The sequence below is a fragment of the Ferruginibacter paludis genome, assembly GCF_030409685.1.
Classification (GTDB): Bacteria; Bacteroidota; Bacteroidia; order Chitinophagales; family Chitinophagaceae; genus Ferruginibacter; species Ferruginibacter paludis.
Genome location: NZ_JAUFQJ010000019.1, coordinates 1 through 57,671 on the forward strand (window position 1 = coordinate 1; position 57,671 = coordinate 57,671).

Annotated in this window: 45 protein-coding genes and 2 tRNA genes (1 of these 47 running past the window's edge); 18 read left to right on the forward strand and 29 right to left on the reverse strand. The window is 41.1% G+C overall.

What is annotated here, in order from left to right:
* From QWZ08_RS23400 to QWZ08_RS23420, 5 genes are all read right to left on the reverse strand, one after another.
* Positions 1-214 (reverse strand): phage tail-like protein (locus tag QWZ08_RS23400; RefSeq protein WP_290340029.1); only part of this gene is annotated, 214 nt, incomplete at its 3' end.
* A gap of 56 nt (positions 215-270) precedes the next feature.
* Positions 271-2,463, reverse strand: a complete 2,193-nt coding sequence (locus tag QWZ08_RS23405; RefSeq protein WP_290340030.1) for a T9SS type A sorting domain-containing protein — start codon at positions 2,461-2,463, stop codon at positions 271-273.
* A gap of 176 nt (positions 2,464-2,639) precedes the next feature.
* Positions 2,640-4,379 carry a response regulator gene (locus tag QWZ08_RS23410; protein WP_290340031.1) on the reverse strand — a complete coding sequence of 580 codons (1,740 nt, stop codon included), beginning with the start codon at positions 4,377-4,379 and terminating at the stop codon, positions 2,640-2,642.
* A gap of 157 nt (positions 4,380-4,536) precedes the next feature.
* Positions 4,537-5,046: a hypothetical protein gene (locus QWZ08_RS23415; RefSeq protein WP_290340033.1), complete on the reverse strand. Its 510-nt coding sequence runs from the start codon at positions 5,044-5,046 to the stop codon at positions 4,537-4,539.
* 43 nt (positions 5,047-5,089) lie between these two features.
* On the reverse strand, positions 5,090-5,677 hold the full coding sequence (locus QWZ08_RS23420; protein ID WP_290340034.1) for a hypothetical protein: 588 nt from the start codon (positions 5,675-5,677) through the stop codon (positions 5,090-5,092).
* Positions 5,678-6,076: 399 nt separating this feature from the next.
* On the opposite strand from QWZ08_RS23420, the gene QWZ08_RS23425 reads away from it, so the two are divergent.
* From QWZ08_RS23425 to QWZ08_RS23440, 4 genes are read left to right on the forward strand one after another with little or no spacing between them, the layout of a single operon-like run.
* Positions 6,077-6,688: a DUF6436 domain-containing protein gene (locus tag QWZ08_RS23425; protein ID WP_290340035.1), complete on the forward strand. Its 612-nt coding sequence runs from the start codon at positions 6,077-6,079 to the stop codon at positions 6,686-6,688.
* Between the two features lie 18 nt (positions 6,689-6,706).
* Positions 6,707-8,974, forward strand: a complete 2,268-nt coding sequence (locus QWZ08_RS23430; RefSeq protein ID WP_290340036.1) for a response regulator — start codon at positions 6,707-6,709, stop codon at positions 8,972-8,974.
* 28 nt (positions 8,975-9,002) lie between these two features.
* Complete coding sequence (locus QWZ08_RS23435) at positions 9,003-9,389, forward strand: Hpt domain-containing protein (RefSeq protein WP_290340037.1); 387 nt, start codon at positions 9,003-9,005, stop codon at positions 9,387-9,389.
* A gap of 49 nt (positions 9,390-9,438) precedes the next feature.
* The gene (locus QWZ08_RS23440; protein WP_290340038.1) at positions 9,439-13,572 is read left to right on the forward strand and encodes a hybrid sensor histidine kinase/response regulator; all 4,134 of its coding nucleotides are present in this window, start codon (positions 9,439-9,441) and stop codon (positions 13,570-13,572) included.
* A gap of 559 nt (positions 13,573-14,131) precedes the next feature.
* Here the strand turns inward: QWZ08_RS23440 and QWZ08_RS23445 are convergent.
* The 3 genes from QWZ08_RS23445 to QWZ08_RS23455 form a co-directional block, all read right to left on the reverse strand.
* Complete coding sequence (locus QWZ08_RS23445; protein ID WP_290340039.1) at positions 14,132-14,923, reverse strand: YoaK family protein; 792 nt, start codon at positions 14,921-14,923, stop codon at positions 14,132-14,134.
* A 441-nt stretch (positions 14,924-15,364) separates the two neighbouring features.
* On the reverse strand, positions 15,365-15,901 hold the full coding sequence (locus tag QWZ08_RS23450) for a DinB family protein (RefSeq protein WP_290340040.1): 537 nt from the start codon (positions 15,899-15,901) through the stop codon (positions 15,365-15,367).
* Between the two features lie 313 nt (positions 15,902-16,214).
* Positions 16,215-16,814 (reverse strand): methyltransferase domain-containing protein, encoded by a 600-nt coding sequence (locus QWZ08_RS23455; protein WP_290340042.1) that lies wholly within the window; start codon positions 16,812-16,814, stop codon positions 16,215-16,217.
* A gap of 228 nt (positions 16,815-17,042) precedes the next feature.
* On the opposite strand from QWZ08_RS23455, the gene QWZ08_RS23460 reads away from it, so the two are divergent.
* A complete protein-coding gene (locus QWZ08_RS23460) occupies positions 17,043-17,750 on the forward strand; it encodes a Crp/Fnr family transcriptional regulator (RefSeq protein ID WP_290340043.1) in 708 nt (235 codons plus the stop codon).
* Positions 17,751-18,083: 333 nt separating this feature from the next.
* Here QWZ08_RS23460 and cysS read toward each other — a convergent pair whose 3' ends face one another.
* The 5 genes from cysS to rlmD all read right to left on the reverse strand — a co-directional run bounded on the left by cysS (position 18,084) and on the right by rlmD (position 24,280).
* Complete coding sequence (cysS, locus tag QWZ08_RS23465; RefSeq protein ID WP_290340044.1) at positions 18,084-19,571, reverse strand: cysteine--tRNA ligase; 1,488 nt, start codon at positions 19,569-19,571, stop codon at positions 18,084-18,086.
* Between the two features lie 242 nt (positions 19,572-19,813).
* Positions 19,814-20,974: an endonuclease/exonuclease/phosphatase family protein gene (locus tag QWZ08_RS23470; protein ID WP_290340046.1), complete on the reverse strand. Its 1,161-nt coding sequence runs from the start codon at positions 20,972-20,974 to the stop codon at positions 19,814-19,816.
* A 138-nt stretch (positions 20,975-21,112) separates the two neighbouring features.
* On the reverse strand, positions 21,113-22,051 hold the full coding sequence (locus QWZ08_RS23475; RefSeq protein WP_290340047.1) for a rhomboid family intramembrane serine protease: 939 nt from the start codon (positions 22,049-22,051) through the stop codon (positions 21,113-21,115).
* A gap of 53 nt (positions 22,052-22,104) precedes the next feature.
* A complete protein-coding gene (locus tag QWZ08_RS23480; RefSeq protein ID WP_290340048.1) occupies positions 22,105-22,806 on the reverse strand; it encodes a rhomboid family intramembrane serine protease in 702 nt (233 codons plus the stop codon).
* 16 nt (positions 22,807-22,822) lie between these two features.
* Positions 22,823-24,280: a 23S rRNA (uracil(1939)-C(5))-methyltransferase RlmD gene (gene rlmD / locus QWZ08_RS23485; protein ID WP_290340049.1), complete on the reverse strand. Its 1,458-nt coding sequence runs from the start codon at positions 24,278-24,280 to the stop codon at positions 22,823-22,825.
* 267 nt (positions 24,281-24,547) lie between these two features.
* Here rlmD and QWZ08_RS23490 point away from each other — a divergent pair, with 267 nt between their 5' ends.
* The 3 genes from QWZ08_RS23490 to QWZ08_RS23500 all read left to right on the forward strand — a co-directional run bounded on the left by QWZ08_RS23490 (position 24,548) and on the right by QWZ08_RS23500 (position 28,756).
* Positions 24,548-25,987, forward strand: coding sequence for a TlpA family protein disulfide reductase (locus tag QWZ08_RS23490; protein ID WP_290340050.1), 1,440 nt, complete (start codon positions 24,548-24,550; stop codon positions 25,985-25,987).
* Positions 25,988-26,006: 19 nt separating this feature from the next.
* The gene (locus tag QWZ08_RS23495) at positions 26,007-27,938 is read left to right on the forward strand and encodes a foldase protein PrsA (RefSeq protein ID WP_290340051.1); all 1,932 of its coding nucleotides are present in this window, start codon (positions 26,007-26,009) and stop codon (positions 27,936-27,938) included.
* Between the two features lie 125 nt (positions 27,939-28,063).
* On the forward strand, positions 28,064-28,756 hold the full coding sequence (locus tag QWZ08_RS23500; protein ID WP_290340052.1) for a porin family protein: 693 nt from the start codon (positions 28,064-28,066) through the stop codon (positions 28,754-28,756).
* 68 nt (positions 28,757-28,824) lie between these two features.
* Here QWZ08_RS23500 and QWZ08_RS23505 read toward each other — a convergent pair whose 3' ends face one another.
* On the reverse strand, positions 28,825-31,821 hold the full coding sequence (locus QWZ08_RS23505; protein ID WP_290340053.1) for a VPS10 domain-containing protein: 2,997 nt from the start codon (positions 31,819-31,821) through the stop codon (positions 28,825-28,827).
* 212 nt (positions 31,822-32,033) lie between these two features.
* On the opposite strand from QWZ08_RS23505, the gene QWZ08_RS23510 reads away from it, so the two are divergent.
* Positions 32,034-33,302 carry a pyridoxal phosphate-dependent aminotransferase gene (locus QWZ08_RS23510; RefSeq protein WP_290340054.1) on the forward strand — a complete coding sequence of 423 codons (1,269 nt, stop codon included), beginning with the start codon at positions 32,034-32,036 and terminating at the stop codon, positions 33,300-33,302.
* A gap of 8 nt (positions 33,303-33,310) precedes the next feature.
* Here QWZ08_RS23510 and QWZ08_RS23515 read toward each other — a convergent pair whose 3' ends face one another.
* Positions 33,311-33,559 (reverse strand): hypothetical protein, encoded by a 249-nt coding sequence (locus QWZ08_RS23515; protein ID WP_290340055.1) that lies wholly within the window; start codon positions 33,557-33,559, stop codon positions 33,311-33,313.
* A 237-nt stretch (positions 33,560-33,796) separates the two neighbouring features.
* Between QWZ08_RS23515 and QWZ08_RS23520 the strand changes: the two genes are divergently transcribed.
* On the forward strand, positions 33,797-34,876 hold the full coding sequence (locus QWZ08_RS23520) for a glycosyltransferase (RefSeq protein ID WP_290340056.1): 1,080 nt from the start codon (positions 33,797-33,799) through the stop codon (positions 34,874-34,876).
* A gap of 33 nt (positions 34,877-34,909) precedes the next feature.
* Here QWZ08_RS23520 and QWZ08_RS23525 read toward each other — a convergent pair whose 3' ends face one another.
* From QWZ08_RS23525 to QWZ08_RS23540, 4 genes are all read right to left on the reverse strand, one after another.
* Positions 34,910-35,404, reverse strand: a complete 495-nt coding sequence (locus tag QWZ08_RS23525; protein WP_290340057.1) for a SixA phosphatase family protein — start codon at positions 35,402-35,404, stop codon at positions 34,910-34,912.
* 175 nt (positions 35,405-35,579) lie between these two features.
* Positions 35,580-37,427, reverse strand: coding sequence for an amidophosphoribosyltransferase (locus tag QWZ08_RS23530; protein ID WP_290340058.1), 1,848 nt, complete (start codon positions 37,425-37,427; stop codon positions 35,580-35,582).
* Positions 37,428-37,526: 99 nt separating this feature from the next.
* Positions 37,527-38,252 (reverse strand): outer membrane beta-barrel protein, encoded by a 726-nt coding sequence (locus tag QWZ08_RS23535; RefSeq protein ID WP_290340059.1) that lies wholly within the window; start codon positions 38,250-38,252, stop codon positions 37,527-37,529.
* Between the two features lie 101 nt (positions 38,253-38,353).
* A tRNA-Ile gene (locus QWZ08_RS23540) sits at positions 38,354-38,427 on the reverse strand.
* Positions 38,428-38,496: 69 nt separating this feature from the next.
* Between QWZ08_RS23540 and QWZ08_RS23545 the strand changes: the two genes are divergently transcribed.
* Entirely contained in the window at positions 38,497-39,111 is a 615-nt protein-coding gene (locus QWZ08_RS23545; RefSeq protein ID WP_290340060.1) for an HAD family hydrolase, read from the forward strand.
* A gap of 33 nt (positions 39,112-39,144) precedes the next feature.
* Here the strand turns inward: QWZ08_RS23545 and QWZ08_RS23550 are convergent, their stop codons facing one another.
* Positions 39,145-39,393: a hypothetical protein gene (locus tag QWZ08_RS23550; protein ID WP_290340061.1), complete on the reverse strand. Its 249-nt coding sequence runs from the start codon at positions 39,391-39,393 to the stop codon at positions 39,145-39,147.
* 174 nt (positions 39,394-39,567) lie between these two features.
* On the opposite strand from QWZ08_RS23550, the gene rimP reads away from it, so the two are divergent.
* The 7 genes from rimP (at position 39,568) to QWZ08_RS23585 (ending at position 47,941) form a co-directional block, all read left to right on the forward strand.
* Positions 39,568-40,041 carry a ribosome maturation factor RimP gene (gene rimP, locus QWZ08_RS23555; protein ID WP_290340062.1) on the forward strand — a complete coding sequence of 158 codons (474 nt, stop codon included), beginning with the start codon at positions 39,568-39,570 and terminating at the stop codon, positions 40,039-40,041.
* A gap of 54 nt (positions 40,042-40,095) precedes the next feature.
* Positions 40,096-41,346, forward strand: a complete 1,251-nt coding sequence (gene nusA / locus QWZ08_RS23560; RefSeq protein ID WP_290340063.1) for a transcription termination factor NusA — start codon at positions 40,096-40,098, stop codon at positions 41,344-41,346.
* 74 nt (positions 41,347-41,420) lie between these two features.
* Positions 41,421-44,471 carry a translation initiation factor IF-2 gene (gene infB, locus QWZ08_RS23565; protein WP_290340064.1) on the forward strand — a complete coding sequence of 1,017 codons (3,051 nt, stop codon included), beginning with the start codon at positions 41,421-41,423 and terminating at the stop codon, positions 44,469-44,471.
* A 249-nt stretch (positions 44,472-44,720) separates the two neighbouring features.
* Positions 44,721-46,106, forward strand: coding sequence for a peptidylprolyl isomerase (locus QWZ08_RS23570; RefSeq protein WP_290340065.1), 1,386 nt, complete (start codon positions 44,721-44,723; stop codon positions 46,104-46,106).
* Between the two features lie 123 nt (positions 46,107-46,229).
* Entirely contained in the window at positions 46,230-47,423 is a 1,194-nt protein-coding gene (gene hflX / locus QWZ08_RS23575) for a GTPase HflX (RefSeq protein WP_290340066.1), read from the forward strand.
* A gap of 15 nt (positions 47,424-47,438) precedes the next feature.
* Positions 47,439-47,801 carry a Rieske (2Fe-2S) protein gene (locus QWZ08_RS23580; RefSeq protein WP_290340067.1) on the forward strand — a complete coding sequence of 121 codons (363 nt, stop codon included), beginning with the start codon at positions 47,439-47,441 and terminating at the stop codon, positions 47,799-47,801.
* Between the two features lie 66 nt (positions 47,802-47,867).
* Positions 47,868-47,941 (forward strand) — tRNA-Asn (locus QWZ08_RS23585).
* 225 nt (positions 47,942-48,166) lie between these two features.
* Here QWZ08_RS23585 and QWZ08_RS23590 read toward each other — a convergent pair.
* The 9 genes from QWZ08_RS23590 to QWZ08_RS23630 all read right to left on the reverse strand — a co-directional run.
* Positions 48,167-48,469 (reverse strand): hypothetical protein, encoded by a 303-nt coding sequence (locus tag QWZ08_RS23590; protein ID WP_290340068.1) that lies wholly within the window; start codon positions 48,467-48,469, stop codon positions 48,167-48,169.
* 164 nt (positions 48,470-48,633) lie between these two features.
* The gene (gene cysC, locus QWZ08_RS23595) at positions 48,634-49,203 is read right to left on the reverse strand and encodes an adenylyl-sulfate kinase (RefSeq protein WP_353960508.1); all 570 of its coding nucleotides are present in this window, start codon (positions 49,201-49,203) and stop codon (positions 48,634-48,636) included.
* 20 nt (positions 49,204-49,223) lie between these two features.
* A complete protein-coding gene (locus QWZ08_RS23600) occupies positions 49,224-50,033 on the reverse strand; it encodes a 4'-phosphopantetheinyl transferase family protein (protein WP_290340069.1) in 810 nt (269 codons plus the stop codon).
* A 27-nt stretch (positions 50,034-50,060) separates the two neighbouring features.
* Complete coding sequence (locus tag QWZ08_RS23605; protein WP_290340070.1) at positions 50,061-51,413, reverse strand: cytochrome P450; 1,353 nt, start codon at positions 51,411-51,413, stop codon at positions 50,061-50,063.
* A gap of 12 nt (positions 51,414-51,425) precedes the next feature.
* Positions 51,426-53,444: a 3-oxoacyl-[acyl-carrier-protein] synthase III C-terminal domain-containing protein gene (locus QWZ08_RS23610; protein WP_290340071.1), complete on the reverse strand. Its 2,019-nt coding sequence runs from the start codon at positions 53,442-53,444 to the stop codon at positions 51,426-51,428.
* Positions 53,445-53,467: 23 nt separating this feature from the next.
* The gene (locus QWZ08_RS23615; RefSeq protein ID WP_290340072.1) at positions 53,468-54,922 is read right to left on the reverse strand and encodes a hypothetical protein; all 1,455 of its coding nucleotides are present in this window, start codon (positions 54,920-54,922) and stop codon (positions 53,468-53,470) included.
* 56 nt (positions 54,923-54,978) lie between these two features.
* Positions 54,979-55,632: a DUF6629 family protein gene (locus QWZ08_RS28270; RefSeq protein ID WP_353960506.1), complete on the reverse strand. Its 654-nt coding sequence runs from the start codon at positions 55,630-55,632 to the stop codon at positions 54,979-54,981.
* A gap of 140 nt (positions 55,633-55,772) precedes the next feature.
* Complete coding sequence (locus QWZ08_RS23625) at positions 55,773-56,789, reverse strand: NAD-dependent epimerase/dehydratase family protein (protein ID WP_290340075.1); 1,017 nt, start codon at positions 56,787-56,789, stop codon at positions 55,773-55,775.
* Positions 56,786-57,671 carry the 3' portion of a fatty acid CoA ligase family protein gene (locus tag QWZ08_RS23630; RefSeq protein ID WP_290340076.1) on the reverse strand. 761 nt of this gene lie beyond the right edge of the window, so 886 of the gene's 1,647 nt are visible here — the last part of the coding sequence; the start codon falls outside the window, past its right edge; its stop codon occupies positions 56,786-56,788. Before QWZ08_RS23630 ends, QWZ08_RS23625 begins: the two co-directional genes overlap by 4 nt.

Below are 57,671 nucleotides of genomic sequence, written 5' to 3' on the forward strand. Positions count from 1 at the left end.
TGAATATAAGCAGGCCGGTTGCCGGTGAGGGAATGGCATTTTGCTGCGTAGTCGTCATCCTAGGTAACAAAAAGCCTTTGGCAGTACTTTTAATATCCACCATAGCGCTGGCATCGGGTGTTGAACCATCTGTATTGATTGCCATGTTTTGTGCCTGAACTGAATGAGCCAGGCTACACACAGTTACCACCAGGCAAAGGATAAAACTTTTCATGTTTCTTGTTTTGGAAATTGGAAATGTTCAGGTATTTTTTAAAGTTTTTATGTTGATTATTGTTCTACCACAAATGCATGCTTTTCAATTGTGCCTGCAGGCCCGCCAATATCCAGGGTGTACGCCCCGGCCGGCAAATACGCTCCGGTCTTCAATTCCTGTATTGTACTGCCGCTGCCAATGAACAGTTCGCTGCTGCGCACCACCTGCCCGTTGCTGCTGATAATATTAAATTTATAATTTCCGGCAGGCTGGTTTGCAAACTCAAGATGAATAATGCTACCGGTAACCGGATTTGGGTAAATTGTAAAAGGAATGATTTTGCCCTCCAGTGCAAGATTTACAGACTTGCTGTATTGTACTGCACCATTCAAATCATAAGTCTTTATTCTGTAATAATTATTTCCTGCAACCGGTTTTATATCGAGCCAGCTGTAGGCATGAGTCACATCACCATTAGCGGCCGCTACCGCGGCACCAACAGTTGTAAAGGTTCTTCCATCCGTTGACTTTTCAACTTCATATCTAACTATATTGGTTTCGTTTTCTACTTTCCATTCTACAGCGATATTGTTATTTTGCTGATATGCTTTCACAGCCGTAACAGTTACCGGAAGCACTGTTATGGGTTTAAAAATAATCCTGAAGCGGTTGGTTGCTGCAGAAGCTGCGGCTGCATTAATAGAAAAATTTACCTCAGTTGTGCCGTTAAGGTCAATCAACTTGCTTGTGCCGAGATAGCTGTCTACCAGGTAACCCGCTATATTGGGCTGCTGAAAATTGCGTGCATCGAAAACAAACTGGTAGGCTCTTTGGGTGGTGGCGGCAATTTTAAGATATACCGTATCATTCAGACTAAGTGCTGGTCTTCGTTCTGCAGCCAGCGAACTCGTGTTCCTTAGAATGCTGAGGCTCTCATTTGTATTACTAAATTTCACAGCATCATCGCGGTCTATGCCATTGCTGAATGCATCATTGAATTCTGCAAAAGTACCGTCAGCAAGTGTCGTTGTGTTATCTGCATTTAGCAGGTTCAGCTTCACCTTTATTATTCCTGATGGAGTGCTGTAAGGCCGGAATCCAACATTACTTCTGTTAGCAGATTTGCTGGACTCATTGAATGTGAGAGATGCAGGACTGGTATTTTTCGTTTCTACAAAAAAAGCTTGCCCAGACTGCATATCGGTTGTTTGGGCACTTGGCACAGACTGCACCCAGGTTCCGGTAAACAACAAATCATCCATCATCACATAACCGCCTGTGAGGTTTAAGGCCGGATCCCACACATAAAAACGGTTCACAAGATTGTTTAAAGAAAGATTCGCAAAATTGACCGGAGAAGCATAGGGGTTGCCGATCAATGTATATTTACCAGCTACAGAAGAAGCAGGAAAAATTTGTGTGCCTGTTTGTAGTGCACCAATGCTGCTAACAGTTGTGTTTGTAAAAGTGCAGGTACACGTATTGGCAGGGTTACGGTCGCCCCTTATGAATATAAAATACCCGGTATTGTCGGCACTGCCGGTGTTACCGGCAGAAATGGGTACTTTGGTATTTAAGACATTTACTAAAGCCTGCGTACTGTAATTCCAGGTTTTCATTGAAACTGAATTTTGAGCACTTACATCCAACCCATTTCCAGAAGCCCCGGTAGGATTTGGTCCTGTTACTAACAGCCCTATGCCTGGATTATCGGCGCCACGATCCTGCCATGTATTGTAAATAGTATTAGAACTGGTAACGGGAGCCGTTAATAACCTCCAGGCTCGTTTTGCAGGTATATATCTTTCTACCATTGCCTTTCCCACTATATGACTTGCAGCGGCCACTGGTGCTACTCTTGCAGTTAAGTTTGCGTCTGACTTTAATATAAGGTTGCTGTCTGTATATAAATTGCCGCCATTTACAGCTAATATATTACTAACAGAAGCTACAGATTTTAAGGCTGTACCGTAAGCAGATTTATTAACTGTAAGATTATTAAAAGTAGTACTGCTGGTTCCTGATAAATAACTGATAGTGGTATCTGCATCTCCCATAAAAGCAACAGTGCTGCCACCTGCCGAAAAAATACCGTTGTTTTTAAAAGCGGTGTTATTTACTATTACGTTGATATTACCATTCAGCACCATGTTGCATCCGTTGTACAACTTAACTTCCTGTGCACTTGCCACACATACACTAAAAATAAGCCAGCTGAACCGGCTAATTTTTTTTACCGTGTTGGTATAGCATAAAAGACGATGCATACAAAATACCAGGCACTTTTTCTGCAGAAGAATGTGTATCACTTTTCTGCGGATGCCGGGTAATTTAAGAACGGAATAGGTATGATGGTATTGCTAGTAAAACTTCGGTATCATGCCGAGTTTTAACTAATAAAAGTGTAGAAGATATTCTAAGGAATTAAAGCGAATTTGCGACGCTATTTTTTTGCCACAGCAGCAGCGTTCTTTTTTTCGTTTATCAGTAGGGCCCACTTTTCGAGCATTCCCATCAACTCGTTTAACTCAACAGGTTTGCTTATATAATCATCCATTCCTGATTGCATACAATCCTGCCGGTCGCCCTGCATTACATTTGCAGTCATCGCAATTATAACCGGCTGCGCCTCGAGACAGAGCCTGATCATGCGGGTAGCTTCCATACCATCCATTTCCGGCATTTGTACATCCATCAAAATTAAGTCATACTGGCTCGTGCTAACCAGTTCCAATACTTCCTTTCCATTATTGGCTAATTCCGTGTTGTATCCAAGTTTTGAAAGTATCTTGGTGGTCCATTTTTGATTCACCGGGTTATCTTCTGCTATAAGGATGTTTAAGGGATACTGTTTGGAAAAATTGCTGGACAATTTGTGCACTTTATTTTGCTTATTTTCCTGCGTTTTATCTTTATTCCGCAACTGGTTGGCGATAGCATTCATCAGCAACCGGGGCTTTACAGGTTTGCTGATTACAGCCCCTAAAATTTCGCCATGTTCCTTGTAGTGTTCATCGGTTACAGGATTAAGTAATATCACCGGTAATTGCGGATATTTTGTGTGGATGCACTGGGCCAGCTCAAGGCCATTTATTTCCGGCATAGTTAAATCCGTAACAACCAGGTCAAAAGCAACCTGTGTTAAAATCTCCAGGGCTTCCTTTCCGCTGGCTGCTGAAGTGGTTTCCATTTGCAGGCTTTCCAGTTGTCCGCACACCAAATCCCTTAACGTAGCATTGTCATCTGCAACCAATATTTTTTTGCCTGCCAGCTCATTTAATTCTGCATGTATGGCAGAACGGGACAGCTGCATTCCTGCTTTGCTGTAAATGGAAAAAGTAACAGTCGTTCCTTTTCCTTCAGCGCTTTTAAGTTGCATCTCGCCGCCCATAAGTGCTACCAGTTTTTTGCAAATAATCAGCCCCACTCCCGAAGCCGGCGGTCTATTGTCTGATGTATCCGTTCCACTGAAATACTGTAGCAAAAATTTTGTTTGCTCAGGCGGCATGCCGGTGCCGGTATCCCGTACCTCAAACTCCAGTTTTATCCGGTTATCATCTTCACAGGCCAGCAGTTGCACCCCAATAGAAATTTCACCTTTGGAAGTAACTCTCAGGGAATTCTCTATCAGGTTCATCAGTATCTGGCGCAGTCGCCTCACATCTACTATTACCTGCTTTGGTACATTACCTGTTATTTCATATAATAAATCAATTCCTGCTGTTGCCGCCTTTACCGCAAATACATCCAGTACTTCTTCCAAACAATTGCTTAAATCAATATCGTTCGCTTCCAGGTCTCTTCCCGATTCTGTTTTAGAATATTCCAAAATATCATTCACCATTATTTCATTGATCACACTCATCAGTTTACCGCCGGAATGAACGATTGTATTTACATATTCCTGCTGTTCAGCTGTAAGGTCGGTTTCGTTAAGCAGCGTCGCCATTCCCAACACCCCATTCATGGGCGTACGCAACTCATGATTGATTCTTGAAAGCAAGGCTCCTTTGTTACGTTCTGCAAGCAGTGCTTTTTCGGTAGCCTTTTGTTCATTTTTTGCAGCATATACCAGTAGTTCGTTCTTTTCCAACACCTGCCTTTCAAGGTCCAGCCGAAGATTTTTTAATGAACGTATTTTTATGAAATGATATAGTATCGCAGAGACGAACAATATTGACAAGAGCAATAATTTAAACCACCAGCTAAGCCAGAATATTGCAGATAGAACAAGTAAAGTTGATATAAAAACGTTGTACGGTATATTCATATAGTGACAGATTAATTGCCGGCGTATTGTTTAAGTATTGTTGAACATTCTATGCTTTATTATTGGATCATCATTCCAGGGAGATGTTGAAGCCAAGTACCGCATACCTTTGACTGCCACAGGGATTAAAAATATACAGGGGCAACTCCCACTTGCCAAATGCGCCTTTCAAAAACAACCCTGCTTCAGATTGTCCACTCACACGATGAAGGTGGGTTTTCTGCAGCGATATACCTGCTGATAAAACACCCGAAATTTCATAACTCAGATCGACCCAGCTATATATGAAATTACAGCGCTTGTTTTCACCGGAAAAAGCGTATTCAGTTTGTAATGAAAACACGCATTTTTTATAATCCGCCGATGCATTGCAACCAATAATGCCGCCATTAAATTCCCCCGCCACAACGCCCGCTATTGGCGTTATTGAGCACGAAAGATCAGATTCGTAATCAAATGTTTTACCTGTCACCACCGAAACTGTTTGTGCTGCCTCATAATTATAACGGCCTTCAATATACCATCCTGCATCGGCCTGATACCAGGCTTTAGGATTAATAGCAATTGTTTTATTTTTCATAAAATAATATTGTTCAAAACCGGCTTTGAATTGTGCAGTTGCATCATGACACAACACGGAAACTGTCATCAACAGCCATATGATTTTTTTCATTTTCAATAAGTATGTATTCGGCAGTAGCTAATTTATTTAACAGCCCTATTTCTTTTAAAAACTTGTTCCAGCCAAAAACCAGTTCATCAATAGGGTGCCACAATAATACCCATGCGAAAATATCCAGGCTGTTGATGATGCCTACATTGAGGCCATGCTGGGCATCCAAAATAACAGGCAGCAAGCCCTGGAACAATATTACCACGATGGTACTAAGCGCCAGCAACACCCAGTTGCGCCGCTTAAATTTTGAAAACTCTCTTTCCCGGTCTTCTTTTTTAGCCAAAAAATGCCCCCGGATGGCATACATCAATGGTTCGGCATATTGCTTATCGTTGGATGTGGTACATTTTAATTTATAAAATATCACAGAATATCTTTTGGCTGCCTTAACAGATTCCATGATATAGGCTTCAAACTGGTGGTTCAACTGCCGCATATAAATAGGTGCAGGATCGTGCGCATTAAAATAATTGTTTGCAACGAGCCGGTCGGAGGTTAAAAAAATGCTGATACTTTTTGCAAGCGGCTTGCTCATAGTACGATTATTGATTTTTTAATTCCTGAATTTTTCCAGGAAAATGGTAGTGCCTTTATGTGTGGTAAAAAAGCTGGAAAACCGATCAATGTTTTGAAGTTTGCGATAAAGCCGCGATCTGTTTATCACTTAACACCCATTACCATCCTGACATAACTCTTTACTACATGAAATATTGAGCCCGGCCGGAAATATAGAAATTATACTACACCGGATCAGCCTTTTGAAAGACCACCCGAAAGATGCGATTTCCTTAATATGGTTAACTAAAATCAACGCCTGTAGAAAGGCTTCTAAAAAACTATGGCTATCTGACTAACAAGATAAAATCTTGTGTCAGCGTTATACCAGTGATTATCTGATTGCAGAAAGCAGATCAAAAAAACTCAAGAAAAGAAAATGAAAAAATGGTTGGCTTTAAGTGTGCTTGCCCTGGTGTTTACTTTTATTTCCATATTATTTTGGTACAGTGAATGGAGATACAGTTTACCTACGCCCGTACCTGCCTCATATCATATCGTTAACACAGGCGCTCATGTTGATTTGCCCGGTGCCGCATTTTCATTCCCATCAGACAAGCCACTATTCCTGCATTTTTTTAATCCTGATTGTCCCTGCTCTAAATTTAATGTCCCTCATTTTAAATCGCTGGTAAATGCCTACGCTGATAAAATAAACTTTGCTGTGGTTGTTATGACGAACGATAAGAATTATACAACAGCCATGATTCAAAAAAAATATGGGATTTCAATACCCGTATTAATGGATACAGCTTTAGCAGCGGCTTGCGGTGTATACTCTACCCCACAGGCCGTTGTATTGGATAACGAGCATAGGTTGTATTATCGCGGCAACTATAACAAAAGCCGCTACTGTACCGATGCTAAAAGTAATTATGCACAAATGGCAATTGATTCCTTACTGGCCTTCCAGGCGCATCCGGTATTCAACAGGCAGGCGCTAACGGCCTATGGCTGTTCTTTGCCAACCTGTAAAATAAATAATAAATAAACAGTCAAAAAGGGATTAATGCAGTCAGAAGATAATATACATATACACAATCAGCAAACCGCTGCTGTTTATTTACAGGAACTCAATAACAGATCAAACAGGCTGATGAATTATTTTCTGTTATGTTTTTTTATTGCAGGTTTATTGTTGGCTCCATTTTACGACACATGGTTTATTGCCATTGGATCGGGCGGAGCCTGCCTTATTGCTTACTACGTTACAAAAAAATTACTTCCAACATCCGGTTTGTACCAGTATGTTTTAAGTGTGGTGTTAGGTGTTTTTATGGCCCAGTATATTTTCCAAATGCATGGGTTATTCGAAATGCATTTTTTTGCATTTATCGGGAGTGCCGTTCTAATCACCTATCAAAACTGGAAACTGCAAATACCATTAATGGTATTTGTGCTCCTTCATCATGCCGGATTGGGCTACCTGCAAAACTCCGGTGTTGAGGGTATTTATTTTACCCAGCTAGACTCGCTGGAACTACAGACATTTATCATTCATATTATACTTGCTGCCGTGATTTTTTTTACTTGTGGGTTATGGGCCTATCAGCTAAAAAAATACAGTAAAATACAACTGGACCAGGTACAGCAATTGGGCGAAATGGAAAAGGAAGCATTGCTTCATAAACAGCGGCTTCTAAATGAAGAGGTGTTGAAGAATGCCTATTTAAAAGAACAACAGGCACGTAAGGAAGCCGATGATGCCAATAGAGCAAAAAGTATTTTTCTGGCAACCATGAGCCATGAAATACGGACGCCCATGAATGGCGTTATTGGTATGGCGTCACTATTATCCGAAACGGAGTTAACGGATGAACAGCGGGACTATGCAAAAACAATCAGCAGTTGTGGTGAAGTATTGCTTGGGGTAATCAATAACATTCTTGATTTTTCCAAAATAGAATCAGGCAATATGGAGTTGGAGGCGCATGATTTTGATTTGCGCAATTGCATTGAAGAAGTGCTGGATGTATTTGCAGAAAAGGCTGGTAAAGCCGGGCTGGACCTGGTATATGAAATAGAACACGATGTGCCGGCGCAAATTATTGGGGACAGCCTGCGGCTGCGGCAGGTGTTGGTAAACCTGGTAAACAATGCAATAAAGTTTACGCAGGAAGGAGAAATATTTGTGGGTGTTCACCTTGTTAAGACCAATGACGACGGACAGATTGAATTACGGTTTGATATACGGGATACCGGTATCGGTATCCCTGCAGATAAAATGGGAAGCCTGTTTAAAGCTTTTTCACAGGTAGATTCTTCTACAACCCGCAAGTATGGTGGAACCGGTCTGGGACTTATTATTTGTGCCAAAATAATCAACCTGATGGGAGGGAATATTGCTGTGAAAAGTATAGAGCATCAGGGGTCTACTTTTACTTTTTCAATGAAAGCTGCTGCCAGTACGCAGTCGCTGCGGGCCTATGTTACCAATTATATCGCTGGTATGGAAGGTAAGCGAATACTGGTTGTTGACGACAATTTAACAAATCGCCGCATACTTAAAAAGCAATTGGAGTTGTGGAAAATGGTTCCCGTGCTGGCAGCCAGCGGTGCGGCAGCATTGGCAATACTGAAAGAAGAAGCAGGGTTTGATTTGCTGCTTACTGATATGCAGATGCCCGATATGGATGGTTGCGAACTGGCACAACAGGTTCAGCTGCTTAACACCAGGCTGCCGATTATTCTCCTGAGTTCAGTGGGTGATGACCGCAATAAAAGTTATCCCGGCCTTTTTAAATCAGTACTCACCAAGCCCGTTAAACAGCAAATGCTTTGCCAGGTTATGATCATTGAACTGAGGGATAAATCAAAAAACATGGCCATAGAGAAGGTACCTGTTGCGCAAAAACTTTCCAGTGATTTTGCGAAGAAGCATCCACTTAAAATACTGGTTGCTGAAGACAATGCGGTTAACTTAAAATTAACGCTTAAAATTTTAGGTAAACTGGGTTACGAAGCAGTGTTTGCAGAAAACGGGGTGCAAACAATAGCAATAACCGCCAGGCAGCATTTTGATATCATACTGATGGATGTACAAATGCCGGAGATGGACGGATTGGAAGCAACCCGGATCATCAGACAAAACATGGAAGTACAACCTGTTATTATAGCAATGACCGCCAATGCAATGAAAGAGGATAAAGACGAATGCCTGCTTGCAGGAATGGATGACTTTTTAGGCAAGCCGGTAAGGTTGGAAGAGGTGGTGAATATGATTGCTAAATGGGCTGTTATTGCAAAAGACCATGTTACAAATAAAAAAATAGCCTGATAACAATTTACAAATAAAAAGTACCACAATGCAAAATTTACGCAATACACCCTCTGCCGTTTTATCAACCGCTGCCTTATATGATCTGAGCCTGCTGCAAGAGCTGGATGGCGATGAATACTTACTGGAGATGCTGGAAGTTTTATTACAGGAGGTTCCTAAAGACATCAAAGAAATGAAAGATGCGGCCGTGGCAGGAAGAGGTGATATTATTTGCACAAAAGCACATAAACTCAAGAGCACTGCTGCTATCATCCAGGCAGAACAATTGGCGCAGTTGCTGGGAGATATTGAAGCTTTTGGTAAAACGGAGTCGCCTGGCAATGAGCTTACCCAAATGATTGATACGGCCGTTGATCTTTGTAGCCAAATTGAATCAGGGCTAAAAATGGATGCAGCCAGATTAATGCATTAACCGCCGCTGCCATGGGGTGCAATCCCCATCGTTTTAAATACACAAGCTGATGAAAGCCATACGATTTTTACCTTTACTGTTTATACAACTTTGCTGTTGTTGCACCATGGGTCAACAGCAGCACCTGAAATTTGAACACTTTGATATTAATGCGGGCCTGTCACAAAATCACGTTCTGTGCATACTGCAGGATAGCCGTGGATTTATGTGGTTTGGAACAAGAGACGGTCTGAATAAATATGACGGCTACAAATTCACCGTTTATAAGAATGATGCAAAGGACAGTAACAGCATCAGCAACAATTTCATTTCCGGCATTGTGGAAGATGCCAACGGATTTATATGGATAGCAACAAGAGGCGGCGGTTTAAACCGGTACAATAAAGAAAAAGATCAGTTTACCCGTTTTAAACATGATGCAAAAAATATCAACAGCATATCAGGTAACATCGTAAATAATATCAGCAAGGATGCTGCAGGCAACTTATGGATCTGTACAGAAGATAATCTTAATTTTTTTGATCCGGTACGCAATGTTTTTGTGCAGTATAAAATAAATGCGAGATGCGTGTTTGAAGACAGTGGGCACCAGCTTTGGGCAGGTACCTACCAGGATGGGCTTGGCTTATTGAATAAGCAAGATAAAACTTTCACCTTTTTTAATTATCAGCAAAATGACACCGGTTCAATCAGCAACAACAATGTTTCTGTAATTTATGAGGATAATAAAAAGCGACTTTGGGTAGGTACAGTCGGTGGAGGATTAAATCTTTTTGACAGAAGCATGAAAACTTTTCGACATTTTCAGCATGCTGCAGACGGTGTGGGCACCCAGTCTTCCAACACTATTTTTTCACTGGCAAATGATGCGGCCGGCAATCTCTGGATCGGGACAGAAAACGGTGGCCTCGGCGTTTATGATTCTTCCAGGGAAGAATTTTACTGGTATCAGCACGACGAGATAGATAATAACAGCATCAGCCATAATTCTGTGTATTCAATTTATAAAGATACTGACGGCAATATGTGGGTAGGCACTTTTGCAGGAGGCGTGAATTTATCCACAAGAAACAGCAACCGCTTTGCCCATTTTAAACACACGTCAGACAACAGCAGCCTTAATAATAATAATGTGCTGTGCATGCAGGAAAGTGGAGATGGAAAAATCTGGGTTGGTACGGATGGCGGCGGGCTCAACCTTTTTGACCCGGTTAGCAAAAAATTTGTCCACTATATTCACCAGCAGGGAAACCACAACAGTATTTGCGGTAACTATGTATTGAGTGTTTGCAGGGATACAGAACGTAATCTATGGATAGGCACCTGGGGTGATGGCATTACGGTGTTTAACCCCCAAAAAAATACTTACCGGCATTTTAAAAATAATCCGTCAGACAGATCTAGTTTAAGCTGCAATAATGCCTGGACAATTTATGAAGACCGGAACAAAAATATTTGGGTAGGCACTTATAACGGGGGCCTTAATTTATATAATCCGCGTACCAGTTCTTTTACAAGGTTTGATACGGGGAGCAGCAATAACAGTACTAAGAAAATACAAACTATTACAGAAGATGCCAGCGGTAATTTGCTGATAGGTACTGATGGAGGTGGCATGCAGTTATTCAACAAACAAACCAAAGTTTTTACCAGTTTCATACACGATGATACCAAAAACAGCATCACTGATAACCGGGTTACTTTTACCCATGTTGATAAATCGGGCAACTGGTGGATTGGCACAATGGCTGGCTTGAATTACTATAATGTAAAAAGACATCTTTTTACCAGTTACACCTTGGCAGACGGGTTACCAAACAATGTGATCTTTGGCCTGGCAGAAGATGATAAAGGCAACTTTTGGATTAGTACCAACAAGGGAATATCCTGTTTTAACGTTACCACAAAAAAGTATAAAAACTTTGATGTTGACGATGGTTTGCAATCGTATGAATTTAAGCTGGGGTCGTTTTGCAAAGCTAAATCCGGGGCCATGTATTTTGGTGGCATTAATGGCTTCAATGAATTCTACCCCGATAAAATATTAAGTAATTCTTATGATCCGCCACTGGTGTTTACCAACTTTGAAATATTCAATAAACATGTTCCTATTGCACAAAACACCGACGACCCTTCACCATTAAAGAAAAATATCGCAGAAACAAATAGCCTTACCCTCCCCTACAATAATTCGGTTATTTCATTTGAATTTGCCTCACTGAATTATGGGGTACCAGAAAAAAAGCAATATGCCTATATGCTGGAAGGTTTCGATAAAACATGGAATGAGATAGGCACCAAACGTACTGCCACCTATACCAATCTGAACCCCGGAAATTATATTTTAAAAGTAAAAGGATTGAATACTGAAGGCAAATGGTCAGCAAAAAGCATTTCGATAGCACTGAACATTACGCCGCCATTTTGGTTAACCTGGTGGTTTAAAACACTGATGTCATTAACCGTGGCCGGCGTAATTATTGGTATTTACCGCCTTCGTATTAATAGTATAAGAGCACAAAAAAATAAACTGCAGCAAAAGGTAGAAGAGCAAACAAGCCAGTTGCTTTTATCTACCCGGGAAGAACAACGTGCACGAAAGGAAGCAGAGGAGGCAAACAAGGCGAAAAGCGTTTTTCTTGCTACAATGAGTCACGAAATACGCACACCGATGAACGGTGTGATAGGCATGGCATCACTTTTAAATGAAACCCAGCTTACTGCCGAGCAGCAAGAATATGCAAAAACTATTTCTACCTGCGGCGAAGCGTTGCTAACGGTGATTAATGATATCCTGGACTTTTCTAAAATAGAATCAGGGAATATGGAGCTTGAACACCGTGACTTTGATCTGCGCACCTGCATTGAAGAAGTGCTGGATATCTTCGCAGGTAAGGCAGGCAAACTTGGACTGGACCTGGTGTATGAAATTGACTGCAACGTACCCTCGCTAATTATTGGTGACAACCTAAGACTTCGCCAAATATTAATAAATCTGGTAAGCAATGCCATCAAATTTACTGAACAGGGAGAAATATTCGTAGCGGTCCATTTAAAACAGGCAAAAAAAGACGGCACTGTTGAACTACAGTTTAACGTACGTGATACGGGGATAGGTATACCCGAAGATAAGATGGGAAGATTGTTCAAAGCCTTTTCACAAGTGGATTCATCTACGAGCCGCAAGTATGGTGGTACAGGTCTTGGTTTGATTATTTGCGAAAAATTAATAGGGCTGATGGATGGCAAAATTGATGTACAAAGCAAAGAGCATGAAGGCACAACCTTCGCGTTTACCATTTGGACCACTACAAGCTCCCAATCGTTGCGTACCTATGTTACCAATAACCTAAACGAGGTGGAAGGTAAGCAAGTACTGGTGGTGGACGACAATTTAACCAATCGCAACATACTTAAAAAGCAGCTGGAAAACTGGAAAATGGAACCGACGCTTGCCGCCAGCGCAGCAGAAGCATTGGCCATTATGACAACAGGCGTACATTTTGATTTACTGCTTTCCGATATGCAAATGCCCGATATGGATGGTTGCGAACTGGCACAAAAGCTTCAGCAACTTTATCCCCGCCTTCCCATTATTTTGTTAAGTTCTGTAGGCGATGAACGCAATAAAATATACGCCGGCTTATTTAAAGCGATCTTAACAAAGCCGGTTAAACAGGAGATGCTACGCCAGGCTATCATCAACGAATTGAGAGGAAAATCAAAAACTTCAGCCAGTGCGGAGCCGGTAAAACAAACGCTTTCGCCAGACTTCGTCAAGGATCATCCGTTGCGTATACTGATCGCGGAAGATAACGCAGTCAACCAAAAATTAGCTCTTAGAATTTTAAGCAAACTCGGTTATGATGCTGCCCTGGCAGAGAACGGCCTGGAGGCTTTAGGAATGGTGGAACAGCAACAATACGACGTTATTCTAATGGATGTACAAATGCCGGGCATGGATGGACTGGAAGCTACACGGCTTATAAGAGAGCGGTTGCAATTACAACCTGTAATTATTGCAATGACTGCCAATGCCATGAAGGAAGACAAAGATGAATGCCTGGATGCGGGGATGAATGATTTCCTAAGCAAGCCGGTAAAACCCGGGGATGTAGTGAACACACTAATTAAATGGTCAAATATCATTAACGAAAATACGCCCGGTAAAAAAAGAGCATGATAAAATTATGACAGTTCAAAAGCACTTATATCGGCTTTCCGCTACTCCTGTATTACTGCAGTGGGCAAATTGTCTTATAACAAATCGACGGTACTACAGTGGTTAAACGTGTACACCTTTTGTTCAAAATCAATTTCCACTCCTGCGCTATTGATGCGAAAATGGGTTGTGCCGCCCGGTACCGTAACCATATTAGCCAGAATAAATGAGAGGATACCGATTGTGCCTTGTACACAATCGATTGCTGCAGTAACGGCGCATAAAATGTGGGGCTTAGTTTACCGTTGATGTTAAAAGCAAAGCCTTCTTCCGGTAGTGCTGCTTCTGCGTAAGTTGCCTGTTGTATTGGACCCGCCCGAAAAAGTATCACAGCTTTTATACGCTCTTAAACCGGGGAATCAAAAAAATCAACAGGATATGCGCCGTACAACCGACGACAACTTAGCAATAAAAGACAAAGTGCAGGGACTTTGAAACCGACAACCCGGTATTGTCATCTTTGATCCTGGTTAGGTAATGAACTTCCCTGAAGCATATCACTATAATTGCCAGCTTCGGCTTATTTATCAAGCAACTTCTTTAGTGCAGGCGTTGGTACCTGACCTAAGACCGTTGTGCCGATTTTAATTTTCTTTTCCATTTTACGGTAATAGCGCTTTGCATTTACACGAAACACATCATACAATATGGCGTAAACCAAAATTGCAGCGGGCAGAAAAAAGGAATAATAATCCAAGTTCCCGAAGGCATATGCGCCCAACAAAGCACCGAAAATAAAAGAAGTGATGATAGATAACTTAAGCCCAATCCGCGATTTCAATTCAGGTTTGTTTTCAGTTCGGCTAAATATTAGCTGAGCCAGCTCAATGCCCAGATCTGTAAAAGTGCCCGTTAAGTGGGTTGTACGCACCACCGATTTAGATATCATAGTTACCAACGCATTTTGCATGCCCATCGCAAACAGCAAACTGCCAGCAAAAAATTGCCGGACTGCCAGATTATTTGTAAAATGATTTCCTAAAAAACCTGTTGTAATTAGAATCAGGAATTCACATGTAAGCGGTATCAGGTTAGAGTATCGTTGATTTTTACCAATCACATCAATGATAAGACCTGAGATAAATGCACCGCCCAAAAAAAGCAACATCCAGGTGGCAATTACCCACGAAGTGGCCCATGATTTTATGGATATATTCTCTGCAAACAGAGCTGCATGACCCGTTACATTGGTAGTTAAAACTGAAAATCCCAGCAATCCTTCTCCATTTACCAAACCGGCCGTGAGACTTAATACAACGGCTAATCTTACATTATGGATATGTGTACGCCGTACCCCGTGATGTTTTAGCATAGGCTGTTTTTTATTTATTATCTGCCGGATTTATTTTTGCTTGAAGCCCCGGTTCAGTTATGTTATTTTGAAATTTTGATTGTGCTAATCAGTATAATTCAAAAATTCAATTTGATGCTGAAGATTGTATATGTTTGCTATGCTGTATTATTTAACAGGCTCAGCTTTAGCTTTAAACGGTTAAAAATAATTTTGCAAGCGGGATGTTACTCCACAGCTGTGCATCTATGTTCATCGGGTTAAAATTTGATAATTCCCCCAGCATCTTATCAATAAAGCAGCCAGTAAAACTTTCAGTCACCTTATTTTTTTCCAGGAATTTCATGGCATCTTCAATACCCCCGGTATACTTCTTCAGGGCCGTAAGCCCGCAACATTTTACTGATCAGTTTTGCAGTGCATCCATTTACTGTTAATGACATATATTTCCTTTTAGTTTACTTATAACAATGGATAATACTTATCCCTGATACTGTTTAAATGATGAACCTGGTGCCCAAGAATACTAAAGCCCATGGCAGCAATAGAAATGCGCCGCTTTCTGATGATTCCGGTTTTTAAAAAATCATCGCCGCAGAAAGTGCTGTAAAGCCCATAGGTAGCCTTTCTAACTGTAATCAGCTCTTCAATTATCCGTTCTACTGATTTATTACCCGCATTGGCGTTGGCCGCAATTTCGTCGCCGTTAAAACATATTACATGTTCCTTTTCTTCCCTGACAAATCTTAAAGTACCGGCACACACAATACGCTCTGTATCCGAAAGATGCTGCAGTATATCATTTACTGTCCATTTACCGGGCGCATAATTTTTGGAATGCAGCCGGGTAAGTTTGTCTATATCCAGCTTCCACAAATCTTTAATGCTATCTTTAAAGGCTTTATTAAGATTGTCTTCTGCTACAAGGTTGATGTACAGTTCATACAAATCAGGTGCAAGATCAATATGGATTTTTGTTATTTTATTTAACACCATCATTTTCACATTTCGCTTTTAATAATTGTACGGTAAAGAGCTGCATTTATGCATCCCTAAGCCTTTATTTTTTTACCGGGATAAATCAGGGCTGAATAAGCAGTCTGCAACATGGTTTGGGGAAGGCTGTCGTTGCTGGTTTACGCAGACAGCCCAACCAAACCATCATCATAACAATTAGTATCAGAGGCGCTGATACCGAAATTTTAAACGCCGCTGGTATGATGCACCAGTTTTTCAACGGAAAAATTTTATTCAGCAGGGGCAAAAAAGCCAATTCATGATTTTAATCTGCCAGCCAGGATGGTATTTCCATTTAATCTTTTATCCAATACTTCAACAGGTTATCTGCTTCGGAATTTGCAAGACGATATCCCTCCGGCACTTCATCTTCCAGGCTATGATAGGTTACCAGTTTTGTGCCTGCAGGCTTTTGTTCCAATTGAGTAAATAAATAGCGGTTATAATAATTGTACAATTCCCGGGAGTATTCGATGGTATCATCAATTTTATTTGTGCCAATGAGGTTTTCGTAGAATGAGTTGAAGAAATAAAAATGATCGTAGTTTCTAAAATCCAGCTGGGTAAAATTACCGTGAATAAAAGATGTATTGTTAAGCTTCAAGGTCTTCTTTACAATTTCGGCTTCTGCAATCAGGCTTTTTCTTTGCTCTACCCCATAAAAAAAGGCATTGGGCTTGGTATAAGCTGCGGCCAGGCAAAATTTTCCCACTCCACTACCGATATCCAATATTCTTGCATTGTTTTCTGCGGCTAAAAAATTGGCAGCTTTCCTTGCCACGGGCAGTGGTGTCCAATGTTTGCGGGCCAGTATTTGGATGGAAAATGGATACAGCCGGTTAAATCTGTCATCTGCTGTTTCCCATTTCTCCTTCATTTTTTCGAGTAATTGCATGATTATATTTCTTTGTTGATCTAAGCGGTGTTTATTAATTTGTATTTGATGGATGGAAATAAAAGCGCCGAAGCTGCCAGAAAATTCAATCAATAACATCAGCCTTATGTGTATCCTATTACCTTTTTGATATACAAAGTTATTTTACATAATAATGCCTGGAGGTAAACTTTATCATTGCAAAATGTGCGATATATCAATTTTTAAAAACATAATTTTGAAATTCGTATGAGCATCAAAGGCCTTTTTCCGATAGACAAATGGGATTTTAAAAGTGAATCGGTTTTGGCGGATTTACCGGCAGAAGATTTTGACCTGCTCACCGCACATCAGACGGAGCAGGTATATAAAAAGGGAGAAATTATTTTCAGGGAAGGCGCTTATCCCGCTGGCATTTTTTATATCAAAGCCGGTAAAGTAAAAAAATACAAGCTGGATAAGGAAGGAAAGGAACACATTATCTATGTCGCAAATAAAGAGGAGTTGCTGGGTTATCATGCCATCCTTTCAGAAGACCGCTACCCCGACTCAGCTGCATCTATTGAGGAAAGCAGAATTGCTTTCATTCCAAAAGAAGACTTCTTAGCAGTGCTGAATCAGTCACCTGTATTGAACAGGCGCTTGTTAAAAACATTGAGCCATGAGTTTGCTGTGTTGGCAAATAGCCTTTCTATGTTTGCACAAAAAAACGTAAGGGAGCGTTTAGCACTCCAGCTGATAGTGCTGAGAGAAAAATATAAAGTGAATTTTAAACCGGGAATGCCGGTGGAAATAAATATGAGCCGGGACGATTTAGCTAACCTCGTGGGAACAGGAAGAGAAAATGTAGTTAGGGTACTAACCGAGTTTAAAGAGTCCGGAATTTTGCAAACCCAGGGCAGAAAAATTATTATCAATGATGTAAATCAATTGATAATAATTGCAGATTACAAGTAACCGCAGTATGAAAATGCGGTTGTAAAATCCTTCAGGCAAGTTTAGCCGATAACCTGTTTCGAACTTAACTTTTTAACCTTAAGCTGCTATTGCCCGGGCAATAGCGAAATCTTTTTTTGTGTGGCAGCAATGGTGCAGTCAGACCTACCTGACATCAGGTTTCAGCACATTTCATTAAAAAATATTTGGATTGTCTGAAAGTAATTTTCAGCAGCTTTTCAAAATTTATAAATAGCTGCAATCATTCTGTAAGCCTGGTTTTTGTTTGAGTTCTGAAATCGGTATATCTATCTCATATAGCAATTAGGCTAAGTCTAGTTTTATTAACAATCATTATTTATTCCAGCTCATGCTACCATCCTTTTCATCTTTTAATTCAATGCCAATCGTAGCGAGTTGCTTTCTTATTTTATCAGAGGTGGAATAATCTTTTCTGATTTTCGCTTCCTTACGGATATCAATGAGCAATTGCATAACGCCCTGCAAAGTATTGTCATCTGCACCGGTACTATGTGTTAACCCGAATATATCTTCCATGTAAGTTTTAAATTGTTGTTGCAATAATACCAGCGTTGTTGCGGCCAGAGCACCCGGTGCAATATGACCATCTTTAATACCATTGATTACGGGAGCCAGCTCAAACATATTGGCCAATATTTTAGCCGTGCTGAAATCGTCGTCCATAAATTCGTCAAACTCATTTAGCCACTGCACTACTTTCGAATTTAGTGCAGCATCTGCAGCTTCTTCATTTAAACCAACAGGTAATTTTTTCAATACTTCATAGGCTTCCCACAATCTTTTAAGCGCCTTCTCACTTGCCAATAAAGCCTCGCTGCTAAAATCTACCGGGCTGCGGTAATGACTTTGTAAAATAAAAAATCGTACCGTCATGGGTGAAAAGGCCTGTGTCAACAAAGGGTGATTGCCGCTGAACATTTCTGTAAGCTTTATTACATTGTTATAACTCTTACCCATTTTTTTACCATTGATGGTAATCATGTTATTGTGTATCCAATATTTTGCCGGCGTATGATGATTGCATATGGTGCTTTGTGCAATTTCACTTTCATGGTGCGGAAACTGAAGGTCCATACCGCCACCATGTATATCAAACTCAGCACCCAGGTATTTGGTAGCCATTGCCGAGCACTCAATATGCCACCCGGGGAAACCCTCTCCCCACGGGCTTTTCCAGCGCATGATGTGTTCCGGCGCTGCTGATTTCCACAAGGCGAAATCAGCCTTGTCCCTTTTTTCCTGTTGGCCATCCAGCTCCCTGGTTGTTTCCAGTAAATCATCCATTACGCGGCCGCTTAGTTTTCCATACTCATGTGTGGCGGCGTATTTCTTTAAATCAAAATATACAGAGCCATTTACTTCATAGGCATACCCTTCAGCAATAATTTTTTCAATCATGCTGATCTGCTCTACAATATGACCGGTTGCGGTAGGTTCTATACTGGGTTCCACACAATTAAACTGCAGCATGGCCCAGTGAAAAAGGTTGGTGTATTTCTGCACCAGTTCCATCGGCTCCAGCTTTTCGAGAATGGCTTTTTTACTTACCTTATCTTCTGCTTCTTTGCCTTCTTCTTCAAAATGCCCGGCGTCTGTAATGTTGCGCACGTAACGCACTTTGTAACCCTTATAAGTAAGATAGCGGTATATAAAATCGAAGGTGATATAGGGCCTTGCATGTCCCAGGTGACTCTCGCCGCTCACGGTGGGTCCGCATACGTACATGCCAGCGTGGCCTGGGGTAATGGGGGTAAATACTTCCTTGGTGCGGGTGTAGGAGTTGTAAACTTTTAATGGCATTCTATTTATTTGATTGGTAGCTATTCATGAAAAATGAGTAGCTGTTTTATGTTTTAATTTCTGCCTGCTTTAGTTTGATGTAAAACCTTGCGGCCCTTATCGCGGCAGCGGGTAATTTAAAAAATTTATTACACAAAGATATTATGCTATGCCGCAACGGCAACAGGGAATGAATAAATATTTATGAAAAACAGGTTTCATGCAAATCAAATATAATGAAATTTAGGAAAACAGTGATTGAACTAATGGCCTTGTAAACGGCTGATGTCGGCAATAATTGGAAAATGGTCGCTTAATTTTTTTTTGATCCTGACATACTGCTTTACCTCGTAACGGTCATCTACAAAAATATTATCAATACGCAGTGTGGGTGCAATGCCACTAAACGTTCTGCCTAAACCTGCACCCTTTTTTTCAAATGCATTCTGCAGCCCCTTGCCAATGGTTTCATATGCGTATGAGTTGGGTACATCGTTAAAATCGCCGCAAACAATTACAGGGTAAGGGCTTTTGTCAATCTCCTGCCGTATCCTGTCTGCCTGGATCTGCCTTCTTAAAAAACCTTTCTTCAACTTCACAATAACATTTTTTGATTTCTGAAGATCACTGTCGGATTCTATGGAAGGGTTGTCGATGTACTGCAAATTAACCTGTGTAAATTTTAACGATTGCAAATGAATATTGAAAACACGGATAGTATCGGCACCTTTTACAATATCTACATATTGAAAAATCGAATTATAATCGTTGGGATAGATAGCAATGGTGTGCCTGTTGATAATGGGATATTTCGAAAAAATGATGATGCCAAAATGCTGGCTGCTAAGGTAATTTTCCTTCCAGTTATAACTATAATATTCATCCGCAAAATGAAGGGCAAGCTCAAAATCCTGGATGGCATAAAACGCAAATTTGTGGTAATATTTGTTGTTAAGATCGATGATGCTGTCGCCGGCCACCATTTCCTGGAAGCAGGCAACGTCTGGCTGGTATTGATTGATGAGCGCAATCATGCTATCGTGTGTAAGCGGATCTTTTTTGTATTGCAAAATATCGAACTGCGCTACATTCCAACTCATTATCCTGAGTGCATCTGTCTGTTTCGGACTGGTAAAATTGCCGCTGGTTCTAAATGGAATTATTTTGGTGATATGTGTCCACCCCGCCAGCAGCACCGGCACAAAAAGCAATGCCCATTTGGATTTGACAAAAAGCCAGAAAACTACAAATAGCAGCAGTATGATCAATAAGTAAAATGCAGATAATGACAACAGGCCAACAAACCAAAGGGATGCTGTAAACAGGTATTGGGCGTAACAACCCAATAAAAAAAGCGTAGCTGCAATAATATTACTTATTATAAAAACCTTTTTGGTCAGTAGGCGAAAAAGCGGTTTAGGCATTTTATAAAGATACTGTTTGCCAGTTAAAATAAATTGCAGTAAGACAGAGGTCGTGCAAGGGGATAACTGTATTATAACTTATTAGCTAAAGACTGGGATTACTTGACTTAAAAACCAATTGCCAATAAAAGCTGCTAATTAAAGGTCCTCTTCCGCAGCTCTTTTGAGGATATTTTTTTCTTCTTCGGTTAGCAGGTGATACCCTTTCAGATTGATTTTATCAAGGATTTCATCTACCCGCTGGGGTGTAATATTGGGCGTTTTTTTATATGGCTTTTTACCCTCTGTATTATAAAAAACACGTTCCTTAATATTTACAGTAGTCCGTTTTTTATCGGGATTAAAAAGATTAATAAACCAGTTGTAAAAACTGTTCATCCAAAGACTTCCATCAATATCTTTTCTCAAAAGGAAAATAAAAAGAAATCCTGCAGCGGCTCCTGCCAGGTGAGAGAGACTATACGCTGCGCTTATAGTGGCGATACCTGCAAAATCAACCAGGATATAAACCATGGTTAATACCCAGATAGGAATACCTCCATTTAGATTTCTGAAGAACCGGAAATCGGGCGCCAGGGTTGTAGTAGCAACGGCAACAGCCATGGTCGCCGCATTGGCGCCGAGTAAAGCCGAACTGCTGATAGCGGGACGTAATGAAGGCACCATGTAATTAACACCAATAAAAACTATTGCGCCGGCAAAACCACCATAAATATAAACCGGAATCAATTTTTTGTTGCCGGTAAGTTCTTGTAAAATAAACCCAAATGCCCATAGCCACAGCATATTGCTTAAAATGTTCATGGCACTTATATGACTAAACATATAAGTTAGCAAGGTCCAGGGGCGCTGAGCCAGGCGGCCAAGCTGCGCAGGCATTTCGAAGTACTGCAATGCTTCGCTAAAAAAAATGTTATCTCCTTTTTGAAAAAAGTAATAAGTTACCTTAATGGTAAGGAGTAATATAAAGAAAATAATATTTAAGGTGAGTAATGCCATCAGGGCGTTTCCGTCCTGGCCTGGTGTAATCCTTCTCCGGGGCTGTCTAAATTCTGAAAATCTATCTGACTCTCCCATATAATTGATTGTTGTACAAATTTACAAACCCGCGCTGAAAAAAGCTGTTAACTTTAATAAAACGTTTTTCTGTTGGTTTTGTTCCAGAAATAGATAAGCAAAAAGCCAACCAAAGCTCCGCCCAGGTGAGCGAAATGGCCCACATTGTCCCCGGCAATCTGGCGTACGCCCATAAAAAGATCCAGTAAAATAAAAAATGGAATTACATATTTCGCTTTCAGCGGAATGGGAATAAACATGATGTATAATTCAGTATTGGGAAAAAGATAGGCATAGGCGGCCATTACTCCCATGATAGCGCCTGATGCGCCGATAGCACTATACTGATCTTCATATGCGGTTATTAAGTCTGCCGTTGACATTCCATTAGCCAATGCTTCAGGAGATTTGGCAAACTGGGCAGCACTAAATGGAATACTTAACTGTATACAAACTGCAGCCCCAACGCCGCAGATGAGATAAAAAATCAAAAAACGTTTTGAGCCCAGGTAGCGCTCCATAATGCTTCCAAACATCCAAAGGGTAAACATATTAAATAAAATGTGCGAGAGCCCTTTGGGATCGTGCAAAAACATGTTGGTTATAAACTGGTGTGGGTAAAACAGGGAAGATTTAATGTAGTGCAATGCGCCCCATTCTGTAACATCAAAGGGCTGAATTAATACCTGGGCCAAGTAGGCCAGGATATTTAATATAATAAGATTGAAAACAATCGGAGTGTCCCGTTGAAGAGAATTATTAAATTTGAATGCCATAAATCAAAGTTAGCAGTTAATTTTTCAACTTCAGCAAGGCCACACATTCAATGTGGTGCGTATGCGGAAACATGTCAACCGGCTGTATTTTTTCAACTGCATATTTCTCCGCCAGCAAAGCGATGTCCCTAGCCTGCGTAGCAGCGTTACAGCTAACGTATACAATAGTAGGAGCCGCTATTTCGAGTAATTTAATCACGAGCTTTTCGTGCATCCCTGCCCTGGGCGGATCTGTTATGATCACATCCGGGCGGCCATGTTTTGCGAAAAACTCATCGTTACAAATTTTTATTACGTCGCCGGCAAAAAATTCAGCATGGGTAATATGATTCAACGCTGCATTTTCTTTGGCATCTTCAATAGCTTCCGGAACAGCTTCTACACCGATGATTTTTTTTGCCAGCTTGCTTAGAAATATACCAATGCTGCCGGTGCCGCAATACAGGTCATACACAATTTCCTCACCGGTTAATTGCGCAAAATCCCGGGTAATGGAATATAGTTTTTCTGCCTGTTTTGTATTGGTTTGGAAGAAGGATTTTGGACCAATTTTGAACGTAAAGTCTTCGAGCTGCTCATTTACAAAGCCTTTACCGTAGTATGTTTGCGGCGAAAGATCATAAATGGTATCGTTCCATTTGGTATTGATTGTATAAAGCAAAGTAGTAATTGCGGGAACTATTTGCAATAAATGATCCAGTAACCTTTTTGTTTCTGTTTCGTCCTCATAACCCAGACAAATATTTACCATCAGTTCGCCGGTAGAACAACAGCGGATAATAATATTGCGCAACCAGCCTGTGTGTTGTTTAATATCGTAGTAGGTATAATTATTTTCAATGGCAAAATCCCGGATGGTGTTGCGGATGGTGTTATTCACTTCATCCATCAGGTAACAGGTTTTGATCTCAATTATTTTATCAAAAATGCGGGGCACGTGAAAACCCAAAGCCCCTCCACCCCCAACGGGGAAAATTTGAGGCTCTGCCAATTCAGAAGATCTCTCTAAAATTGCTGGCTCAGAAAATCCACCCCTGGGGGGCGGGGGGGCTGCTTTTATTTCCTCGCTGGTTAAATACCGCTTGTTGCTAAAAGTAAATTCCAGCTTATTTCTGTAATGAATGGTATCCGCTGCACCTGCAATGGGCATAATCTCCGGCAACGCAATTTTGCCGATTCGTTTTAAGTTTTGTACAACTTCCTGCTGCTTGTATTCCAACTGTTTTTCGTAGGGCAGCATTTGCCATTTACAACCGCCGCACAAGCCAAAATGCTGACAGAAAGGAGTTGTTCTCTCCGGAGAATATTCGTGTATATGGGTAACCTTTCCTTCACCCCAATCTTTTTTATTGGTGCTTATAAAAACATCCACCACATCGCCCGGCACAGCGCCCTCAATAAAATATACTTTGCCATCCTGCCTTGCAACAGATTTGCCTTCAGCTGCATAGCCGGTTACAGCTACCTTTTCCAATAAAAATTTTTTTCTTTTCACGGTTGCAAAAGTAACTCCATTTTTGTTTCGTCACCAGTTGGTGCGACTGTTTCTTTAAACAGCCTGCATGCTTTGCAACCTGTTTCAGTTTAATTGACTGTATTGCTTTGCGGGCATGTATTTCAGGTAATAAAATGATTATTTAATTTTTTGTTAATGATATGTAATTTATAAATTGCTGCAACGTTGTATCCTGATGATTAACCATTCATTTTGGATACTTTTGTAACCTTATCAAACTATTCAATGAAACAATATCTTTTAGGATTGTCTGCTATCTTTTGCTTTACCAGCGCCCGTTCACAACATTTTACCGTAACCATGCAGGCAAGCCAGTATCAATCGGGCATTGCCTATCTAACTTACCACATGGGAAAAAATCTTTCTGTGGAAGATTCTGCGGCTGTGAGTAATAAGGGTATTGCAGTATTTACCGGTAAAAGAAAATTACCAGCGGGCATTTACGCTCTTGTGTTGCCCGGTAAATCAAAAAGTGTTGATTTCTTAATTGATAAAGAACAAATAATTACTGTAAAAATTGACACGACAGACTTGTTGCAAAAAACAGTTGTAACAGGTTCGCCGGCAAACGTTTTATTGCAGCAATACCAAAAAACGGTTGCAACAAAGGCGCAGTCGCTGGAAGCTGAGCGCAAAGCGTATACTTCTTCTAAAACTAAAGCAGATTCAACATTACACGAAGGCAATTATAACCGGTTGAATAAAGAGCTGAACGATTACCGGGATAACCTGGTTAAGGCTCAGCCATCTTCTATGATGGCAGTGTTACTGAATGCAATGAAAGACCCGCCAGTACTGAATAATAGGCCACAAACCCACAATGATTCACTTCAAAATTATTATTACTATAAAACGCATTATTGGGACGGTGTAACGTTTATGGATGACCGGATCATTCGCACCCCATTTTTTTTACCCAAGCTGGAAAGATATTACCGGGAACTGATTGTTCCGGAAGCAGACAGCATTATTAAAGAGGCCGATTACCAGTTGCTGCTGGCACGCAGCAGCCCCGAGATGTATAAATTTTTATTGAACTGGCTCACAGATGAATACATAAGTCCCAAATACATGGGCCAGGACGCGGTGTTTGTGCATCTTTTTGAAAAATACCACAGTAAAGGTTTAAGTAGCTGGTTAAACGAAAAACAAATGGAAACCATAAGCCGCCGGGCTTATATGTTAATGGCGAATTTGATTGGTGCAAAAGCCGCCGATCTGGAAATGACCGACTCCACGGGCAAAGCGCTACCGTTGTACAGTGTTGCGGCTGATTATACGGTGGTTGTTTTTTGGGATCCCACCTGCGGGCATTGCAAGGAAGAATTGCCGAAACTGGATTCTGTTTACAGGGCCAACTGGAAAGCGCACAATGTGAAAATGTATGGCGTGTTATCTGCCGACAGTAAACAAGAGATGAAACCGGAATGGTTAAAGTACATCAGGGAGCACAATTTGCAGGATTGGGTGAACGTTTATGAAACCAAAGAAACGGAAGCAGCCAATGTTGCGGCCCAAAAGCCCGGCTACCGCCAGTTATACGACGTGACACTAACACCAACTATTTATCTCCTTGACAAAGAAAAAAGAATCATCGCCAAAAAATTGACCTGGCAGCAACTGGATGACCTGTTGCAGGTGAAGTGGAAAATGAAATCCAATTAAAAGATAAAACCTGTTTACTATGAAGTATTTTTTTCTGCTGCTTGTCCTGTCCTTTTTTAGTGTACATCTTTTGTCTCAAACCCTGTTTACCTATGGCAATGAAAAAGTAAGTAAGGAAGAATTTTTAAGGGCTTATCATAAAAATAAAACTCCTGTTGACGACAAAGAAAAATCATTGCGGGAATATCTTGAGCTCTATTCAAAATTTAAATTAAAAGTAAAGGCAGCAAAACAACTGCGGCTGGATACCCTGCAGCAACTAAAGTACGATCTACAAAATTTCAGCAGCCAAGTAGAAGAGGGATATATGAATGATGAAAAAATTTCTAACGCATTGCTGGACGAAGTAATTGAACGCAGCCAGAAAGATATTCATTTAATTCATTTTTATACACCACTTGCGGCTGGCGCCAATGCAGCTGATTCTGCCAAAGCTTCAAAAGCAATGGAAGAGCTGGTTGCCGAATTACAAAAGGGTAGTACGGACTATGCGGCTATTGCCAATGCAATAAGTCAAAAGTATGTAGCCGTTACTGCAAAAGACATCGGGTATATCACCGCATTATCCTTACCCTATGGAATGGAGAACCTTGTATACGGTCTCCAGCCAGGCACCATCAGCAAGCCCTACCGTACCAAAAATGGTTTGCATGTTTTTAAAAACGCCGGTGAAAGAAAGAGTGCCGGTAAATGGAAAATTGCGCAGATATTATTTACGCTTCCGCCCGATGCTTCTGCGGCGCAGATCAAAGAAACAGAAAAGAAAGCCGACTCTGTTTATGCACTTCTAAAAGCAGGTGCAGACTTTGGGGAAATGGCAAAAAAATTTAGCGAAGACAGGCTGACAGCATTGAACGGCGGGGAGATGGCAGAATTCGGTACCGGCAAGTTTGATATGCCTTTTGAATCAAAGGTTTTTGAACTTGAAAAGGATGGTGATATTTCCAAACCATTTAGCACAACACATGGTTTTCATATTGTAAAACGGTTGCAACAGCATGCCATACCTGCCGACAAAACAGACGAAACATTTGTTGCAGCGTTAAAACAACAAATGGCTAAAGATGCACGAATGAATATTGCGAAGGATAAGTTCTTGAAAGATATTACAGCACTGACAAACTACAAAAGAAATGTGTTGGTAAAAGATGCCGAGTTATTCAGGTATGCGGACAGCGTTGTCGCAAACAAAACAGTAAAAAATTATCCTGTCAGTAACAAAATAATTATCTCCTTTACAAAAGAAAATATAAAGGGAAATGCCTGGCTGAACTTTGTGAAAGACTATAAGTTAAACACAGATGTATATAAACAGGAGACCAATAAAGAACTGCTGGATAAATTTATAGCCACTACCATTACAGAATATTACCGCAAACACCTCGGTGAATATAACAACAGCTTTAAGTACCAGATGCAGGAATTTAAAGAGGGCAATATGCTGTTTGAGATAATGGAAAGAAAAGTGTGGGCCCGTGCATCTGAAGATAGCATTGAATTAAAGAAATATTATGATGCACACAAAGCATCCTACAAATGGGATTCCAGCGCAGCGATTTTGTTATTTAACTGCAGTGACAGCAGTGTTGCCCGGAAAGCGATCGCCGAGGTGAAAAATGGTAAAGACTGGAAAAAAATTGCAGAAGAAAGTGATGGAAAAATTCAATCAGACTCCGGCCGGTATGAATTAAGCCAGTTGCAATTGCAAAATACAAAAGACATTGTTCCTGGTTTTATTTCTTCTCCGGTTACAAATAGTGGAGATAACACCGCTAGTTTTGTAAAAGTGCTGCAATTGTTCCCCGCAAATCAGCAACGAAGTTTCAATGATGCAAGAGGGTTGGTAATCAATGAATATCAAATTTACCTGGAAGATAAATGGGTTTCCGAACTGAAAAAGCAATATCCTGTAAAGGTTGACGAGGGAGTTTTTAAGTCGTTATTGAAATAGCAACATTCACTTTATTCGTAAATATAGCCGGCCATCAAATTTGATGGCCGGCTTTTTGTTTTTATATAGCCAAACCACAAAAAATAGCAAAAAGCTATTTTATTTTTAAAATTAAATTACAGATTATGAAGAAAATGACAACAGTGCTATTGGTAACAGTGATAGCGATGAGCGCAAAAGCGCAATTTTACGTACAGGGTGGTGTTAACCTCGCCAACATTACCACCACAAACAGCGGGCAAACAGAAAAAAATAAGTGGCTTACCAGCTTTAATGCAGGTGTTTTAGGCCGGTTTGGTATTTCAAACAGTTTCGATCTTGAATCAGGTGTGTTGTTTACCGGAAAAGGGTCTAAAGCAGAAACTTATTTTAATGGCGGTGCTGATTATGTGAAAACAAAATTCAATCCGCTCTACCTTGAAGTTCCATTAAATGCAGTGGTAAAAATACCATTGGATACAAGAACCAAGTCAAATGTTTTTTTTCATGCAGGTCCATATATAGCGGTGGGTGTGGCAGGAAAATCGACTGTTGATGGAAAACTTGGGCCGGTACAATCTACCTCCAGCAGTAACATCAAGTTCAGTAATGATGATCCTTTTACCTCTGCACAAGACGATGCAGCGTACAACAAATTGAAACGTTTTGATTACGGATTAAATATCGGTGGCGGAGTAGATTTCGGTAAACTGCTGGTGAAGGCGAACTATGGTTACGGTTTGGCAAAAATCAATTCAACCCAAAGCAACAATACTGCAGATGACAAAAATAAATTCAGGACCTGGAGTGTTTCTTTAGGTATTCCTCTGGGCAGATAATAAAAACATAAAACACAATTAAAAAGCCGTTCATTTTCTTTGAACGGCTTTTTAATTTACTGCTGAACTTATTTTATTTTCAGCGCCTCCCACTTTTTTTCTGCATCCTGTAGTTGTTTTTGTGATACTTCCACAGCTAATATAGTTTGAGTGGTAGTTTGCATGTCGGCATCTTCTAAAATATCATGCAGTCCGGCAAATGCCCCATTTAATTTTTCAACAGTGGCAAGCTGGGCATCCAAAGTCCGCATATTTGTTGCCTCAGCGTTAGCATCAGCCGGTTGTTTAGCTATCTTATCCTTTGCAGCAAGAATGGCTTCTTTCATCTTCATTGTTTTTATTCTGCCCTGGTAACAAATCAATGCAAGATCGTGTTGTTGCTGCAATGCTTTGTATGTAATGTGCACTCTTGGATCCATTACAACCGCGAACTGTTTCGTGAAGGTCTTACCATCAGCAATTAATGTAACGTTATATGTCCCCGGCATTATCCAGGGCGACGTTTTTGCAGGCGCTGTATTTTGATAAATTGCACCCATTGGATAAGTTGCAGGCAAATCAAGCGGGGCATAGCGCATATCCCAGATAAAACGGTGTGCACCTTGTTTAGCGGATAAAACCTGTTGTGGCCTTATCCAGTATATCGGAATATTCACTGGTGGAATAATATATGGTTTATCACTGCTGCTGAATCTGCGAACCAGATTACCTTTTGCATCTTTAATCTCCAGCACAACCTCGCTGCTTGCATTGTCTTTCAGGTAATAATCAATGATAGCGCCATCGGGTGGATTTTCTCCCGCTGGCTCTTCCTGTGGTAATGGCGTGTCAGTATTCATATTCCAGCGTACACGAACGGCTGTTTGTGGCTTGTATAACACTACAGGTGGCTTTAGACCACCTGTAGATAGTTGTCTTAACGGCGAAATATTATCCAATATCCAAAAGCTTCTTCCATGTGTGCCGACCACAATGTCGTCATCTTTTATTACCAGGTCCCGAATGGAAGTTGCAGGCATATTTAACCGCAATGATTGCCAGTGTTCACCGTCATCCAAAGAAAAATATACAGCCCGCTCGCTGCCTGCAAACAACAGCCCTTTACGAATATGATCTTCACGGACGGTATTGATGGGATCGTCTGGTAGACCCGTCGTGATTTCTTTCCAGCTTTTACCACCGTTGGTTGTTTTATAGATGTGGGCATGCATATCGTCGCAACGTATCCTGTTCACTGCTGCATAGGCAGTATTGATATCGGTGTGACTGGCTTCTATCATGGAAACCTTGCTCCACGAAGTAACCAGGGGGGGAGTTACATTGGCCCACGTTTTACCACCATTGTGCGTAACCTGGATGTACCCATCATCTGTACCCGCCCAAATGGTGTTGATATCTTTAAACGATGGCGCAACGGTATAAACGACTCCCCGACGGGGCATTTTTTTCATCGCATCATTGGTGTAGATACCTACACTTGCTGGAATATCCCATGCCTCCCGGGTTAAATCGGGGCTGATTGTTTGCCAGGTATTACCGCCATTTTTTGTTTTAAAAATCACGTTCCCCGCAAAGTATAAGGTTGCGGAATCAACAGGCGAAAAAAGAACAGGGGCAGTTCTGATAAAGCGGTATTTGCCACTGCGAACAGCTTCGGGCGAAATGTTTTGTACCTGTCCTGTACGTTTATCGTATTTGGATATTTTACCGGCATAAATGATGTCCGGGTTTTTGGGATCAGCCGCAACATAACCATATTCTTCACCGCCGACAGGATGCCATTCCCTGAACGTAATTTGTCCGTCGTTACCACGGCTTGCGATGCCAACAGAACCACTTTCCTGCTGGCCTCCATATACGTTATACGGAAAAGCATTGTCGGTGCTTACATGATAAAATTGCGCCGTCGGCTGATTGTACCAGGAGGAAAAAGTTTGTCCGCCATTTACAGTAATGATCGCTCCCTGGTCAGCAGCAATTAACATGATATCTGAATTGGTAGGGTTAATCCAGATGCGGTGGTAATCATCTCCGCCGGGCGCACCGCGAAAGTCTTTCCAGGTTTTGGCACCATCAACAGATTTCCACACAACCACGTCTGCTGTATATACAATATCTGCGTTTTCCGGGTCCACTTTAACTTCAGCAAAATCGTCGCCTCTTCCCCAAAACCGTTCGTCCTTATTCATCTGTCTCCAGGTTTCCCCGGCATCATCGCTGCGGTAAATACCACCATACTCACCTGCATCCACTGTTGCATATAAACGGCTGGTGTTGGTTGGTGCAATGCAAAAACCAATGCGTCCCAGTCCCATTTTTGTTGTCGGCAATCCTTTGATTAGTTGTTTCCAGGTATTTCCTCCATCGGTCGATTTATACAGCCCACTTTCATCTCCGTTCCATTCTCCGTTTTCCCATGGTCCCTGCCGGCCTGCCCATAAATCAGCATATATAATATTCGGGTCTTTTGGGTCAATTGCCACTTGTATGGCACCGGTATTTTCATCTTTGTATAACACTCGTTCCCAGGTTTGGCCTCCATCGGTTGTCCGATACACGCCACGTTCGGTATTGGGCCCGTACGGATGACCAAGCACGGCTGCAAATACCCGGTTTTCATTGGTAGCGTCAATCGCAAGTCCCCCTATTTGCTGTCCGTCTTTTAATCCAGTATTGATCCATGTTTTGCCCGCATCCGCAGATTTATAAATACCATCACCTACAGAAAGATCGGGTCGCTGAATCCCTTCACCGCTCGCTACATATACGATATTGGGGTTGGATGGCGCTACAGCCACATCACCCACTGAACCCGTGGGCTGGCTGTCAAAAATGGGAAACCAGGTGCGGCCGTAGTCGGTCGTTTTCCAAACGCCGCCGTTGTTTACGCCGATGTAAAATACATTGGGTTGTTGCGGTACACCCACAGCTCCAACGGTTCTTCCTCCACGGTGTGGGCCAATCATTCGCCAGCGCATGCTGTTAAACATACTGGTGTCTACAGTTTGTGCATAGCTGCTGTACGCCAGCGCAGTACATACTAATGCAATCAGTTTTAACTTCATAAAAAACAAAATTTTTCTTAAATGAAAGTTACGTGTATGTTGGCTACAGGGGATGAATTTGTTTGGAATTATTGTAAAGAATGCAGGGTGGAATGCTCACGCTCTTACCTTTTAATTGCAAAAACAGCACATGTTGTATGATTTGTTTTTGCTATGCCCTGTTTAAAAATTACTTTTGCTCCGTAAAAAATTGCAAACAATAACCCGCAGATATGCCTTCACAAAAACTGAGTCAACTTGCTGAAACCCTTATTGGATCTGAAATAGTAAAATTGGGAGCAGACATAAAAGCAAAAATGTTACAGGGTGAAAAAATTTACAATTTTACTATCGGTGATTTTGACAGTGCTATATTTCCTATTCCAAAAGAATTGGAAAACGAAATTGTAAATGCTTACCGTAATCTTCATACTACCTATCCTCCGGCAGATGGCATATTGGAATTACGGACTGCGGTGGGATCGTTTATACAAAACAGGGAAGGACTTCAGTATAACAATAATGAAATTTTAATAGCAGCAGGGGGAAGGCCGTTGATTTATGCTGCCTATCGTGCTATTGTAGATAAAGGAGAAAAAGTAATATATGCAGTACCAAGCTGGAACAACAATCATTATGTTCATTTTACCGAAGGGCAACATATTGTAATTGAAAGTAAAAAGGAAAACAATTTTATGCCTGCGGCGGAAGAGATAAAGCCTCATTTGAAAGGGGCATCCTTGTTGGCATTATGCTCTCCTCTAAATCCCACCGGAACGACCTTTTCAAAAGATGAACTGGAAGCCATCTGCGATATGGTAATTGAAGAAAATACTCAACGCGGTGCGGACGAAAAGAAACTATACTTGCTGTACGACCAGATTTACTGGACATTGACTTATGGAGACACAATACACTATAATCCTGTCTCATTAAGACCTGCAATGAAAGAATACACCATTTTTATCGACGGTATCAGCAAGGCTTTTGCAGCAACAGGTGTACGAGTTGGATGGGCTTTGGGACCGGAAGTGTTAATTAATAAAATGAAGGCCATTAACAGTCACCTTGGCGCATGGGCACCTATGGCGGAGCAGAATGCTACAGCTATTTACCTGTTGCAGACAAATGAAGTAGATGCCTATTTCAATCACTTTAAAAGTGAAATAGCGGAGCGGTTACAAAGAATTTACGAAGGCTTTCAACAATTGAAAAAAGAAGGCTTTACTGTAGATGCAATTGCACCGCAGGCAGCCATTTACTTAACAATACAGATTGATCTTGTTGATAAAACAACTGCTGCTGGAAAAGCTTTAACTGATCAGGCAGAAGTAACAGCGTATTTATTGGATGAGGCAAAACTGGCCATTGTTCCTTTTACGGCCTTTGGGGCATCGGCAAAAAGCAACTGGTACAGGTTAAGCGTTGGCACCTGTAAAAAAGATGAGATAGATGAAATGCTGAAAAAATTAAAGGCGGCGTTGCAAAAGTTATCGAAATAAAATGCAAACTAGTTTTTGCAATTTAAAAATATAAAGGGTTTCAACTCCTGCATACGAATAACTTTACGAACCATTGTATCCTTTTGTATAACCTTGTATTTATCAAGATCAATTACTTCGTGAACTGTTACAAGATTGTCCAGCCGTTCTACGGTGAATAATAATTCATGTAATAATTCAACTTCGTTTTCAATGGCTTGGGGGCTCATTAATTCCTGGTTAAACAAGACAAGCAAATCGCGGTTTATTCTGTTCATTGATATATAGACTTTTCGGTCTTAAATCCCGTAATCTAGTAACCAACCATTCCCCTTTTGTTTGGACAACCACAGTTTTTCTTTGAAGCACTGCAGCCACTTACGGCAATAGAGATTACTAAAATCGATAAAAAACCTAGTTTTAAAAATCGTTGCATAAATAAAGGATTATAAAAGTAAACTAATTTTAAACATTATTATTGCTTTTTTTTGATAAATTATTTTGAAATTAATAAATTGCCTAAATTAAAAAACGTTTTAATAGTGCCGTTGGATTGGGGTCTTGGCCACGCAACAAGAAGCATTCCATTGATAACGAATTTATTGGAAAACAATTGTGCAGTTTATATTGCGGGCGAAATGGCGATAGCTGTTCTGCTGCGAAAAGAATTTCCCAAGTTAAAAATTTTGCCACTGAATGGCTACCGTATACGATATTCCCGGCAAAAGCGGTGGCTGACAGTAAAAATACTATCCCAGGTTCCCAAAATTTTGTTTTCCATTTACAGGGAACATCGTTGGTTAAAAAAGATCGTAAAAGAATATTCAATCGACGCTGTTATTTCAGATAACAGGTTTGGGTTATATCATTCAGAAATTCCCTGTGTATATCTTACTCACCAGTTGCTGATTAAAACAGGAAACAGGCTTATTGAAAATATCCTGCAAAGTTGCCATTACTGGTTTATAAAAAAATATACACATTGCTGGGTGCCTGATTTCAAAGGGGCAGATAATTTAGCCGGTCAGTTATCGCACCCAAAAAAAAGGTTACCTAACGTCCAGTATATCGGAGGCCTTTCAAGACTGCAAAAAATACAGACAATAATAATTTACGATTTAATGATATTGCTGTCTGGTCCGGAACCCCAACGAACAATTTTTGAAAATCAATTAATGCCACAATTACAGAATTTCGCCGGAGAGATTTTGTTTGTGCGGGGATTACCGCAATCGACTAACCCCGTAGTTCTACCAAAATCCAGTCAACATATCACCGTAAAAAATCACCTTAATGCGAGTGAACTTTCACCTGCCATAATGCAGTCTGCGATGATCATTTGCAGATCTGGTTATACCACAATAATGGACTTGATAAAACTTCAAAAAAAAGCCATACTGGTGCCAACACCAGGCCAGACAGAACAGGAATATCTTGGCAAAAACCTGATGGAACAACAGCTGTTTTTCTGCGTTCAGCAAAAAAATTTTTTACTGAATGATGTTCTGGAAGCCACTCAAACTTTTAATTTTTTAAAAAAGGATTATAATATGGAACTGTACAAAAAGGTAATTAGTGAGTTTGTCGGCAATTGATTGTTGTACCGATATAAAATTTACTGTAGATGTCTAAACTACTTTTGGAAAATCAAACATCAGGAATTCCTTTTTAGCTTTCTTGAATTCTTTCCATTTGGAAATATTGACCTGCACTGCAAATATGCTGCAGGTGGGCATATCATCGATAGAAGTATTTTCCACCAGCTGGTTTACGAACTCAGTTATACCAGGGTTATGTGAAAAGATGGCTACACAATTTAAGTCATCATTTAATTGTTCAACTACCTGAAAAAATACTTCCGGAGAAGCCTGGTACAAAGCCGATACATAAATGATGTCGTTGAGATTTTTATGGTAAACGGTACTAAATAATTCAGCAGTTTTTTTAGCCCGTTTCGCAGGGCTGGAAACAAAAGCATCAATCATAATTTTTCTATCGAGTAAACGCTGCGCCATTAGCGGGGCATCTTTTTTCCCTCGTTCATTCAGTGAACGGTCAAAATCGTTCAATGACGCAACGCTCCAGCTACTTTTTGCATGTCGGATTACGAGCAGTGTTTTCATGATGAATGCTTTTAAAGCCGGTATTTACCGGATATAAAAATAGCAATTTTTGTATGCTGAACAATGTTAAGTAAAACATGGCTATATGAAGAATGCCCATATCAGTACTTTCATACAAGTATGATACCACTAACGAAACGACGGAAGCGGAAATGACTTTATTACATGCAAAAATTTAGTATCCCCTTACATTCTTTCCTTCCATATAATTCATGAAAGCTTTGTTGCAAACACGGTTACCTCCCGGCGTAGGATAATTGCCTGTAAAATACCAGTCGCCTGTGTTGGTAGGACAAGCCTGGTGCAGCGTTTCTATTTTTTGATAGATTACGTCTACCGGAATATTAATTTCTTTTGGCGTAATCAACTGGGCAATCTTTGCGGAGATTTCTTCCAAAGTAAATTGCTTGTATACCTGCCGTACTATATTTTCTGTATGCAGTTTATTATTGCGTTGCAGTTCTTTGCCTTTTAACAAAATTTCATCCAGCAGACTTTCCTGCTTTCTTTCGTACAGCAATTCAATAGCAGCTTTAAAGGCTATGAAGTCGCCCATCTTGCTCATATCTATTCCATAACAGTCAGGGTACCGGATTTGCGGTGCAGAAGATACAACGATAATTCTTTTTGGTTCCAGCCGTGCAAGCATCCTGATAATACTTTCTCTTAAAGTAGTTCCTCTCACAATTGAATCATCAATCACTACTAAAGTGTCGATGCCTTTTCGTACAGTTCCATAAGTGATATCGTATACATGTTGTACCATTTCGTTGCGGCTGCTGTCTTCTGTAATAAAGGTGCGCAGCTTTACATCTTTGATGGCTATCTTTTCAAAACGAATTTTACGGCTGATCATTTCTGATAACTTCTCTTCATCAAAATCGGTACCCCAGCTTAAAATTCTTTCAATCTTAATTTTTTTCAGGTATTCATCTGCCCCTTTTAAAAGACCATAAAAAGCAGTCTCTGCAGTATTGGGAATAAAAGAAAAAATAGTATTTTTTAAATCGTAATCAACGGCCTTTAAAACGGGTTCGCTCAGATAACGACCCAGCGCTTTTCTCTCCTTATAAATTTTTTCATCACTTCCTCGGGAGAAGTAAATGCGTTCAAAGCTGCAGGCTTTTCTTTCTTTAGGCTCAACAATTTGTTCAATCGTATAATTGCCATGTTCGTCTACCAGCAAAGCACATCCCGGCATCAATTCTTTTACTTCATTTTCTCCCACATTAAATGCGGTTCTGATGGCAGCCCTTTCACTGGCACCAACAATAACGTCGTCATTGGCGTAATAATAAGAAGGCCTTATTCCATGTGCATCTCGCATAATGAAAGCTTTTCCGTTGCCGGTTAAGCCACAAAAATTAAATCCTCCGTCAAAAAGAGGAACTGCTTTTTTAAGCACCTTAGCCACATCAAGCTGACCGGGAAAAGCTTCATCAGCTTTTACCAAAAAATGATGCAATACTTCCATCATGGCAGCAAGATCACTTTGTTTTTGAAAAACGCCGGGCTCTAAATTGATAAGACTAAATAACTCTTCGGTATTTACAAGATTGAAATTTCCTGCCAGTGCTAAATTTCTTGCGGGAATGGTATCGCGTTTTATAAAAGGATGGCAAAATTCAGCATTGTTTTTTCCCTGGGTTCCATAGCGCAAATGACCCAGTAATAATTCTCCCAAATGATTTACATGGCCCTTCATCAGCCCCGGATGGTTTTTAATATCCGGCTGATATTTTTCAATTTCTTCAATTTCTTTTCCAATCTGGGAAAACAACTCTGCGATGGGTTGGTTAGCACTGCTGCGTATCCGGTGTAAAAAAGGATAACCTGGCTCAACATTCAACTTTACAGTTGCGATGCCCGCGCCGTCCTGTCCACGGTTGTGCTGTTTTTCCATCAGCAGATACAACTTATTAAGGCCATACAATACCGATCCGTATTGTTGCTGATAATAACTAAAAGGTTTGCGAAGGCGAATAAAGGCGAGGCCACATTCGTGTTTGATTTCGTCGCTCATGAATTTTTATAAGTTGCAAAGTTACGCCATTGCTAAATAAAAATCCCGGCAGAATAGCCGGGATGAAAATTTATTTTGTTAAGCTTTTGATTTATAGAATTATAGACCACTTATTGTCAGGCCTATTTGATAAGGTCTGATCGATGGTCCTGCGCCATCTTTTAAAAACGACGTGATTGAATAAGCACCAAAAAGAGAAAAATGACCAATACCAACCCTTGCTGTTGCTGCTAAACGGGTAGTATTAAAATATGCTTTACGGCTTTCTTTTTCTGTATATGACATGATAGTTGTACCACTTTTATTTACCAAAGTTTTACCCTTCGTATGCGTATTCAGCATAGTACCCACTTTTACACCCAGCGCAAATTTCCAGCTTTTTGCTTCGTGTGACGGATCAGCCGTATACCTCAGTTCAATAGGCACTTCTAAAAATGAAGTGGCCAATTTATATTTCTTAAAATAATTAGACGAATCCAGATTTGAAAAAGGAAGTAAGGTACTGGTTGAAAGAATGCCAATAGCTGTTTTATTGAAAAGAATACTGCTTGTGCTGATGCCCAGTCCGAAAGCAACACTCCATCTTGGATCGGTTTTAAAAGGCTTATTCATCATGATATAAAAATTCAGTCCACGGGATAGCCCTTTAATGCGGCCACCAATACTGTCCGGTGCTCCGCTCCAGTGATCGCTGCTCAATTGCAGCATAATATGATCTCCTGAACGGTCTATATCTACTTTACTCCAATCTTTTTTTGGTTTTAGTTGTGCAGTTGCCTGGGAAAGGGAAAAAATAGCAATTAGTACAAATGCAAATTTTGTCATAATGAAGTCTTGAGTGGCAAAAATAATAGCCAGCAGGGTTAATGAAAGGTTAAATGAAATTAAAAAAATGTGCCCGAAATTAATCGGGCAGTTTTTTTGTGTGGGCCCACCTGGGCTCGAACCAGGGACCACCTGATTATGAGTCAGGTGCTCTAACCAACTGAGCTATAGGCCCTGTTATTTTTACATAACGGACGGCAAAAGTAAGTAAAATAAGATAATTTTGAAGGCAATTAATAAAATTATGGCAAAAATAAAAAATCTGCTCTTCGATCTTGGAGGTGTGCTGCTCAATATAGATTATCATAAAACAGCCGATGCTTTTAAAAAGCTGGGGGTTACAAAATTTGATGATTTGTATTCGCAGGCAGGTGCCAACGAATTGTTTGAAGCATTGGAAACGGGCAAGATTACGGAGGCTGATTTTTATAGTACATTACAGGAATATTGTGATCCCAAAACCAGCAGGGAACAAATTGAAGCCGCCTGGAATTCGATGCTGATGGATTTCAGGGTTGAAAGTCTTAACTGGCTGAAAAGTTTGAAAGATCAGTACAATATTTATTTGCTAAGCAACACCAACAGTATTCATTTAAAGGCGTTCAAAAAAATTTTTAATGAAGAAGTCGACCAATCCAGTCTGGATGATTATTTTATAAAAGCCTACTATTCACACGATATTCAGATGCGCAAGCCTTATACAGAAACGTACCATTTTGTTTTAAATGATGCAGGGTTAAAGGCAGAGGAAACACTTTTTATTGATGACTCCATTAACAACATCGAAGGAGCAAAACTGGCAGGTTTGCAGATACACCATTTGTTATCCGGCGACAAAATTGAAGATATACAATTATAAAAATAAAGCTAATTTTCATTATCCAGGTTATTTCTATTTAACTTCTTCAAAGTCAATATAGTCATCACTTTTATTCACCGGTGTGGCAGGATTTTTTGTGGCTTTATAACCTGTATTGGCCTGTTGTTGCGCATTCATTTTTTCCTGCATTTGCGCACTCATATCACCAAATTGCTTTTTTACCTGTTTGGTAGTTTTGGCAACGGGAATAATTAACTCGAATACAAGCTTGTAAAGCAGGTATAAAACAAAAAGTTCAAAAGCCAGTCTGAAGATGTTCATATTGTAAAGGTATTAATCAATTAAAAACAAACCTGTTAAATTTGGCCAATTAATTTTAAAAATATAATACATGCATAATGTTAGTTTTTTGCTGTTATTAATTTGTTTCCTATATTTGCAATGGAAAAAGATACAAAATGAAGGGAACGAGGACCGTTCCCTTCTTCTTTTATTATGACTCAGGACACGACAAGTTTACAGGCAATAGAGGCTTTGATTGCAAAACTGCTTTCAGAAATGGAAGATGTTTTTTTGGTGTCTGTAAAAGTGAAACCGGTCAATAATATTAAAGTGTTCCTGGATGCAGATGGCGGCTTAAACATTGACAGATGTGTTAAAATAAACAGGGCCATGTACCGCACGATAGAAGAAGAAGGCTGGTATCCTGACGGGAATTTTTCACTGGAAGTATCAAGTCCGGGAATAGACGAACCGTTGAAATTGTTGCGCCAGTATAAAAAGAATATCGGCAGAACAGTGGAAATAACATTTACCAATGATGTTAAACAGGAAGGGAAGCTGGTTGCAGTTGACGACGAAGGAGTAACAATTGAATACATAGAAGGGAAAAATAAGAAGGCAATTACAGTAACAAAGGAAATTCCGTTTGATGCAATTAAACAAACAGTAGTACAGATAGCATTTTAATTAATTAACAAAACACCCCTGCCGGCGGGATGTAAAAGCGAGGCTGGTAAGTTTATGGCACGTATTAATTTGATTGATTCCTTCCAGGAATTTAAAGAAGCTGAAAACATTGATCGTCCTACATTGATGAAGGTGATGGAAGACGTTTTTAAAACGCTGATCCGTAAAAAATACGGTAGTGACGATCAGTTTGACGTTATTGTAAACGATCAGAAGGGTGATCTTGAGATATTCCGCCGTCGTACTATTGTTGATGATGGTGATATATATAATACCTTAACTGAAATAGAATACAGTGATGCTATTAAAATAGAACCTGATTACGCTGTTGGTGAAGAGTTGTACGAAGAGGTGGATATACAAAAGGAATTTGGCCGCAGGGCGATTCTGGCGGGCAAACAAACTTTGGCAAGCCGTATCAATGACTTGAAGAAAAATCTGTTGATAAAAAAATACGAAGATCGTGTAGGCGACATCGTTAGCGGCGAAGTGTACCAGGTTTGGAAAAAAGAAGTATTGCTGTTGGATGAAGAGGGAAATGAAATGATTTTACCCAAATCAGAGCAGATACCGTCTGATTATTTTAAGAAAGGTGAAAACGTAAGAGGTGTTGTAAAAAAAGTGGAATTAAAAAACAGCCAGGCTGTTATTGTAGTATCCAGAACAAGTGCATCTTTTTTGGAAAAATTGTTGGAAATTGAAGTGCCGGAAATATTTGATGGTTTAATTGTTGTGAAGAAGATTGTAAGGGATCCGGGTGAAAGAGCGAAAATAGCAGTTGAAAGTTTTGACGACAGAATTGATCCGGTAGGGGCCTGCGTTGGTATGAAGGGAAGCCGTATACACGGTATTGTAAGAGAATTAAAGAATGAAAATATTGATGTAATCAACTGGACAAGCAATATACAGTTGCTGATACAGCGCTCTTTAACACCTGCGAAAATTACCAGTATAGATATCAATGAGGAAAAGAAACATGCCACCGTATTTTTAAAACCCGACCAGGTGTCACTGGCAATCGGAAGACGTGGCGTGAATATAAAACTGGCTTGCGAATTGACCGGTTATGAGATTGATGTATTCCGTGATAATGAAGGTGAAGTGGATGAATTTGATATTGATCTGGAAGAATTCAGTGATGAGATAGAATCATGGGTAATTGAAGCGCTGAAAAAAGTTGGTTGTGATACAGCCCGTTCAGTACTTGATTTAACAGCCGAGGAGTTAGAACGCAGAACAGATCTGGAAAAAGAAACTATAGAAGATGTAAGAAGGATTTTGAAAGAAGAATTTGAGAAAGAATAGCGGTGAAAAATAATAATCATTTAAAAAGAAAACGATCGCCTATGTCCCATTAGTTATAGGCAAACAAAACACGAATGTCAGAAGTAGTAACAAATACACCAAGATTGATGGCCGCGGCCAAAGAGTTCAACATAGGTACCAATACCCTTATTGAATTTCTGGAATCAAAAGGCTTTGGCAACGAAGAGCTTAAACCAGGCTCCAAGCTCACGGAACAAATGTACCGTGTGCTGCAGTCAGAGTTTCAGCAGGATAAGGTAGCTAAAGAAAAGGCCCAGAAGATAGAATTATCAAAAGGCGCCGGCGTTACTGAACCTAAGAAAAAAAGAGATGAGGAAGATCTTTCTTTTAAAAAGAAAGAGGTGCCGGTAACAGCAGCTCCGGTGGTTGAAAAACCTGCGGAAGTAAAACCTGTCGAAGTCGCGGCACCCATACCACCAGTTAAGGAAGTGCCGAAAGAAGAAAAAGCTCCGGAAGTAAAACCCGTTGAGGTTTCGAAACCTGCGGCTGAAACAGCTCCTGCGGAAAAACCGGTGGCAGAAACGCCTGTTGAAAAAAAGACGGTAGTTGAAGACCAGCCCAGGGCTGAGCTTACAAAAATCGAGGCGCCGGAATTAGAGGCTCCAAGGGTAGTTACAAAAATTGACCTTGACGCCATTGATTCATCTACAAGACCAAAAAAGGCTACCAAAAAACCAGAGGAGAAAGCGGATGCACCTGCTCTAAAAACAGAGACGGCGCCAACTGCGGAAAAACCCGCGGATATCGTGCTACCCCCCAAAGCAGTTGAACCTGTTAAGGATGAACCGATCATAAATGCACCAGCTATCATTGAAAATATAAAGGCTGACAAACTGGAAGGTCCTAAAATTCTGGGAAAAATTGAGTTACCGGTTGACAACGACACGAGACCTAAAAGGGATGACGATAAGCGCAAGCGTAAACGCATTCCAATGGAAAGAAAACCTGGAGCCCCTCCGCATCAGCAAGGCCCAGGCAGTACAGGTAACGCACCGCGGCCAGCCATCAATGATCAAAACCGCAACCGTCCGGCTGGTAGCGCACCAGCAGGAAGCAGACCCGGTGGTTCTTCAGGAGTTAACAGACCCGGAGGCAACTTCGGTGCTAACAGGCCAGGTGGACCAGGTGGCGCACAGGGTGGTAACAGATTTAATACCAACCGGAATGCAGCCGCTCCTGCAGCACGTGCACAGGACAGGGAAATTGATGCTAAGGAAATACAGGATAAAATAAAAGAAACACAGGCTAAATTATCTGGCGGCGGCGGCCGGGGTAAAAGCCTCAAAGCCAAATACCGCAAAGCTAAAAGAGATGAACTGGCGATACAGCGCGGAGCAGAAGGCGGCGAAAGCAATAAATTACAGGTTACCGAATTTATTTCGGTTAGTGAGCTGGCTGGTTTGATGGATGTAAGTTTTGCAGACATTATCAGCAAGTGTATGAACCTGGGTATAATGGTTTCCATTAACCAGCGTTTGGAGGCCGATGTAATTGAACTGGTTGTAAGTGAGTTTAACTACGAAGTGGAATTTATTGGTGTGGAGGATGCAGCTGAAATGGAGGATGAGGAGGAGGATGACGATGCTGCTGAATTAAAACCAAGAGCTCCTATTGTTACCATCATGGGGCACGTAGATCATGGTAAAACATCTTTACTGGATCATATCCGCAACACCAATGTAATTGCAGGTGAGGCGGGTGGTATAACACAGCACATTGGTGCATACGAAGTGAAATTGAAGGATGGCAGAGCGATTACCTTCCTCGATACTCCGGGCCACGAAGCCTTTACGGCAATGAGGGCACGTGGTGCAAAAGTTACAGATATTGCTGTTATTGTAATTGCTGCTGATGATGCGGTAATGCCTCAAACAAAAGAAGCAATCTCGCATGCGCAGGCAGCCGGGGTGCCGATGATATTTGCGATCAATAAAATAGACAGGGACGGCGCTAATCCTGAAAAAATTAAGGAGCAACTGGCCAGCATGAATATTTTGGTTGAAAGCTGGGGTGGTAAATACCAGAGCCAGGAAATAAGCGCCAAACAAGGACTGAACATAGACCTTTTGATGGAAAAGATATTACTGGAAGCCGATGTGCTTGAACTAAAAGCCAATCCGGCTAAAGTAGCTACCGGTACAGTGATTGAAGCATCGCTCGATAAAGGCCGCGGTTATGTAGCCACCATACTCGTGCAAAATGGTACACTAAGGCAAGGCGACATGATTGTTTCCGGCCAAAACTTCGGTAAGGTAAAAGCCATGTACAATGAGCGTAACCAGCGCAGCGAAATAGCACCTCCTTCAACACCAGTATTAATACTTGGCTTGAATGGTGCGCCGCAGGCGGGTGAAACTTTTAAAGTATATGCAGATGAAAGTGAAGCAAGAGAAAAAGCATACCAGCGTGGACAGATATTGAGAGAACAGGGTATGCGTGCGAAGAAACATATTACACTGGATGAAATCGGACGTCGTTTGGCATTGGGAAGCTTTAAAGAACTGAATGTTATTATTAAGGGCGACGTGGATGGATCTGTGGAAGCATTAAGTGACTCATTACAGAAACTCAGCACGGAAGAAATTGTGGTGAAAGTGATTCATAAAGCAGTGGGTGCCATTACAGAAAGTGATGTTACCCTCGCAAATGCATCGGATGCGATTATCATTGGTTTCAATGTTCGTCCTTCCATGCAGGCTGCACGTTTGGGTGAGCAGGAAGGTATCCAGATCAAGTTGTATTCTATCATCTACAACGCCATTGAAGAAATCAGGAGTGCGATGGAAGGTATGCTTGAACCTGGAGTGGAAGATAAGGTACTGGCCAATGTGGAAATTAAAGAAATGTATAAGTTTGATAAGGCTACCGTTGCAGGTTGTATTGTATTGGATGGTAAAATTTCGAGAAACAACCGCATTCGTTTGGTAAGAGATGGTATTGTAATATTCACTGGTGAGTTGGGTAGTTTGAAACGTTACAGGGATGATGTGAAGGAAGTTACAACCAATATGGAGTGTGGTTTAACAATTAAAAACTATGCTAATATTGAAGTAGGAGATATCGTGGAAGCATTTGAAGAAGTTGAAGTAAAACGTACTTTATAAAATGTTAATGTGTGATTATCAGAATCATCGCAACCGTTGTTTCCAAACGAATAAATTAATCAGTGCAAAGTGTGCCAATTGGGTATTAGGTAAAAGGAAGTGACACAACGATGATGCCCATAGTTGCTACTGCCGACCACAAACATTTGTTAAACATAATTATAAAAGGGCTATTGATACAATAGCTCTTTATTTTTGACCTATATTCTTCGTTTGCAGAAGAGGTATATTATTATTGATTGATATAAAATGAGTACAAAAAAAAGTTTTCTTTTAGCCGGGTTCTTTAGTTTGTCATGCGTGGCTGGTATGGCACAATCTGCCAAAGTAGTAGCAGATAAAATAATTGCCGTTGTCGGCGACAAGGTGATTTTAAAAAGCGATATTGACAATACAATAACCGACATGCAACGGCAGTCTCCGGGTGTGGATATCCCTGCAAATGCACGCTGTATGACACTTGAACAATCGATGGGCGTAAAGGCATTGGTTTTGCAGGCAGAAAGAGATTCTTTGCCGGTATCAGAAGAAGATGTTGCCGCTGATATTGATAACCAGATACGCTATTTTATTGGTGCGTATGGCAGTAAGGAAAAGCTGGAAGAAATTTCCGGTAAATCCATGTATCAGCTGAAAGAAGATTTTAAGGATGGCTTTAAAGAAAGAAAACTGGCTGCTGCTATGCGTGATAAAATTGTGGGCGGCATCCGCATTACACCAAATGAAGTAAAAGCATACTTTGATAAATTGCCAAAAGACAGTTTGACTTTTTACGAAAGTGAACTGGAGATTGGACAAATTGTAGTTTTTCCAAAAGCAAGCAGGGAGTCTGAGGAATATTGTATAGAACAGCTGAATCAATTTAAGCAGCAGGCGGAGAGCGGAAAAAAAGATTTTAAAAAGCTGGCGGATATTTATTCAGATGACGAAGCGACGCAAAAGCAAAATGACGGCCAGCTGGATTTAAACAGAACGCAGAAGGGGTTTGACGCTACTTTTATGGGCAAAGCATTCGCATTGAAAGAAGGCCAGATCAGCAGCCCTTTTAAAAGCGCATTTGGTTACCATATTATACAAATGGTAAGTCGTGCAGGTGACGATGCGACAGTGCGACACATTTTAAAAATTCCGCAGATTACTCCTGCAGAAACCGAAGTAGCAATAAAAAAATTAGATTCTGTAAGGGCGAAATTAATTGCAGGTACCATGCAATTTGGTGAAGCCGTAGCAAAATACAGCGAAGATGAGACCAGTAAATTTACCGGTGGAAGAAGAACCAATAATGAAGGAAGCACCTACATTACCATCGACCAGCTGGACAAGGACCTGGTAGTAATGCTGAAAGATTTAAAAGTGGGCGAATTTTCTCAGCCAAAAGAATTTGAAAATGAAAGAAGAAAGAAGGGCGTGCGGATTGTGTATCTTTTAAGCAAAAGCGAACCACACAGGGAAAATATAAAAGACGATTACAATAAAATAGCTCAGCGGGCGCTGGAGGAAAAGAAAAACCTGGCGCTTGAAAAATGGTTCAACGAAAAAGTGGGAACCTACTACATTAAAATTGATGATGAATACAAGGATTGTGAAGAAATGAAAAAATGGACAAATCACGCAACTGTAGCAACAGGAAAATAAAAAGTATAAAATAAAAAGTAAAGCGTTCTGATAACCTGTCAGAACGCTTTACTTTTGTAGGGCTGTGGGCAATTTTATTACACAGTGCTATTTATGTTGGAAAAAATTTGAAAAAAGAACATTTTGATAGATAAAAAAAAGCAACTTAAACAGGAACAAAAAACGGTGTTGGTGGGGATTGTAACAGGTGGCCAGACAGAGCAACAGCTGAATGAATATTTAGATGAACTATCTTTTTTAGCAGAAACGGCGGGTGTTATTGCGGTTAAAAAATTTACTCAAAAATTACCGCATCCGGATAGCAGAACATTTGTTGGAAAGGGAAAACTGGAAGAGATAAAAAGATATGTAAGTCAGCATGGGGATGTAGAACTGGTAATTTTTGATGACGAATTGACTGGCTCGCAAATACAGAATATAGAAAAAGAACTTGGCGTAAAAACAATTGACCGCAGCGATCTGATCCTGGACATTTTTGCCAGCAGGGCTAAAACGGCGCAGGCCCGCACGCAGGTAGAACTGGCCCAGTACCAGTACATTTTGCCGCGTTTAAAAGGTATGTGGAAACACCTGGAAAGGCAAGGCGGTGGCGTTGGTACCAGGGGTCCGGGCGAAACAGAAATTGAAACAGACAGGCGTATTGTAAAAGATAAAATTACGTTACTGCGTAAGCGCCTCGCGGAAATAGACCAGCAATCTTTCACACAGCGAAAAGAACGCGGAGAGTTTATCCGGGTGTCGCTGGTAGGCTATACCAACGTTGGTAAATCAACATTAATGAACTTGCTCAGCAAAAGCGAAGTGTTTGCTGAAAACAAATTATTTGCAACACTAGATACCACTACCCGTAAAGTTGTATTTGAACAAACACCATTTTTGTTAAGTGATACAGTCGGCTTTATTCGTAAGCTCCCCCATCACCTGGTGGAGAGTTTTAAAAGTACGCTGGATGAAGTAAGAGAAGCAGACATATTATTGCATGTTGTAGATATGTCACACCCGCAATACGAAGAGCAATTTACGGTTGTAAATAAAACGCTGGCAGAGTTGGGCGCCAGTGATAAACCGACCGTTACCATTTTTAATAAAATGGACAAATACCAGGCGGAAGCATTTGATGAATGGCTGGAAGAGGATGTAAAGAAAGAAATACTGACCGATTTGAAGCAGCGCTGGCAAAATGAAACCAACGGTAATTGCGTATTTGTATCTGCAACTGAAAAAACCAACGTGGATGAATTACGGCAAACTATTTTGAATAAGGTAAGAGAGATGTACCGAATCCGTTATCCCTATAAAGCTGAATTTTTCTATTAGGCAATAAACACCTGCATGCAAAGTGATAAGAAATACAAATGGCATAAGGTGGCGGATAACGTGGCTGAGTTAAATTTTTCTACAAATGGAATTATAGAAATAACCATCAGCAACAAAACCATTTGTGTAGCACTTGTAAATAATTTGTTATCCGCATGCGCACAAAAATGCCCGCACGCAGGGGGAAAATTAAGTGACGGATTCATTGATGCAACCGGAAATATTGTTTGTCCGTTGCACCGGTATAAATTTAGCCTGCAAAACGGCCGGAACACCAGCGGCGAAGGCTATTATTTAAAAATTTTTCCTGTAGAAATACGTAATAACGGGGTATTTATAGGCCTGGAAGAAAATAACCTGTGGAATTGGCTTAAATAATTGATTTAATTTTTTGCTGAAAACTAAAAAGCCTTATTTTTGCCCTCCCAATTAAAAGGGTAATACTCCTCCTTAGCTCAGTTGGTTAGAGCATCTGACTGTTAATCAGAGGGTCTCCCGTTCAAGTCGGGAAGGGGGAGCTGAAAATCAAGCAGTTATGAACAAATTCATAGCTGCTTTTTTTATTATTTGCACAAAAATAAATTTTAGTCAGAGGTCCTTTCTCTTACGATTAATGAAAAATCCCATAAAAAACAACAGAGACATTGACTGTATTATTTTAAATTATCGCATTTTGGTGTTTGCTACGTCACGCCCCACCTTTTTGTAAAGAAACCTGAAAAACAATAACGAGATTACCAAAGTTATTGACTTGTAGTTGTCATCAATCTTTGAACATTGCTTTCTAATAATAACACCTTACACCCGGTTACCCAAACTTTTCCACCACTTACTAAATCGATAACATTAGCATAACTAACAATGGATATGATAGTTTTGTTTTTGTAGTAAACTCTATAATTTAAGGGGATAGACTCGGTTTCTTTTTTCCCTGCGGGTATCCAGCAGGATAGATATAACGGGTTCCATAATAGTGCATTTTCATTCATCACAATTCGGGTTTTAGTAGCTCTAGGGTAGCTTTTTTTAAGTCTGATGAAAGTCATTTCCATTAGTTTGCATGCCTTAGCATCCTGACATAATCCTTCGTTAAACAAGTAAACTTTCACTTACTATTCTGTACCATCGCTTGCTCAGATAACATCTGCAAGGGATAAAGACGATTTGTTGCTAGATTATGGGAAGGGGCAGCTGGCATATCGCGAAAAAATCAAATTTTCGAGAGTATATAATCCAGCAATATTTGGGAGGAATCTTTTTCAGAAGTTGTATGGGTATCTATGACCAAGTCAGGGTTTTCCGGTATTTCGAACGGATCGTCGATACCCGTGAAATTAGTAATTTTTTCCGGATGCCCGTTTGGGAGAATAGCGCGACGATATAAACCTTTTGTATCTCTTTGAATCAAAGTTTCCAAATCGCAATCAACCCAAACGGTATGTACAAAGTTGTTTTGAGATTTGAGTTCCTGGCGGACTGATTCATAAGGATTGATGGCAGCCATTATCGTTATCACTTCATTTCGGGCTAACACGTTTGCTAATATGCCAAGCCGGCGGATGTTTTCAATCCGGTCGGCTTTGGAAAAACCCAGGTCTTTACATAATGTTTGACGGTAGGCATCACCGTCAATTACTTCTGCCTTATATTGTAATTTTATCAGCATTGCTTTTACATTACAAGCCAGCGTTGTTTTGCCTGCCCCGGAAAGACCGGTTAATTGAATAACAATCATCACGTTTTGTTTAGCTATCGATATATTTTTTGTATACAGGGTGATCCGTGTTTAGAATCAATGTTTTAGCCACGTATCTCAGCGCATTGACTATCAAATTGTCCTGCAAAACCAGTTATTAAACCTCCTTCAGAATATTGCCAGCACGAAAGATCACAATCACTTCCCTCAACCGCAATTGCTGCAACATAACCCCTGCCGGGACACAAATCCTGTACATGCCAGTCTGAACTTTCTCTTTTATCGCCTGCCAATACATGCGGCAATAAAACTCTTTCACTTATTAATGACACATCAAACTGTTGCATTCTTGCCAAAACGCCCTCACCCACAGCCTTGAGAATGGCTTCTTTCCTGGTCCAGTATTGAAAAAATACCCCGGATCGTTGGTCGTCATCAATCCGCTCTAACGAAATGATCTCGTTTGAAGAGAAGAAGCTGTTAGCAATTTGCCCGACAGCGACATCACATCGGATACGCTCGATGTCGATACCAATGTCACGGTCTGGGGTAATAGCCAAAAGTGCGACTGCATCGGAGTGCGACAGGTTAAATTGAAGTGTATCGTAACCAGCGTTGGTTACAAGGAATGGTTTACCGTGACTAGTGTACTTAAACCGTAGTTCTTGCGGAGGTATTCCCAAATAATATCCTAGAATCTGTCGAAGCATCCCGCGTGCCGCAATGAATCGTTTCTGATCTCTTTCAAAGCGAAACCTGCCAGCTCTTTCCCGTTCGTCGGTTGAAAGTAGCCCCAGCAGGCGGTTCTTTGAAAGTGGGGTAATATCGAGGTCTACGCGCCACACATGGACCTCATTTAAATTTAAAGAGATCAATTCCTTAGTAATTACCCGGCTCCATTGTAGTTTATCCATATCCATATTTGATAAGATCAATTCACATTAATTTCTGCGTTGAAGGGTCATTACCAGGCCTCCCCTGGGACGCAGGTTAATACGTTGCAAAAATTCCACCGGGTGATCCGGCTCCATTTTTAAACTCCAGTGTTGTGCCATGGTAGCCAGTACGAGTATGCCATGTAACCAGGCAAAGGGTTCGCCAATGCAGGAGCGAGGCCCCCGGCTAAAAGGGAAATATTCATATTTGGCATTCAAACCATGAGCATGCTTATCCCAGGCATGGGGGTCGAATTTCTCCGGGTTTGGATGGAATCGGGGATCATGATGTATTAAATAAGGACTCATGAGAATGATGGTGCCACCTGGAACAATATATTTATCAATAAAAAAATCTTTAAGTGCCTGGCGGGGGATAAGATACGTGGGAGGGAAAATGCGCATGGATTCTCCCAAAACCATCCTTGTATACTTTAGCTGGCTAATATCGGCTTCAGTTGGTAACCTTCCATTTAATACACGATCAAGTTCTTCATGCAATTCGGCTTCAGCATCGGGATTTTGCGAAAGCAGGTACCAGGCCCAGGTGAGCGCAGTTGAAGTGGTATCGAACGCCGTTAGTAACAAGGTGAGTGCCTCATCCCGCAAGTGCAGATCGCTCATGCCCGGTTCGTCACCATTTTGCCCTTGCGACCGTAGCAATAGGGAAAGCAGGTCTCCATTGTCCAATTTGCTTTTACGGCGATCGGCGATCATTCTATAAATCGTTTCGTCTAGTCTCGATTTAGCCTTTTTAAACCGAATAGTCCCAGGCATGGGCAGTTTGAGTAATAATTCAGCAAAAGGCACCACTATCCTGTCAAACAGGCTCGTTACATCTTCCAACGCCTGGTTAATTTCCGGAGCTTCTTTTTCTATGTCCAGGTTGAAAAACGCGTTTCCTGCAACAGCAATGCTCAGCTTGGTCATCTCTTCTTTTATCTCAACCTGCATTCCGTCTTCCCAGCCCTTCATCAGCCTCATGACACCTTTGGTTATGACTGGCGCATACGATTCAATCATACTGCGATGAAATGCAGGCTGTATGATACGCGATTGACATTTATGGAATTCTCCCTCACTGGTCAAAAGTCCTTCACCCAATAATGCCTTCGCCATTTCCAACGGCCTACCTTTTACAAAATTCCGATGTTGTATCGTGAGCACCTCTTTAATAAAATCCGGGTGATTGAGTAAAACGATCCGTATGGGACCAAGTTTAAAATGAACGATGTCGCCGAATTCTTCAGCAATGTTTCTTAAAAAACCAATACTGTCCTTACGGAAGCTAAATAAATAACCTAAAGGAAGTCTGGTCTTTGGTCCGGGAGGAAGTTTAGATTTCTTGATAGCATTCATACACCTATAGAATCAAAAATGATAAATAGCACAGCCGACCTGGATACCTGAACCGACAGTAATCATTAACCCGGTATCCCCAGGCTTTACAAGCTCCTTTTTATATGCAAAATCCAGGGCATAAGGTAGAGATGAGGTAAATAAGTCAGGCCCTTCCCCCACAGCATCAATAAATATGTCCTGTGGAAGATGCAACAAATCGCTCAATCGTACAATAAACCCGGATGAAATTTGGGGCGGGAAAACCCTGTCTATCCCGCTGAGATCAAGTCCCTCCATCTGCAGCAATTCCTGAACGGCAGGGAGAATGCAGGCTAAATACAATTCTTCAAGATTGTTGTCTTTCCGGATATGTAGATAAGGCTTTACGTTACTGGTATTACAATAAGTGGTATATGAATGTAGTGATTCTTCATGGTATTTGAACAGAAAACGCGAAAAACCGACATTGTTCAGTGGATCTGCATCCAGGATGATAGCCGATGCAGTTTCAAGTATACCCAACAAATCACCCGGAAAATCACCGGCGTTGTTTTCACATTCTGCTGCGACTACCATTGCTGTCTTGCAATTTTCAGCTACAATCATTTGTTGAACCACATAGCACGCATTCAGGAAGCCAATGGAACCATTAAAAATATCAAAGGCAAGCGTTTTATTATTGCTGTAGCCCGGTGAAGTTGCATTCATAGCCAACTCACCAGCCAGTAGTGCAGCATAGGCTGGTTCAAGAAGATAATCTGTGCGATAAACGCCGCAATAAATTAACAGACCGATGTCACAGCATTGGTAAGAGGATTCCTTAAGGCATATTGTAGCTGTCTGGTGAAGCAACTCCATTGAATTCTTTTTCCCGGGGGACTCTTGCGGAATCGTTCCCATACTTTCAATTCGAATTCTGGGCGCATTAAGAGTTGTGGCCGGACTCAATCGTTTGTGAACGGCTTCTTTTGGCTTAACAGATGGTTGTGATTCCATCTGACGCATTCGATCCGGCAAATCATCAAAAACGTATAGCACTGTACCGATGGTGAGCCCGGAAGCGGAGATGCTAAATACCACCTTATCCCCGGACTGAATTTTATTGTTACGGATATGATCGGCGATAGCAATGAAATGCGAAGTAGAAGCTGTATTGCCGCGTTGTTCCAGGTTGTTAACGGTATTCCCTTCATGAAAAACTTCGCTTTTCAATAAACGATTAATCTCTCGTCGTGCACCATTGAGTGTGATTTCCGAGGTCTGGTGCATAATCAAATGTTGTAAACTTTCGGGTGGCCACCCTGCCTGTTGAAGCAAGTTCATCGCGTGTTTAGCGCAGGCTTTTATCGCCACGTCCGTAAGGTTTACGGAATCTGTATACATGATCATTCCGCCATGTTCTGAGGATTTGGCAATACAGTATGAACTGTAGTGACCGAAGGTTTGAAGATCAATTTCCTGAAACCCGACCTGTTTTGTTGTGGCTTTTTCCAGGATCACTGCGGCTCCTGCATCCCCCAGTGTCAGGCATGGAAGCCGGGTATCCATGAAACCTTTGATCTCTTGTTGGGCAGTTTGGGTGAGGTGGGTGATGTATTCACCACTTACCACCATGCCACGGCGGATAGCCCCTGTATTTATTAAAGCGTTTACGATATAGATACCGGTAAACATTCCTGCACAGGCATTGGTTATATCAAACACCAGGGCATTGGTAAAACCGAAATACTGCCTGAGCCTGATTGAAGTGCCTGGTTCAAATGAAACCGAGTTAAGGCCATCATATCTTGATATATTACAGCAAATCAGCAAATCAATATCTGTGGGATTGTATTTTGATTTTGCCAGGCAATCGGCAATTGCTTTCCTGGCCAAATCAATGGAAAATTCATTCCGGCCTGCCATGCGCCTTGTCTTAATACCAGTAACCTTTTCGAGGGGAAAACGAACCTGGTTTTTACAATCCATCAGCACTTCGCCGGTGGAATAGGATTGTGGTGGAAGGTATACCCCGAGGCTCTCAATGATGTTGTTTGGGCTTTGATCCATATTTATCAGCATTAGGAATTTTATCATTTACGACCCATGATTGTAAGAAGTCTTTTGGGCTCCACATACACGCTTATTCTGGCTAACTGTTCACTTAAGCGACAAGTGACGTGATGGTAAAGTAATTCGGAGTCTATTCCAAAGGCCCGGAACGCCTGGATCAGGTGGTGATCATCGGTTTTATCTCCATAAACGGATTTAATAATAAGTTCTAAAGCCAGTTTGTTGCGAAAACGTTCCCATCTATCACCTTTCCTGAAAAGCTCATTGTACATTGCTACACACAAGTCCATATGCCTGGTTTCATCCTGCAGTGAGATAGTTTTGCAAATATTGCAAAACAAACTATCCGGCATATATTTTTCATTACCAAAAAATTCAAGCGTTGCTGCGCCGATTACTTCAACAATTACAGCCAGGAATAAGCCAGCCCCCGGCATAAACCTTGCAAGCCACATATAGCGATCAGCACCCTTTATAAGGATAGCTGAAATAAATTCTTTGGCTGCTAACTTTTCTACTAAATAACGCCGAAAGGTAGCCGAATGCTTTGCTTCATCATTTATAAATGTGGTCATCGCTTCCTGGATCTCACGATGACGCTTGTAATGGATGATGCCCATCGTTAAAGGAGCTATCGCGCTTTGTTCTACAACCAGGGCGTGGTTGGCAATATCTCTGAGCCCACGAAGTTGACGCTTTAACATCAGATCTTTCAACCGGGACATATCCTTTGGATTCCCGGGTAAACTTTTAGATTGTAAGGTTCGCTTAAGCAATTCGCGTGTTTCCTCCAAATCAATCATTACCCGGGGCTCAATTGAATTAAGCTCCTTTCGAATTTTTATCTTCAGTTTCTCAGATGCTATTTTGTGCTGTAACTTAAGTTGTTTCAAATCACTTTGAAACTGTTTTATTTGATAAGTCAGCCGGGATAATTCGAGTATCTGCTCCTGTCTTTCGGCATCTGTTTCTAAGATTTTAGTCTTAATTCCCCTTTTAAAAAATCCAAGCCGCTGTTGTTCATGCAAGTCTAAAAATTCACTATTGTAAATTTCTAACTGATCTTTCAGTTTTAAAACAGCCGACTGAAGACTCTTTAGTGGTGAAAGAATCAATAAAGTCTGCCCAATGGCTGTTCTGTCAAACGGAACAAGTTCAGCGATATCTTTTAGGGCATCTTCTTCCAACGGAAGTTGCTCTTGCCGAATCTGGATTATTTTGCGCTCTAAGCTCTCTTCCACCATTGGTAAAACCATAAAGAGCATTTTTGAGAAATCATTCAAAGAAAGGTTTTCCACCTGCTCCTTCAGGTTATCACCAACGTTTTGATCCCAATTAAATTTGGTGTCCTTACTCCAATATTTTTCCTCGCTATCCCTTGTATATTGCGTGAAGTCATGCGTAGGCGTAATGTAGTAATCCGGTCGCCCTTTGATAACCACTTTACGAATTGATGGAGTAGTATTATTTTTCATTTTTTCGATAGTGATTTGCACAGGGACAGCGCTAAATACAATAAATCAGACAGAACTTATGCGTGAATCGCTCTACCAGCTTCCTTATTGCTGGTAATAACCAAAATAATCAACAAGCTCAAAATGGCTGCAAAAAAGCACCAAACAGAAATTAAATAATTGGTGAAAAAAATGTAAGTCAGGATCAACGCCCCCATCATAGCAGCAGCCAATAATTTTGTATAGTGTAAAGTGGAAAGAAAAGGAGTAACAGCAATGGTTACAAAATTTACAGGGCGCATTATATTTAGAAAAGGAAAATCCCGGAGATAGCGGATATGGCAATTCTCCACAACGGCCGAAATATCATACCTGATGAGGCAATAAAACATATAAATCGATGAAGCCCCCCCAAGTAGCAAAAAATAGTACAAAACTTTTTTCCTGTGTTTATCCGTTTCCATCAACCACATTGTAAGTGGAACCCAAATTGGCCACAGTGGCTGTGAAATGAACGAGTAGACATATAGAGCCGGTTTATACCAGGATGCGAACCCAGGATTTTTTAAAGACATCCACACGAAGCCTTCTGCTATTTGATGGAGACTAAAAAGAACAGGGGTGCACGCAAATGTCAACATTCCCGGGGATTTTGTATGTTTAATTGCATAATATCCCGGACCTAAAAGGCTTGCTCCTACCGCAAAACTTGCAGTTGCTGAGAAACACATAATGAAGGTTTTAATGAAGGCGTTTGGTGACTTTATAAATCAAGTACCGAAGTAATATTCATGAACAATAATCAGCTCTTATCAAATCTACATTTTTATCATACGAAATCCTATTTTTTTTATTGAATTGTTTAAGAGAATCATTCAGGATTATCAACTGAAGCCGAATGCCTTAATAGCCAGGCCCGCAGCCGTTCCATCCCTTCTTCTAATGAAACCTCCGCTCCATATCCAAAATCTCGCCTTGCGGCTGAAATGTCGTACCAATGTGCTGTGGAAAGTTGTTGAGCCAGGAAAAGCGTAATGGCAGGTTCGCCGGAAAACCCGCAAATCTGGTATATCGTTTCCAACAACAGGCCTGCAAAGCGGGCGATTGCAGGAGGCAGAGTTTTAGCTACCGGCGGTAAACCCCCGCTGGCCAAAAGTTGATTGATCAGTTCCGCAATAGGGATAGGGGCGCCCTGGGAGATGAAATAGGTTTTGCCTTCAACCGTGGCCGGGTTCACGAGCAGTTGGGCAAAGGCCTGCAGATGGGCTTTGGCAGCATTGTCAATATAAATGCAGTCGACCCTGTTAAGTGAAGTGCCGGGGATGCGGAGTTTGCCGGCCCTCGCCTTTTTGAAGAGGCGGGGAATGAAATGGTAGTCTCCCGGGCCCCAAATCAGGTGTGGTCGCAGTGAAACCGTTTTAAGAAATGTATCATTGGCGGCCATGACCAGTTTTTCCGCACTGGCCTTAGTTTTGGGATAATAAGCGCTGTATTTTGAGGGATAGGGAAGACTTTCATTGTGGCCTTCCGAATCTTTGCCGCGGTAAACCACGCTGGGCGAACTGGTGAAAACGAGGTTTCGGATGCCCAACTCACGGCAGGCCTGCAGCACATTTTCGGTACCGGTGACATTGGCCCGGTAAAAATCTTCGTATTTACCCCAGATACCTGTTTTGGCTGCAACATGAAAAACTGCTTCGCAGCCTGTCATCGCTGCTTTCAGCACAGTGTACTCCGAGAGGTTGCCCTGGAAATGAGTCACGCCTATCAGATCCAGTTCAGGGTAATTTCCCCGGGAAAAAGTTACTACTTCATGTCCATGTGTACGCAATTGACGCACAATGGCGCTTCCCAAAAATCCACCCCCACCTGTTACAAACAGTTTCATGCTAATTCATTTTTTGCCCAAACCGCCAGTTTTTCGCGGATGATCTTGGCGTTGTGCCTGAAGTCTACCGGAAATCCGGGATGAAAAAGCAGGGTTTGAATGGCTCCGGTTAAGGGATGCGCAGCAGCCCAGGCCAGCAGTTCCACTTTGAGTTTTGCCTGGTCAATCGGGATAGCGCTCTTTTCGGGTTCCACACATAATACCGCTTCGCCATTTACCCCCACCAATGCCGTTCGGAAAACATCCGGGTGTTTGTTGAAAATATACTCACATTGAATGGAATATAACTCCTGTTCTCCCACTTTTACCCGATGCGCTTTTCGCCCGCAAAACCAGAGGTTGCCTTCAGCATCAAAGTAGCCGAGGTCGCCCATGCGGTGCCTGACTACATTTCCATCCCTTATTTTGGCCAGTTTTGTAGCATTTTTCCGGTTAAAATAGCTTCGGGTCACATTGCAGCCCTTTACCACAATTTCGCCAATCTCACCTGGTGCCACTTTCTGGTATTCAGACCAATTGGGAATGACTTCGTCGCTGATGCGGATGATTTCGATCTCTACGCCTTCCACCGGTTTGCCAATACAAACCCCGTATCCATTTCCGGTTTTCTCCTGGGTTTCCCGAAGAATATAATGACTCCCTATTGTGGCCACTGGCATAGATTCCGTTGCTCCGTAGGGTGTAAAAATTTCAATGTCAGGCATCAGCATAGAAGAAAAGCGTATCAACGCTTTGACAGATGCAGGTGCTCCGGCAGAAATCACCCTTTTCAGGCTGGGAAGTTTGACGCCTTTAGCCTCACCGTATCGCCCCACCGTATCGATCAGCGCCGGTGAGCCAAAAATATTTGTAATGCCAAATTGTTTTATGGGGGCGATGATG

Excerpts from the sequence above, each read along its gene's own strand:
- QWZ08_RS23405 (WP_290340030.1), bottom strand. The coding sequence starts at position 2,463 with ATGCATCGTCTTTTATGCTATACCAACACGGTAAAAAAAATTAGCCGG.
- QWZ08_RS23415 (WP_290340033.1), bottom strand. The coding sequence starts at position 5,046 with ATGAAAAATAAAACAATTGCTATTAATCCTAAAGCCTGGTATCAGGCC.
- QWZ08_RS23420 (WP_290340034.1), bottom strand. The coding sequence starts at position 5,677 with ATGAGCAAGCCGCTTGCAAAAAGTATCAGCATTTTTTTAACCTCCGAC.
- QWZ08_RS23425 (WP_290340035.1), top strand. The coding sequence starts at position 6,077 with ATGAAAAAATGGTTGGCTTTAAGTGTGCTTGCCCTGGTGTTTACTTTT.
- QWZ08_RS23430 (WP_290340036.1), top strand. The coding sequence starts at position 6,707 with ATGCAGTCAGAAGATAATATACATATACACAATCAGCAAACCGCTGCT.
- QWZ08_RS23435 (WP_290340037.1), top strand. The coding sequence starts at position 9,003 with ATGCAAAATTTACGCAATACACCCTCTGCCGTTTTATCAACCGCTGCC.
- QWZ08_RS23440 (WP_290340038.1), top strand. The coding sequence starts at position 9,439 with ATGAAAGCCATACGATTTTTACCTTTACTGTTTATACAACTTTGCTGT.
- QWZ08_RS23445 (WP_290340039.1), bottom strand. The coding sequence starts at position 14,923 with ATGCTAAAACATCACGGGGTACGGCGTACACATATCCATAATGTAAGA.
- QWZ08_RS23450 (WP_290340040.1), bottom strand. The coding sequence starts at position 15,901 with ATGATGGTGTTAAATAAAATAACAAAAATCCATATTGATCTTGCACCT.
- QWZ08_RS23455 (WP_290340042.1), bottom strand. The coding sequence starts at position 16,814 with ATGCAATTACTCGAAAAAATGAAGGAGAAATGGGAAACAGCAGATGAC.
- QWZ08_RS23460 (WP_290340043.1), top strand. The coding sequence starts at position 17,043 with ATGAGCATCAAAGGCCTTTTTCCGATAGACAAATGGGATTTTAAAAGT.
- cysS (WP_290340044.1), bottom strand. The coding sequence starts at position 19,571 with ATGCCATTAAAAGTTTACAACTCCTACACCCGCACCAAGGAAGTATTT.
- QWZ08_RS23470 (WP_290340046.1), bottom strand. The coding sequence starts at position 20,974 with ATGCCTAAACCGCTTTTTCGCCTACTGACCAAAAAGGTTTTTATAATA.
- QWZ08_RS23475 (WP_290340047.1), bottom strand. The coding sequence starts at position 22,051 with ATGGGAGAGTCAGATAGATTTTCAGAATTTAGACAGCCCCGGAGAAGG.
- QWZ08_RS23480 (WP_290340048.1), bottom strand. The coding sequence starts at position 22,806 with ATGGCATTCAAATTTAATAATTCTCTTCAACGGGACACTCCGATTGTT.
- QWZ08_RS23490 (WP_290340050.1), top strand. The coding sequence starts at position 24,548 with ATGAAACAATATCTTTTAGGATTGTCTGCTATCTTTTGCTTTACCAGC.
- QWZ08_RS23495 (WP_290340051.1), top strand. The coding sequence starts at position 26,007 with ATGAAGTATTTTTTTCTGCTGCTTGTCCTGTCCTTTTTTAGTGTACAT.
- QWZ08_RS23500 (WP_290340052.1), top strand. The coding sequence starts at position 28,064 with ATGAAGAAAATGACAACAGTGCTATTGGTAACAGTGATAGCGATGAGC.
- QWZ08_RS23505 (WP_290340053.1), bottom strand. The coding sequence starts at position 31,821 with ATGAAGTTAAAACTGATTGCATTAGTATGTACTGCGCTGGCGTACAGC.
- QWZ08_RS23510 (WP_290340054.1), top strand. The coding sequence starts at position 32,034 with ATGCCTTCACAAAAACTGAGTCAACTTGCTGAAACCCTTATTGGATCT.
- QWZ08_RS23515 (WP_290340055.1), bottom strand. The coding sequence starts at position 33,559 with ATGAACAGAATAAACCGCGATTTGCTTGTCTTGTTTAACCAGGAATTA.
- QWZ08_RS23525 (WP_290340057.1), bottom strand. The coding sequence starts at position 35,404 with ATGAAAACACTGCTCGTAATCCGACATGCAAAAAGTAGCTGGAGCGTT.
- QWZ08_RS23530 (WP_290340058.1), bottom strand. The coding sequence starts at position 37,427 with ATGAGCGACGAAATCAAACACGAATGTGGCCTCGCCTTTATTCGCCTT.
- QWZ08_RS23535 (WP_290340059.1), bottom strand. The coding sequence starts at position 38,252 with ATGACAAAATTTGCATTTGTACTAATTGCTATTTTTTCCCTTTCCCAG.
- QWZ08_RS23545 (WP_290340060.1), top strand. The coding sequence starts at position 38,497 with ATGGCAAAAATAAAAAATCTGCTCTTCGATCTTGGAGGTGTGCTGCTC.
- QWZ08_RS23550 (WP_290340061.1), bottom strand. The coding sequence starts at position 39,393 with ATGAACATCTTCAGACTGGCTTTTGAACTTTTTGTTTTATACCTGCTT.
- rimP (WP_290340062.1), top strand. The coding sequence starts at position 39,568 with ATGACTCAGGACACGACAAGTTTACAGGCAATAGAGGCTTTGATTGCA.
- nusA (WP_290340063.1), top strand. The coding sequence starts at position 40,096 with ATGGCACGTATTAATTTGATTGATTCCTTCCAGGAATTTAAAGAAGCT.
- infB (WP_290340064.1), top strand. The coding sequence starts at position 41,421 with ATGTCAGAAGTAGTAACAAATACACCAAGATTGATGGCCGCGGCCAAA.
- QWZ08_RS23570 (WP_290340065.1), top strand. The coding sequence starts at position 44,721 with ATGAGTACAAAAAAAAGTTTTCTTTTAGCCGGGTTCTTTAGTTTGTCA.
- QWZ08_RS23580 (WP_290340067.1), top strand. The coding sequence starts at position 47,439 with ATGCAAAGTGATAAGAAATACAAATGGCATAAGGTGGCGGATAACGTG.
- QWZ08_RS23590 (WP_290340068.1), bottom strand. The coding sequence starts at position 48,469 with ATGACTTTCATCAGACTTAAAAAAAGCTACCCTAGAGCTACTAAAACC.
- QWZ08_RS23600 (WP_290340069.1), bottom strand. The coding sequence starts at position 50,033 with ATGGATAAACTACAATGGAGCCGGGTAATTACTAAGGAATTGATCTCT.
- QWZ08_RS23605 (WP_290340070.1), bottom strand. The coding sequence starts at position 51,413 with ATGAATGCTATCAAGAAATCTAAACTTCCTCCCGGACCAAAGACCAGA.
- QWZ08_RS23610 (WP_290340071.1), bottom strand. The coding sequence starts at position 53,444 with ATGGATCAAAGCCCAAACAACATCATTGAGAGCCTCGGGGTATACCTT.
- QWZ08_RS23615 (WP_290340072.1), bottom strand. The coding sequence starts at position 54,922 with ATGAAAAATAATACTACTCCATCAATTCGTAAAGTGGTTATCAAAGGG.
- QWZ08_RS28270 (WP_353960506.1), bottom strand. The coding sequence starts at position 55,632 with ATGTGTTTCTCAGCAACTGCAAGTTTTGCGGTAGGAGCAAGCCTTTTA.
- QWZ08_RS23625 (WP_290340075.1), bottom strand. The coding sequence starts at position 56,789 with ATGAAACTGTTTGTAACAGGTGGGGGTGGATTTTTGGGAAGCGCCATT.